The following is a 57538-nucleotide window of genomic DNA, read 5'->3' on the forward strand; positions in this document are numbered from 1 at the left end:
TCAAGCTGCGCAGGCTGCCCGCTCAAGGAACGATGCACGAAAGCAGCGGGAGACCGGGAAATCGCTGTGAGTCTGGAACGGTTACGGTACCAGAAGCAAGCCAGAGAACTCCTGCAAAGCGAGGAAGGTTATGCCTTGGCGGTGCGCCGGATGACGGAGCCGGAAAGTGTGTACGGACAAGTGAAGAATAACCGGGGCTACCGGCGGTTTCTACTTCGAGGGATGGAGAAAGTCACCCTAGAGGTCGGGTGGCTTTCCCTTGCTCACAACCTGGGAAAACAAGCCAAGGTGGACCAAAAACGCCGAGCAGCAATTCTCCAATGACGGGAGAATTGCCTGCTCGGCTAATTTTTACAACCCATTTTTGCTCGATGAGCTGCCTTGGGTAGTATGAAAACTACTTTTGGGACAGCCCCTTTATATGAACGCCAGTAGGTAAATTACGCATTCGGTAATGACAGTGCTTTGTCGGCATTTTGGATATCCATCCGCAGTTGCTGCTCCGGATCATAGGCATTGTAATAACCATTATCCTTCATGTAACTAAAAATTTGCCCATGAAGGCTGACCGCTTTGCTGAGCTGGTCACACAGGACGTTCCGAACTTCTGGAGTCGCTGCTTCACTCAATGCGATGCCATAGCTCTTAATTCCACTTTTAGCAGCGATCAATAAATCAGAAGCAATTACTTGATCCGTAATCGCATTCATTCCAGTAACGTTTTTAATAATTGAACTCAAAATTCTTCCTCCTTTACACCAGCAGATTTTTAAGTTGCGAGATATCTTCCCTTCCCGATGCGATATCTTGCTGAAGAATGTTTTTCAGTCTTTCATCAGTGACCATCGGCAGCATTGTTTGGCTTTTGGTAAAGCATGTTGTTTTAAATGTAAGAAGCTCGTGCAATTCCAATTTTTCATGAACTCCTAAATTTTGCACAATTCTCCCTCTTTTCATTGAATTGGTATTCCCTTTATCTAAATTAGGCTTGCCGCCGTCCAAGGACCGTCGGAAAGCCACACCCGTCTGGGATCATCAGCCCTTCGGAGTCCGGGGTTTATGGAATTTATCGTTTGACAAAGAAAAATCCCGCATAACTCACGGGATTTTATTTTCTTAGGCCTTAACCAGTTCTGGTCGTTTAATTTGGAGTGGCGGAGGAACGATCCATCCTTTTTCTTTAGATACCTCAAGAATTCTAACCCCTAATGCCGCCTTTGTTACATGATATTTACCGAATAAAGCTCCGATATCAACTCTAATGGATTGTCCCATTACTTGGCTACACGCAACCAAAGCCGCTGAAGTATCTACTGCAATCTGAGCGGCGATTTCGGGGTCGGTAAATCTTGCGCCAGCAGGGATATCTTCAAGTTTTGCTTCTGGTCTTTTAGGCAATACTGGTGCAGGTGCAATTCCATTAGCGGTAAGTAATGTATCGCATTCTTTCATTTCCAATTCCGCTTGATCGATAAGTGCACCCAGGATTTTTTTCAGGTCTTTATCACCAGCATGATTCAAAAATGCTTGGTATCTCGACACAGCTCCTCTAGCCATCATAGAGGCTTGCCACACACTAAAGATTTCACCATAATGCATTGGTTCATCTTTTGGATTGCCATTTAAAATCCCCAATAATATCGCTCCTTTATCCCCTTATTTATTGCAGTATTAATATGTCCAGAAACACGGAAATAATGTGGATTAGAAATCCGTGATAAAATAAGATCAATCCTATAAAAGGAGGCAAATAACATGTGCGGACGATATTGATTACCGTAATTTTTGAAGAATTGATGTTAAGGTACCTGATTGAGGAAGCAACGATTAACCACTATTCTCCGAATTATAATGCAGCACCGATGCAGTTTATCCCGGCTGTCGTGGGCAGCAATGACGGTAATCGGTTGGGGGAACTTACACTGGGGCTTGGTGCCATCATGGGGCTAAAGATGACAAGATAGGCAATAAGATGATCAACGCCCGAGCCGAAACACTAACCGAAAAACCTGCGTTTAAACGCCCTTCTCAGCTCACGGCGATGCATCATCCCAGCGGATGGATTCTATGAGTGGAAACAGGAAGGCAAAATGCAAGCAGCCTATGCGTATCCTCAAGAAAGACGGTGGCATTTTCTCGCTGGCTGGTCTGTACGATACCTGGGTAGATCCGGAGGGTAAAAAGATCAGTACATGCACGATTATTACGACAGATCCTAATAGCTTAATGGCAGACATACACAATCGCATGCCGGTTATGTGATTACAGAGGTATTTGCGGGTTTCATAATCAATGTGCCGACGATTCGGCCGACCCATTGTGGCAGGAAGAAATTCAATACGAAGACGATGCTGAAGGCGACGCGCCAGGCTCCCATCCAATAGCCTGCAAATCCAGGGATAAAACCGCGCATGGCTACGGCAGTCAAGACAAAGGACAAGATAAAAGTCATGATGAACGAAATCGTTAATACATAGACAACCAACTGCCCCTTTTTAAAGCGGTTTGCGAAGCGGCGAATTCTAACCGGAAGGAAAAAGTTAAGCCCGAATGCGATCACGAAAGCAATGCCCCAATCTTTCATCCATGCGCTCATGAAATGCGGGATTAAACCGCCCTCGAGTACATAAGTCATGATACCGGACATGATGAACGTTAACGTGATCGACATCGACGAAATGAAAAGAAGCTGACGGTACTTAGCATGAATTCTCATTTGTGAAAACTCCTTTATCGATAAGATTTGTGTTTCAGTGACAAAGATGTAATAATGATATTTGTAATTTATATTCGAAGCAAAGAGGTGACGAAGATGACTGCCGAAGCGCCACTAACAAGAGAAATGATCCTAAATGCCGCCGAACAAGTGCTGCGACGGTATGGACCAGAGAAAACATCGGTCGTCGATATCGCGAAATTTCTTCAAGTGAGTCATGGAACGTTATATCGTCATTTCCCAAGTAAAGCGGCTTTGCGCGAAGCCGTTACGGAACGGTGGTTATATAACAGTATCTTGCTTCCATTGCAGGCGGAGGCGGAAAAGCAGGAAGGAAGCGCGGAAGTGAGGTTGAGATTGTGGGTTGAAACCCTCATCTCGAAAAAAAGAACATACGCTGCGGAAGAACCGGAGATGTTCGCAATGTATGCGGCCGTAACTATCGAGGCGGAGGAATTGATTAAGGTCCATGTCAACGGTCTCGTCCGCCAAATCGAATCGATTCTGGAATATGGAGTCGAAACGAAGGAATTCCAGTCTGGGAATGCGGCAAATAAGGCCCGTGCCTTCTTCCTGGCGACGAGCACTTTCCACCATCCCGCTCATGCACCGGAGTGGAAGAACCCGGAAATCGACAAGGAGTTCGACGCCGTATGGCAGCTGCTCTTGTCCGGTTTACGATAAGTGGTTTAATGAGCTGCACCAATCCTTATTACAAAAACATAGAACGAAAGCATAAATAAAAGCAGCGGTGGTCTAGGCCTTAGAGGGTCCTAGTCGTCGCTGCCTTTTTAATATTGCATTTGGAAAGAAGCCTTTCCACAAAACATGGACAGCCATTGTTGTTACATTCCTCTTTAGATCGTATCAAAGAAAAATTCCGGACTAAAGTCGGGTTTCCTTCATAGGGATTTCAATAATTTCTCCTGCCTCAACCACCCATAGGGACAGCATAGCAATACCCAGTCCAGCTGATACTGCTTCTTTGCCCCCTTGGCTGCTGTTAAAAACATAAGAGCGTCTAACTTAAAGCCCGGCTCGCTGCATGAACTGGTTGCTAAACGCTTTCGTTCATCTCCCATATAGAGGATCATACCAAGATCCAGTTTATTTGCCGATGGCGAGTCCCATCTCAACTAGAGGAAACTGCTCAGGAAGTCGTTCGCCGCCGATATGATCGGCTCTCCTTCCTCGGGTTTAGGTTTCGCGCTAGTCAAGCTGTTTGGCTTGAATTAATCTTGGAGAGTAAGAGAGATGAATGTAATAACAATATCATATTTTTGTTAGTTGACATTTGATATGTGTCAGATGTATATTGGAATCAACAAGAGAGGAGATGTGAGAATAATGGTGAAGAAGGAAGGAAATGTCGTTCTTGTCACAGGAGCCAGCTCTGGAATCGGTTATTTATCCGCGAAGGCATTGGCAGCAAAGGGACATACGGTATAAGCCAGCATGCGTGACATCAGCGGTAGAAACGCAAAGAAAGCGGAGGAACTTTACAATTATGCTGAGGCTCATGGGTACACTTTAAGGCCAATTGAACTAGATGTATTGTCGCAAACCTCAGCGGATCAAGCGGTTCGAACCATCGTAGAAGAACAAGGTCAACTTGATGTAGTCATGCATAATGCCGGCCATCTCGTCGTCGGGGTCGTGGAAGCCTATACCCCTCAGGAAATCATGAATGTGTTCGGGACGAACGTCCTCGGCTCACAGCGAGTCAACCGCGCAGTACTGCCGTACATGCGGGCGCGACAATCCGGATTGCTACTTTGGATCAGCAGCACGACCGTAAGAGGCGGATTTCCTCCATTCCTTGGACCTTACGTCGCAGCGAAAGCAGCCATGGACTCTCTAGCGCAGACGATGGCCTACGAAGTCGCGAAGTTCGGTATTGAGACGTCCTTTGTCGTGCCGGGAGCCTTTACGAAAGGGACTTCTCACTTCCCGAACGCGGGCCGACCGCAAGACAACGAGACTTCTTCGGAGTACGAGCGGATCAACGGCCTGCTCGAGGAGGTCGGCGCACGTTTAAGTGCCCTTACACCTCCCGAAGCCGACCCTCAAGCCGTGGCCGACGAAGTCGCTCGGATCGTGAGCTTGCCGACTGGCAGCCGCCCCGCTCGCGCTGTCATCGATTTCGTCAATGACGGTGCCGAAGAGGTGACGGAGCTTTCCGAGAAAGTTCGTATTGAATTCATTCGCCGCATAGGTTTAGATGAATTGCTCACTGCATCGGCCGTGATGTAAGACGGAATCATATCAAATTATAAAAAGGATGGGGATCAAAAATGGTTCAAACGCTGGAAGGAAAAGTAGCATTGGTAACAGGAGCATCTCGAGGCATCGGTAAGAAGATAGCCGAAACGTTGGCTTTAGCTGGCGCAAAAGTCGTTGTGAATTACGCAAGCAGTCCAGCGAAAGCAGAAGAAGTCGTGAACGGTATTAGACAAAGTGGCGGCGAAGCAATTGCCGTGCAAGCCGATGTCGGGAAAGTTTCTGAAGTTGAGCGGCTGTTCGACGAAACGCTACGGGCCTATGGGCGATTAGATATTCTCGTGAACAACGCTGGCGTCATGGCGACGAAGCCGCTTACCGCCATTACGGAAGAGGACTTCGACAAGCATTTCGCAATTAACGTGAAGGGAACATTCTTCGCAATTCAGCAAGCGGCGCGAACCATGAGCGAGAACGGCCGCATTATTAACTTCTCTACTTCTATTGTAGGGATGATGCTTCCCACGTATAGCCTATATGGGGGGACGAAAGGTGCCGTCGAGCAATTTACGCGTCATCTGGCTAAGGAGCTTGGACCGAGGAAAATTACGATTAACGCGATCGCACCGGGGCCGGTGAACACGGAACTGTTTACCGCCGGAAAATCGGAGGAGCAGATTAGGACGTTTGCCAGTATGAATGCCTTAGGGAGATTAGGGGAAACGGAGGACATCACCAAAATCGTGCTTTTCTTGGTGAGCGATGAATCCCGATGGATTAACGGGCAGACTATCCGTGCCAATGGCGGTTCCATCTGATTTCGCGAATCGTTTCAACGAATAATAATAAATACGCTTCGAAGGCCCGGTACCCCTTTTTAACAGATTAACGGAGTTAGAAGCGGCTGCACGGAACGAGCAACACTAAGTGTAGCATAGTAAATTATAAATCGTTAAACGAAAAAATAATTTAGAATGGAGGATTTGTATGAAAAAGACCGCATTTGTAACCGGCGCTAATAAAGGAATTGGATTTGAGATTGCAAAACAGCTTGGTGAAATAGGCTGGAAAGTAATCCTTGGCGCTCGCAGCACCGAACGAGGCCAGGCAGCCGTGTCTGAACTAGTTACCCAGGGGCTAGACGTGGAGTTCGTACAAGTAGATGTGACCGTTTTGGAGAAGATCGAGCAGGTTGCAGATATGATCAAAAAGAATTACCCGGACTTGAAGCTTCTAATCAATAACGCCGGTATGCCAGGCGCTTTCTCTCGCTCTTTTACAGAAACCAAAGAAGAAGACCTGCGCAACGCCTTTGAAGTCAATTTTTTCGGTACTTTCCGATTAAACCAGCATTTGTTTCCGTTAATTAAGGATAGCGAAGGCACTATCGTAAATGTATCGACCGACATGGCCTCACTTGACCATATGCAAAATGCTAAATTCACATTAAACGCCTTTGACTACAATTCGTCTAAAACGGCCAACAATGCCATGACCCTTTCCATGGCCTATGAATTAAGAAACAGCAACGCTCAAGTTTTTGCAGTAACGCCGGGTTTTACTACAACAGATCTGAACGGCAATGCTGAAGGCGGTAAATCTAAAGAGGAGGCCGCTGCCATTATCGTAGGTTACGCAACAGATGGTAAGCGTCACAACGGTGAATTCCTGAATGAGAGAGGAGTTTTAGCGTGGTAATCCGTATTCATCATGCCGACTGGTGAAGTCGCTTAACAAAAACAAACCAACGGTTCCCTTCACTTCAGCAAGGATTGATCATCCGCGGCTGCCTCATGTTGCAAGTTATCGAGCTGGCGTGTTTTGAACACTGCGTGTCCGCCTAATCAGATTTGTTACGTGACCTTACATTCTCTCAGGAGAGCACCGAGAAATTCTAGCCCTTTATACAGCGGCCAGTCTGGGACTATACTTTTGCGTCTTAGTCTGCCGCTGTTGTATTTATCGGATCAGTCTAAATCATAGGCATTACAAAGACTCTTTACAACGCATACAATAACATGAGGCGTAATGAAGTTACCCCGCCAAAAACCAAGGGATCGGTCAGAACGTTTGATATCGATAAAAGCATCATAGAAATTCTTAAGGATCACAAAATCAAGCAAGAAAAGTTACAAAAGCAATACCGGAGTATATTTGACGACTTCGCAAACGAAAATTATGTATTTGGAAGAGAAAAACGGATATCCTATCCTGCAGAAGACACTCATAAATCGGATGAAGGAAGGCTCGTGTTGGTCATGACGATGCAAAAACGACTTTGAAGATATATACGCATGTCACGGATAAAATGAAAAAGAATGCCGCCGATAAATTGAAAATCAACTTCGGCAGCATCCTGAATTTTAAAAAACCGCAATAAATGTGATTTTTACGTGATTTATTCTTATATACAAACCCTCGAAAAGCCTGAAACACCAGGCAATTCAAGGGTTTTCTTTATTTTATTACATCATGCCGCCCATTCCGCCCATGCCGCCCATGTCAGGCGCGCCGCCTTTTTCAGGCTCCGGCTTGTCGGCGATAACAGCTTCGGTGGTCAGGAACAGACCGGCTACGGATGCAGCGTGCTGCAGCGCGGAGCGGGTTACCTTCGCAGGGTCGACGATACCGGCTTCGATCATGTTGACCCACTCGTCGGTAGCGGCGTTGTAACCTACGCCGATTGCTTCCTTCTTCAGGCGCTCAACGATAACAGAGCCTTCTTGGCCTGCGTTCGCAGCGATCGTGCGGATCGGCTCTTCCAGGGAGCGGAGCACGATGCTCACACCGGTCTTCTCGTCGCCTGTCGCTTCAACAGCGGCTACGGCGCTATATACGTTAACCAGCGCGGTTCCGCCGCCGGATACGATACCTTCTTCAACCGCAGCGCGAGTAGCGTTCAGGGCGTCTTCAATGCGCAGCTTGCGCTCTTTCAGTTCGGTTTCGGTAGCAGCGCCGACTTTGACAACGGCTACGCCGCCGGACAGCTTCGCCAGACGCTCTTGCAGCTTCTCCTTGTCGAACTCGGAAGTCGTTTCTTCCAGTTGGGCACGGATTTGGCTGACGCGGGCTTGAATGTCTTCTTTCGCGCCGCTTCCGTCAACGATCGTTGTGTTCTCTTTCGTTACGCGCACTTGACGGGCGTTACCAAGCTGATCGACAGTTGCGCTCTTCAGGTCAAGACCAAGCTTCTCGGTGATGACTTGACCGCCGGTCAGAGCGGCAATGTCCTGCAGCATCGCTTCGCGGCGGTCGCCAAAGCCAGGAGCTTTAACGGCAACAGCGTTGAACGTTCCGCGCAGTTTGTTCACGATCAGCATCGCTTGAGCTTCGCCTTCGATGTCTTCGGCGATAATAACAAGCGGTCTTGCTTGTTGAACGATTTTTTCAAGCAGCGGCAGGATTTCTTGCGTGCTGCTGATCTTCTTGTCGGTGATCAGGATGTAAGGGTTATCCAGCACAGCTTCCATTTTATCCGTGTCGGTAATCATGTACGGGGAGATGTAGCCGCGGTCGAACTGCATGCCTTCCACCACTTCAAGCTCGGTCAGGAAGCCGCGGGATTCTTCAACGGTGATTACGCCGTCTTTGCCCACTTTTTCCATAGCTTCGGCGATCAGTTGGCCTACTTCTTCGTCGGCTGCGGAGATAGCCGCAACTTGAGCGATGGATTGTTTGTTTTCGATCGGTTTGGAGATCTTTTGCAGTTCTTCTACTGCAGCGCGAACCGCTTTGTCGATACCTTTGCGCAGACCGATTGGGCTGGCGCCGGCAGTTACGTTCTTCAGACCTTCGCGGATCAACGCTTGAGCCAGAACAGTTGCAGTCGTCGTACCGTCACCGGCTACGTCGTTTGTCTTGGTTGCAACTTCTTTAACCAGTTGAGCGCCCATGTTCTCGAAGGCGTCTTCCAGTTCGATTTCTTTGGCGATGGTAACGCCGTCGTTCGTGATCAGCGGGCTGCCGAATTTCTTCTCCAGCACCACGTTGCGGCCTTTTGGTCCGAGCGTTACTTTAACCGCGTTTGCCAAAGCGTCTACCCCACGCAGCATTGCGCGGCGGGCGTCTTCACTGAACTTGATATCTTTTGCCATTGTCAAGTTACCTCCCTATGAATTGTAAGTATCGGTATTAAAATCTTATAGACGGTCCTCTTAGGATTAACCCAGAATCGCGTGAATGTCGCTTTCTTTCATAATCAAATACTCTTTGCCTTCATACTTGATCTCGGTTCCGGCATACTTCGAGAAAATGACGCGGTCGCCTTCCTTCACTTCCAGCGGTACGCGAACTCCGTCTTTCAGAGCGCCGCTGCCTACGGCAATGATTTTGCCTTCCTGCGGCTTCTCCTTCGCCGAGTCCGGAAGCACGATTCCGAATGAAGTCGTTTCCTCCTGCTGGATTGGTTCCACCAGTACGCGTTCACCTAAAGGTTTGATCATGAAAAATAGCCTCCTTTGAAAATTATGTTGTTATGCTTGAACACAGGGTTAAAAAGAATGATGCTCCGGAAAAAGCATGCTCCGGGTCATTCATGAGACATGAGAGCCGGCAGTCCGGCTGGCATATCTTTCGGGCCTGTTAGCACTCGACAGTCGGTAGTGCTAACAACAATTTTTATATTACTCAACTTGACTGCGGATTTCAAGTCCTTTTGCTCTTTTTTCTACTCGAATTTGGAAAAAAAGATACGGCAGGTTGTCCAAGCCGCACTCTCTTTCATTCTATCCATAGCCCGTCAAAATATGCCTGCCGCTTTCGGGAATCCGCATGGGCGCAGCCCGATTCAGGCATGGTCTCCCGCGGCGTATCTTGCCTCCAGCGCCGCGTCGGCGATTAGCTGCTTGCGGTAAACAGCCGCGGACAGAAATACGCTGAATTCATAGAGAACAATCAGAGGAACAGTGACCAGAAAATCCGAGATGAAATCCGGCGGCGTAATGACGACGGCGATAAAGACCAGCGCAAAATAGGCATAGCGGCGCATTTTACGCAGACGGAGCGGGTTCAGCAGCCGAATCTTGGTGAGAAACATGACGATCAGCGGCAGCTCGAACAGCATCGCCATCGGCAGCAGCAGGCTGAACATAAAATTGAAATACTGCGCGATGCCGTACGTCTCCTCCAGTCCCAAATCGCGCGTCACCGAGACGGTGAAGGAGAGCGCCATCGGAAACACGATGTAATAAGCGAAGAGAAGACCGGCCACAAACAAAATTAGCGCATACGGCACATACCGCAGGGCTGCGCTCCGTTCCTCCGGCCGCAGAGCGGGACTGACGAAGGCCCAAAGCTGAAAGACGATGAAAGGGATGGAAACGGTCAGCGACACGGCCATGGCAATCTTCATATACATGCCGATGCCGTCCCAGAAGGCGAAAGCGTGCAGCACGAAGCCCTGAGCCAGATCGGCATGGATCAGATATTCATAGACCGGCTTCGCGCAGAACAGCCCGCCGGCCAGGCCGATGGTAAAGACGACCAGCACGGCTATGATTCTTCTGCGCAGCTCCGTGAGATGCTCGACAATCGTCATTTTCCCGGGTTCCAAGCGATTAGCCCCTCTTCTTCCGGCCGGCAGCCTTATTTTATTTCAAAAAAATAGAGGCACCCCGTAAAGTCCGGGGACTTAGAGGGCGCCTCCGCATTGGTTCTACATATAAAAATTCCGGACCTGCTTATTCCGGCAAACGCTTCTCAAGGGAGGCAGGCGCATTCTGCGCCTGGCCCGGCGCGGGCGGCTCGCTCTTGACCGCCGGCTCGGAGTCGGCCATTATATCGCGGGTTCCTTCCTTGAACTCACGGAAGGTTCTTCCGACTGCGCGGCCCAGTTCGGGCAGCTTGTTCGGGCCAAAGAGCAGCAGCGCCAGAATGACAAGCAGTATGATGCCCGGAGCCCCAATACCGTTTAACATGTTCATTCCTCCTTGTTCCCTGTTCCGTTCGTGACACCGTTTTCGACAACTATATCATACCATAACTTAAATCACACTTGCATCTGTAATGTATGTCGAAATCCAAACGGAAGCAGTTGTTTGGAGAATTGGAGCCGCAAGCGCCCAATGATTCGCATTCCCTACTGCCGGTATTGGCCGGTTACCATCAGCAGCGCCTCCGGCAACTGATCCATAATGGCGGCCAAATGCTCATGCACGCCCTTGGGGGTGCCCGGCAGATTGACGATCAGCGTCCGGCCGCGGATACCGCAGATCCCCCGGAACAGCATGGCGGCGCGGTTCTTCTGCATTACCGTACTCCGCATCGCCTCAGACATGCCCGGCACTTCCCGTTCGATCACCCGGCGCGTCGCTTCCGGCGTCACATCCCGGATGGCAAGCTCTGTGCCGCCTGTGGTCAGAACCAGATCGGCCTGAAAGTAATCGGTCAATTCGATGAGCGCCGCAATAATTTCATCCGGCTCGTCGGGAACAATCCGGTACTCTACGATCTCCCCTCCAAGCTCCTCCTCCACCAGCTCGCGGATCACTTGAGCGCTCGTATCCTCCCTCTCGCCCCGAGCCCCCTTGTCGCTGGCCGTCAGGATTGCTGTCTTCCACGCCATAGGTTCTCCTTCCTCTCTGTCTTCATTATGTACTAATAGGACTACACTTCTTCCCGTGCATAATCGCCGTTCTTGCCGCCCGTCTTGGACGCAAGCAGCGTCGGCCCGATGACCATGTCTTTCTGCAGCGCCTTGCACATGTCGTATACCGTCAGCGCAGCGGCGGAGACGGCTGTCAGGGCTTCCATTTCAACGCCCGTTCTGCCGGTGGTCTTGACTGTCGCTTCTATATATAGTTCATCTTTGGTGTTGTCTGAAAAACGGATATCGATGCCCGTCAAAGGCAGCGGATGGCACATCGGTATCCAGTCGGCCGTCTTCTTGGCGGCCATAATGCCGGCGACCTGGGCGACGGCAAGCACATCCCCTTTACCTACGGCTCCGGCTTTGATGGCGTCAAGCGTTTCCGGCGCCATCGTTACCCTGCTCTTCGCAGTAGCTTCGCGCTTGGTCACTTCCTTATCGCTAACATCAACCATGCGCGCTCTGCCCTGACCGTTGAAATGCGTTAACTTCATCTTGCGTCAATCCCCTTTCCTTCGGCAGTGCAATGCAGTATTCCTTTCTCGGTAATCAGCATGTCCATAAAAGCGTCATGAGCTTCCATGGGCACCTCATTCAAGACCTGCGCGCCGTAAGCGAGACCGATCCACACCGGTTTCCTCTCCGCACCTGGCGCGGAGGCTCCGTACAGACGGGCCCGCAGCCGGTCGTAGTAACCCCGGCCGTAGCCAAGCCGGCCTCCCCTGGCATCAAAGGCCAGGCCCGGAACGAAAACGACCGGTGGCTCGCTTCCTTTCTCAACTGCAGAAAGGTTCTCCGCAGGCTCTGGAATGCCGTACGTTCCCGGCGCAAGCTCGCTCCATGATTCTACGGCGTGCAGGGTCATCTCCCCGGAACTGGCATGGACACGGGGCAGAACGACCCTGCGGCCCGTCTTCCAGCACCGCTCAATCAGCGGGCGCGTATCCAGCTCTGAACGGAAGGGAACGTACACCATAACCGAGTCCGCACCGTTCTCCTCCAGCCACTGCCATGCATGTTGGCATACAAGCGAGGATAACTCCTCCCTCCGCGCCGGAGGGATTCCGTCACGGACGGAGACGGCGCTTCGGCGCAGCTCGCGCTTGTAGGCGGCAAGCTGCAAGTCCGCGTGTGTCACCCTTTTGCCTCCTTACATTCGCCCAAGCCTTTATCCTTGGTTCACCATAATATTATAGATTCCCGCTTCAAGTGTAACTCATAGCTCACAGCCGGCAGCGGAATAATGTCTTACATTTCAGGGTAAATCCTTATCTCCAGTTTACCACTGTTATTCCGAATTCGCCAAGACGCCCCCGGAACCCTTTGACCTCGCGCAAAAAAGTCTTTTCATGTACACTATGATTAGGAATAAAGGTCCATGAACGGTACAGCGGCATGATCGCTGGCCGCAAGCGAAGTCTTATAAGGTGGAGGTTTCATTTGTCATGCTTCTTCAAGCGTCAGGAATCACGAAATTATACGGCATCCAGCCCGTGCTGGAAGGCATCAACCTGCAGGTAAATGAGAAAGAGCGGGTCGGGCTCGTCGGCGTCAACGGAGCCGGAAAGTCGACCCTGCTTAAGATATTGGCCGGTGAGCTGTCCTATGATTCCGGTCAAATTTATAAATCCAAGGAAACAACCGTCGGATATTTGGCGCAGAACAGCGGTCTGCAGTCCGACCGCACCATTCAGGAGGAAATACTCGCCGTGTTCTCTCCCTTGATCGAGGCGGAGGCCGAGCTGCGGCAGCTGGAGGAGCAAATTGCCGATCCGGCTGCGGCCGAGAACGAGAAGCGTTATGAAGAGCTGCTGGAACGGTATTCCACCCGGTCGGACTGGTTCAAGGACCACGGCGGCTACGAAATGAATACGCGCATCCGCAGCGTACTCCACGGAATGGGCTTCGGGGATTTCCCACCTGACACGCCGATTTCGACCTTGAGCGGCGGGCAGAAGACCCGCCTCGCGCTCGCCCGCATTCTGCTTCAGGCTCCTGACCTGCTGATGCTGGACGAACCGACCAACCATCTGGACATCGAAACGCTGACCTGGCTGGAGGACTATCTGCGCGGATATTCCGGCGGCATCCTGGTCGTATCCCATGACCGCTATTTTCTTGACCGGCTGGTGACGGCCATTGTGGAAATCGAACGCCATGAGTCCCGCCGGTATACTGGCAATTACAGCCGCTATGTGGATCTCAAGGCCGCAGAGTATGAGAGCAGGCTCAAACAGTACGAGAAGCAGCAGGACGAGATTGCCAAGATGGAGGAATTCGTGCAGCGCAACATCGTGCGGGCCTCCACAACCAAACGGGCGCAGAGCCGGCGCAAGGCGCTGGAGAAGATGGATCGGATCGAACGGCCGCTCGGCGATCTGAAAAAAGCGAACTTCTCCTTCGAGCCCTCGTTCCATTCCGGCAAGGAAGTGCTGCAGGTCAGGGAAGTCGCCGTAGCCTTCGCAGAGGGCGATCCTCTGTTCAAAAACGCATCCTTCGAGCTTCGCCGAGGCGAGACGGCCGCTCTGGTCGGTCCGAACGGCATCGGCAAGTCGACGCTGCTGCAATGCCTGATCGGCTCCCGTGAGCCTTCCGCCGGAAGCGTGACCTGGGGAACCAAGGTCAAAATCGGCTATTACGACCAGGAGCAGACCCGGCTGAACCCGAAAAATACGGTGCTGGAGGAACTCTGGAGCGAATATCCGATGCTGGAGGAGGCGCGAATCCGGACGATACTAGGTAACTTCCTGTTCAGCGGCGAGGATGTTCAGAAGAGAATAGCCGCCCTCAGCGGCGGTGAAAAAGCCCGGGTTGCGCTCTCGAAGCTGATGCTACGTGGCGCCAACATGCTCATTCTCGACGAACCGACCAACCATCTCGACCTTGTCAGCCGCGAGGTGCTCGAATCGGCGCTGATCGACTTTGAAGGAACCCTGCTCTTTATCTCCCATGACCGTTACTTCCTGAACAAAATGGCCGAGCGCGTGCTCGAGCTTCATCCGGGCGGAATCGACCCGTATCTCGGAAATTACGACGACTATGTTGCCAAAAAAGGAGAGCTGGAGGATCTCGCCAGCGAGGATGCCGGGAGTGTTCCGGCCACTCCTGCAGGCAGCGCCGATAAAGGTCCGGCCCCCGCTTCCGACAAAGGAGGCGCCGCTTCATACGAAACGGATAAACAGGCCAAACGCGAGGAGCGGAACCGTCAGCGCCGGCTGGCCGAACTGGAGGAATCCATCGCCAAGCTGGAGGAAGAGATCGCGGTTGTCGAAACAGAGATGACCAAGCCGGAGATCTATCAGGATTACGTGGCACTGCAGGAGCATGAACGGGATTTGAATGAAAAAAAACAGCGGCTTTCCGAATTTTTTAGCGAATGGGAAGTTCTCGCGGAATTTACAAATTAGGATCAGATCCCAATAGATTATCCACAGGATTGTCCCCAAATATCGTGTATAACTATTACCAAAAAAAGGGCCTTTGGGCCCTTTTTTTTGCGTCAAATCGCTGATCGCGCTGTCAAGGACTTTTTTATCCACCGCATTATCCACATTATCCACATTTTTTATATCTTTCTGTTGAAAACTTATGCCCTGTTCCGGGGATTAAAAAAAGATGCTTGGTTGCTGATCTTACACAGTTTTTACACAGATTCGGCGGAATATGTGGATAACCTTGTCCACAGCTTGACAAATTACATCCCTCTTGAACTATAACTCGATTTATGCCAGAAAAAGAACCCGCCGGCCTGTGAAGGGCAGCGGGCCGAGAGGCTTGCGGCGGCCCCGTCACTAACACTCCCCCCAGCGAACGCAGCACCAGCCACGCAAAACACCGGCTTTGGGTTCATTCCCTGGGAAATAGCCACGGTCATTTCTTCAGCTGGCCGCCACCTCCCTTGTACAGCCCGTATGCGCTTCGCTCCAAGTCGGGCCCCTGAAAGATAACCTTACCACATCGGTACCTGCGCCGATTCCCCATGCTGGCGGCTTAAACCTCGCCCCGTTTATACTCCTTGAGCTTGACGTCCAGTGGTCTGTTTGACCAGCTCCAGCAGCTCTTCATCGCTGACCGTCTTTTGGCGGTCTGCCGCCGCCTTGAACGATTCGTACACCTTCTCCAGTTCAGCCGGCTCCAGGGTGATGCCGTACTGAGCGGCCCGGTCCTTGATGGCATGCCGGCCGGAGTGCTTACCAAGGACGATCATGCTGCGGGGGATGCCGAGGCGTTCCGGGTCCATGATCTCATAGGTGCTGCGGTCTTTGAGCAGCCCGTCCTGATGAATGCCCGATTCATGCTGGAAGGCGTTCCGGCCGATAACCGGCTTGTTGTAGGCAATTGGAAAATGCATCGTCTCGCTGACCAGGCGCGAAGTTTCGTACAGCTTGTTTAAGGCCAGCCCCGAAGCTGCGTTCAGCGCCTCTCCCCGGGTTTCCAGCGCCATCGCCAGCTCTTCCAGTGCGCAGTTTCCCGTCCGCTCGCCGATCCCATTTACAGTCACTTCAATCTGCGTCGCGCCTCCGGCAATCGCGGCAAGGCTGTTGGCGACGGCCAGGCCCAGATCGTTATGGCAGTGGGCGCTGTAGCTGACCTTATCGCCGCCTCTGGCTCCCTGCCGCACCCGGCGGAACATCTCGCCGTATTCCTGCGGCAGCGCGTAGCCGACGGTATCCGGCAAATTGATAATGGTCGCGCCTTCCTCAATGACGGCCTCGACCATTTCAATCAAGTCGTCGATACCTGTCCGCGCGGCGTCCATGGCCGTAAACTCCACGGTATCGCAGAACTGCCGGGCGTAGGCCGTCATTTCCCTCGCCGTCGCCACGACCTCTGCCCGGCTCTTGCGCAGCTGGTGGCGCAGATGGATATCGGACGACGAGATAAACAGATGGATGCGCCGTCTCTCCGCGTCCTGCGTCGCCTTGACGGCGGCATCGATATCGCCTCTGACGGCCCTGGCAAAGCCGCAAATCTCGACGTTTCGGATTTGGCGGGAAATCGCCTGCACCGCCGCAAAATCACCCAGGCTGGATACCGGAAATCCCGGCTCCATTACATCCACCCCAAGCTCGGCGAGCTTGCCTGCGAGCATGATTTTCTGCTCCGGGGTCAGACTTGCGCCCGGCGCCTGTTCACCGTCTCTGAGCGTTGTATCAAAGATATGAATCTTCTTTCGCGTCTGTATGGTCATTATAAATTCCTCCCGATGGTAAAATTAAAAAACAGAAAAAACCCGCCGTCTCCTCCAAAGAGACGGCGGGTTTCCCCTCCGCGGTACCACTCTTCTTGACGCGCCTGTACGGGAATCTGTACAGTCCCCGGCTGCGTCCAGCTCATCTTCTCTTATAGCGCCGCTCCAGTCAGAAGGCGTCTTATTTGAGAAAGTCCGGTAACGGGGACGATCCGTAAGCCGCGTACTCGCCGCCGCCTGGCCTGCCTCCCGGATACCCGGATGGCCAATCCGGGATTCCAATGGGCAGGGCTGCAAGCTGCGGTTTCCGCCGCTCCGCTCCCGGGCGAGATTCAAAGGAGATGGCTGCTGCGTCGCACCGACCCGCAGCTCTCTGCCTGCCATCTATCCTTCTACTGCTCCCGTTCATCGCGTTATACACTTTCAGCTATTATTTAAAAACAAAAAAGCCCGCCGTCTCTTCAAGAGACGACAGGCTGTGCCTTCGCGGTACCACTCTTGTTGATATTTCGGCTCGGCGCGCTTAAGGCGGCTTCATCGAAATATCCCCTTTGCCGTCATCCAAAGTCCGGTTAAGCCTAAGGGCTTACCCTTTTCGAATGACCGTTCTATCACGGGAACGTCCCGTAACGGCGTACTGCCCACCGGCCGTGCACTGCCGGTTAACGTATGCCAGCTGATCAGCTTAAGCCGGACATACTCTGGTTCCGCCGCTCCGCTCCCGGACGAGTTCAGGTCTCCTTCGGCTGCGTCGCACCTACCCGCAGCTCTCTTCATCCCCGGAATTAACCTTACTGTTTCCGATCATCGCGTTTATCGTTATGATTGCCACGATTATACGCGCGGGACTTCCCTGCTGTCAAGAGATTTATACCGACCAATGTTCGAGAGAGAAGCCGGGATCGGCTACCATATCCAGCGGCGTTCCTCCGTCATGCAGCCACTTCGTATAGGCCGCGGCGCCGATCATGGCGGCATTATCGGTGCAGTAGACGGCCGGAGGAATAATCAGCTCGATGCCCTCTGTCCCGCATCGGGCCGTCAGCGCTTCGCGGAGGCCCCGGTTCGCGGCGACGCCGCCGCAGAGCAGCAGCTGCCGGGCACCCGTGGCACGGACGGCCCGGACGGCTTTCTCGACCAGCACTTCGACGACGGACTCCTGAAACCCCCGGGCAATAGCCGCCGCATCGGGCTCCTGCCCTTTCATCCGGCTCTGGTTCACCAGATTCAGCACAGCAGACTTCAGGCCGCTGAGGCTGAAATCATAGGAGTCCGGCTCGAGCCACACCCGGGGAAGCGCAGCCGCTTCCGCCGCTTCATGGGCCAGCTTGTCCACATGCGGGCCACCGGGATAAGGGAACCCGAGCGCGCGGGCCACCTTGTCGTAAGCCTCGCCGACGGCGTCGTCCCGTGTGCGGCCGATGATCTTGAATCGCCCTTCCGATTCCAGGCTGACCAGCTCCGTATGCCCTCCGGAAGCTACCAGCGCCAGCGCCGGGTATTCCAGTTCCTTCACTAGACGCGCCGCGTAAATATGTCCGGCGATATGATGCGTTCCGATCAGCGGCTTGTTCCAGGCCAGCGCCAGCGCCTTGGCCGCCACTACCCCGACCAGCAGCGCACCGACCAGTCCCGGCCCCTGTGTAACCGCCACCGCGTCAAGCTTATCCGGCGTTATTTCCGCCCGGGCAAGCGCCTCTTCAACGATGAGGGTAATAACTTCCACATGCTTACGGGAGGCCACTTCGGGCACTACCCCGCCAAAAGCGCGGTGGGTTTCGATCTGGCTGGAGATGATGTTCGACAGCACCTCCCAGCCGTCTTTTACAACAGCCGCCGACGTCTCGTCGCAGCTGGTCTCGATCGCCAATATATAGACAGGCTTCTGAGCGCCCGTTTCGTCCTTCATTTTAATTCCACTCTTCCTTCCATGAACCTGTTCACTCTTAAATCTCCAGGTAAGACGGCAGATCCGCCCACATGATCATCGCATCCTCCCGGTTGTCGGAATAATATCCTTTGCGGAGTCCGGCAGGGCGAAAGCCCTTTTTGCGGTACAAATTCTGGGCGATGTCATTTGATACCCGCACTTCCAGCGTGATTGACTTCATCCCGAGATAGGAGGCGGTTCTCATCAGCTCATCCAGCAGCCTTTCGCCCCATTTGCGCCCCCGGTATTCCTCCAGCAGAGCAATATTCGTCACATGCGCTTCGTCCACAATCGCCCACATTCCTGCGTAGCCGATAATGCGCCCTTCATATTCCATCACCATATATTTAGCAAAATGATTATGCGTCAGCTCATTGCGGAAGGCTTCCTCCGTCCAGGGCATTGTAAAGGCTTCCCGTTCGATCACCAGAATATCGGGGATATCCTCCACTTTCATGAGCCGAAAAACAAGGCCTTCTTCCCGCCCTTTTGCCGGTTCAGCTTCCATCATCTCGATTTCACGCCCCCTTTGCCGGCTTTAAGCAAATTCGCTTCCGCTTCCGCAAGCTGCGTATAATTCGGGATCAGGCTGTGCACGTCGTCGGTGTCCCCCGACGCATGCCGCGCTTCCCCGAGAAATCCGATCCAGCGCCCTTCCAGCTCATAAGGCTGAGCGCGCAGCTCGGCGGCTCCCTCCAGCGGCTTCAGCGATTCCGCGCCGCCATGTACCGCCGTCTCGCCGACAAACCACAGGCGGCGGGGACACTCCCCCTGCGCCTTGGCAGCCTCAATGCGCTCCGCAAGCGCCCCGACCCAATCCGCCATCAGGCGGACCCTGTCGGATGCCAGACGCCGGGGCGCTTCTCCGCCTTGCGCGGCGAACAGCGCCGTATAAGCCTGTCCGCGCCGGGCGTCGAGCAGCGGAACGATCCAATCCGGCCCGAAGCCCTCTCCGGGCCGGGCGCCTAAACCGGCGGCGTCCTCCGGGCTTCCCGCCCCGGCATTCCAGCCGCCCCAGGCCAGCGCCTGAAGGGTGGACACGCCGACGACGGGAAGCTTCCAGCTCCACGCCAGCGACTTGGCCGCCGTCACGGCAATCCGGGTTCCCGTATAGGAGCCCGGACCAATGCCGACGGTAATGCCTTTCAGCATTTCAGCGCCGCCCGAGCGCTGCAGCGCCTCCCCGATGATCGGCAGAAGATGCACGGAATGGTTGCGTTCTCCCGACGCATTGATTTCATGCACCACTCTGCCGCTTTCCGTCACCGCTACGCCGAGCGTTACCGTCGCCGTATCCAACGCCAAAAACCGCTTGCGCGGCTGTTCTTTTGCACTCGTCATTCTTTCTTAACCCCACTTCTGTATCAGTCCGCGGCAGACGCCCGCATAAGGCTCTCCGGTTCCGGCCACTGTAATCACGCGTTCCTCCGGCCCGGTCGTCTCCAGGCGGATATGCATATGCCGCTCAGGCATAAGCTCCGCGATAATGCTGCTCCATTCCACCAGACAAATTCCCTGTCCGAAAAAATATTCGTCCAATCCAAGCTCATCCGCTTCCTCAAGCGAGAGCCGGTACACATCCATATGATACAGCGGGATTCGGCCCGCATATTCCTTGATAATGGTAAATGTAGGACTGCTGACAATGCCCTGAACGCCCAAATGCCGGGCAAAGCTCTGCGAGAACGCCGTCTTGCCCGCACCCAAATCGCCGTCAAGGCCGATGACCCAGCCCGGCTCGGCTGCGGAGGCCAGCTCCTGCGCCAGCGCTTCCGTCTCCCGCAGGCTGCGGGAGCGAAAGGTAAATACCGCTTCCGGATTATTTTCCAACTGCAACAACCATCCTTTGACAGAGCGGCGTATCCGCAGCTATCGTCCGAAATTTAGAATACTTTTTATTATATCGGTCCCACAGCCTTCCCGCAACAAGCCCGCCAAGGGCCTCCGGATGTCACTGCGCCGCGGAAATGCTCTCCACTTCGCTCCGCTTTCCCTTGCGTTCCTTCTCCGACTTGGAGTGAGAGAATAAGCTGTGCAAGACCATGCCAATAATAATAACGGCAATTCCGGCCCAGGAAATAGCAGCCGGAGCGGGAGCGGACAGGATAACCATCTCCCCAAGCAGGGCAAACAGCACCTCAAGCGACTGTGTGGCCTCCACCGCCGCCAGCCCGGTCATGCTGTGTCTGACCATATCGGTGGCCCGGAAGAACAGCACCGTCGCCACAACGCCCGATGAAAGCGCGATAATCGCGGACTGAACGAGCTGTCCTTCCGAAGGAAGGCCAGCCTCCTTCCAGCCGAGCAGTGCAACCAGCGCCCAGAAGGGCATGCTGGCCAGCGTCATTCCAAGAATGCGCTGGAAGACGTCCAGCCGGCCGCCGCACAGCTCCATCGTCTTGCGGTTGCCCAGCGGATAGGCGAAGGAAGCGATGAGAACGGGCACGATGCCAAGCAGCACCTGCGAGGCGGACAGCCTCTGCGCATGTTCAAGTTGAAGCAGCGCAACGCCAGCGAGAATAATCAGGGAGAGGCCGAGTCCACGAAGCGGGATTTTGCCCCTTGTGACCATCAATCCTTGAGGTCCTTGTATCCGGGTAACGAACAGCGGCGCCAGCAGGGAGCCGGAAATAATCGTAATTTGCCATGTTCCAGCCGTAAGCCAGCCGGGGGCGTATGCCGCCGCGAAGGTAATCGGGGCGTAGAACAGCCCGAAGCCGACCGTTCCCCATAGCAGCCAGTGCCAGGGCTTGTCCGCCATTTCCCTAAGGAGCGGCTTCAATCTCCGGCGTCCGGCCACAAGGGCCAGCAGAAAGGGCAGCGTGAAAAAATACCGCAGCGAGGAGCTCCACGCCCAGCTTCCCCCGGACAGCTCCATACGGCGGTTCAGAACAAAAGTGATGGCAAAGAACAGCGCCGAGCAGACGCCATAAAGCAGAGGTTTCAAGTTCAAGTGAATCAGCTCATTTCTATGTGTAATCCGGTTTTTCAGTTCCGTCAAAACGGTTTATCAAGATTATAACAGCATTTGAGTAAAGAAAATGAAATTTTTCAATATTCGTTTCAAAGATGATGCTGGATACTGCTGAAAAGGAGATGAGCATTTGAGCCAACTGGCGATTACTGTAAAGAAACTCGATGCTCCCCCTGTCTATCGCTGGTACGTATTATTTGTCCATGTCATTGTTTTCGCACATTTTTTTATGAGCCTGCAATTGATTTCCGTATTCGGAATTACCATTCAAAGGGGATGGAAAATTTCGGCGACGGAGGTTACTCTTCTGATCACCTCTTCGATGATCGCGTACACCCTCTTTCCGCTCATCGGAGGGGCTTGGGGGGCCAAATGGGGTCCGCGTAAAACCGTAACGGCCGGAATTCTGATCGATACTGTCGCTACTCTGCTATTTCCGGTTGCGGGGGACAGCTACTTTAGCATTTTGGCGCTGCGCTTCATTCAGGGGATTTCGGGCGGGCTGATCATTGGCGCGATCGTCGGCGGGACTTCCGTATGGTTCCCTACCCGGCAAAGAGGGATCGCTTCAGGCATTTTGTTCGGCTTTCAGGGCGTGGGCTTTGCCGTTCCCTCCCTTATCGGTCCGATGCTGACGGGCTCAGGAATGTCCTGGCAGACGGCCAGCGCGATTATGGTCTGCGTGCCTGGAGTGATCCTTGCGGCTGTGGTGTTCTTCACGGTTAAAGGCTTGAACGAAATTTATCCCGGCGTATCTTCGATTGACCAACTGCTGGGGGGCAGCGGCGCTTCCGGGCAGAATCCCGGAACGGCCACAGGAAATTCAAAGTATATCAAGCCCAAAACGATGAAAGATGCGCTGCGCCGGTCAAGAGTCTGGGCCGCCGCTGTCTATGTATTTGTCAACGGCTGGCTGATTTATGGCCTGAGTTCCTTCCTGCCGCACCTGCTGTCCGTCGATTTGAACATCCCGGAAAAGACGGCAGCTGCAATCCTGGGAGCCACTTTTTTCGTCTCTTTCGTGACCGCGCCTCTAGGCGGGATTGTTTCCGACTTTGTATTTAAAGGGCGGCGGTATCCGGTCCTGCTAATCGGCGCTTTGCTCTCGGTAATCACGATTGCCGCCGTGCCGTATACTTCCATCAAATGGCTCGGTTTCATGCTGATTCTGGCATACGCTTCAACATCTATTGTCAGCGGTCCGTTCTGGTCGCTGCCTTCCGAACTGGTCGATTCCAAAGCGGCGATCCGGTCCAGCTCCATGTATACGATTTTCGGCAACGGCGGCGGCGCTGTCGCGGCCCCCATCCTTGCCTATTTCAGCGAAGCCGCTGGCAGCGGCATCGCAGCGCTCTATATCTGTGTGGCCATGGCAGCGGCAGGGGTTGTCAGCGCCTTGTTCATTCGGCAATAATACGGCTGAAAATTTCGGTAAGCAAAAAGCCCGCGCATTCCGCGCGGGCTTTTGCTTAAAACCGCCAAGGTTACAGATATGGTTAGCGCTTCTCCTCTTCCAGCCGGTCGACGCCGACCGTCTGCACATCGGTTGGCCGCGAGCCGACCTGAACGGTCGCCATGCCGTTCGCCGCATCCACATGCTCAATCCATACCGGTTCCCCGTCCAGATGTACGGCAATGTTATCCTTGGAAGCAAAAATATCCTGCGCACGCTGTATGTCCATCATCATTTTCCTCCTATTTGTAGGTTTGCTGATTGTCCAGCCTTATTGACTGCTATTATTACGGACTGTTTCTATGTGGAGATTCTTTCAGCACGTCCCGGTCTTCCGGCGCCAGTCCGCCGATGGTCCGTTCCGCATCCAGATTATCCGTCCCTGGAACAATCTCGTCCTCGGGGCGCGACGCGGTAAGCTCTTCCCAGTTCACGGCCTTCCCGCTTATCTCGGTGCACCCTTCTTGTTCCTGCCATCCGCTTTCCGGAAACATCGATTTTTCCGCCTCCATTCCCCTTTGCACTCATGCCATCCATTGCCGAAACCATGGCAGGGTTATTTTTCCCTCAGCGTTTAGATCTATTCCTGCCAAGACGGGCGGCACAACCGAAATTCTTCAAGGTGTAAAAAGACTGCTGGCGTTCATACTAAGCCAAAGCGGAATTTTTCAGATCGTCCATACCGAGGCAACTTCAGCTTTTAAAATGCAGCAGAGGCTTCTCGAAAGCAGCCCGAAGACTATACAAAATGAGGTGTTATACGATGCATACCGTTTGGAAAGGCGCTATCAGCTTCGGACTTGTGCATGTGCCGGTCAAAATGTTCTCGGCCACCGAGGATAAGGATGTCTCCCTGCGTTATATTCATAAAGCTTGCGGCAGTCCCTTGTCTTATGTGCGCAAATGTCCGGTATGCGACAAGGAGGTCGCCTGGGACGAAATCGGCAAAGGCTACGAGTACGAGAAGGGCAAATTTGTTATTTTCGACAAAGACGAGCTGGACGCTCTCACGGAAGAAAGCACCAAGAATATAACGATCCTCGACTTCGTGGATTTGAAGGAAATTGACCCGATTTATTTTCAAAAAACGTACTACCTCTCTCCCGACCAGGCGGGAGCCGGCGCTTATCGTCTGCTGATGGAAGCAATGCGCCAGACCGGAAAAATCGGCGTCGCCAAAATATCGATCCGCTCCAAAAGCAGCCTGGCCGCGATCCGCGTTCTGGAGAACTGCCTGTCGATCGAGACGATGTTCTACCCGGATGAGATTCGGCCGGTATCCCAGGTGCCGAGTCTGCCGGAAGCCGGCGTGGTGAACGATAAGGAGCTGGATATGGCCAAGCTGCTCATCTCTCAGCTGTCGACGCCGTTTGAGCCGGAAAAATACACGGACGATTACCGCAATCGGATGCTTGACCTGATCTCAAGCAAAGTGGCCGGGGAGGAAATCCGCATTGCTCCGGCTAGGCAGGAGACAAATGTTATTGATCTGATGGCCGCGCTTCAGGCGAGCATCGAGGCCGTTCAGCATATTCCATCCGATCCGGGCAGCCCGGCGCCCGCCCCTGCCGCCAAACCCCGCAAAGCGGCGGGCGGGCGGAAGAAATCCGCTGGGAAAGCTGCCGGGGCCGCAGCCGCAGCCAAGGGCGGAGCCGGCGCGGGAGAACCGGCTGCGGGAACCGCCGGGCCAGCAGCGAAGGCCGCCGGAGCTGAGGATGCTCCGGCAGCCGGAAGCGCTGTGCCGGCAGGCGTAGCGCTTCCGCCTGAGACTTCTTCCCCGGCGCCTGTCATTTCGCCCAAGCCGAAACGCCGCAGCGCGAAGAACAAGCAAACGGTATCCTAGGGCGAGCGGCGATGAAACTGACGCCCATCGTTCCGTTTGAACCGGTCATCGCAGACCTTCCGCCTGCCGGAGAACAGTGGATCGCCCAGATTAAATGGGACGGCGTCCGCGTGCTTTCCTATTACGACGGCAGTTCCACCGAGCTGATTAACCGGCGCCAAAATTATCGGACCAAGCAGTATCCGGAAATCGCCGCAGCGGAGAGCTACTGTAAAGCGGGTTCCGCTATCCTGGACGGCGAGGTTATCGCGCTTAGCGAAGGAAAGCCCTCTTTTCATGAAGTGATGCGCCGCGACAGCCTAAGGAAAGAATCGGCCATCGCTTCGACGGTCCGGCAAATTCCCATTTTGTATATGGTATTTGATATTTTATACTGCAACGGGGTGTGGACACTGGACCTGCCGTTCTTGGAGCGCCGGAGCCTGCTCGAGGAAATGCTGCGTCCCCATCCGCATGTGCAGGCCGTGCCGAGTTATAACGATCCCGCCGCGCTGCTCGCGGCCGCTCGCGCACAAGGGCTTGAAGGCATTGTCTGCAAGGATGTGAACAGCGTCTACTCGCCGGGCGGGAAAGACAAGCGTTGGCTCAAATGCAAAATCATTTCCGATCTCAATGCCGTCGCGGGAGGCGTCACCTTCCGGGACGGTACGGTCAATGCCGTGCTGCTTGGGTTATATGGCGATGACGGGCGTCTGCATTATATCGGACATGCAGGCACAGGGAAAATGACTGTAAAGGACTGGCGGGAGCTAACCGCCCTGTCACACCGTCTCGCTGCACAAGACATGCCGTTCGCTTCTCTACCGCAGCGGGTTAAAGGAGCCTTCTGGATTCGCCCGGAGTTGGTATTTAAAATCCATTTTCTGGAATGGACCGATTCCGGCACGCTGCGCCACCCCAGCATTCAAGCCAGACTTGATCTCTCTCCATCGGAGTGCCGGCTCCCGAAACGCTAATTATTCATTTTTGGAGGTATGCCGAATGCCAGCCGCCGTCAAAGGCTCCATTACGATCGAAGGACAATCGGTCACCATCACCAATCCCGACAAGCCGCTGTGGCCGGAACAGGGTATCACCAAGCGCATCTATTTGGAGAAGCTCGCCGCCCTTTCGCCGTATCTGCTCCGCTATTTGAGGAACCGGCTCCTGACAGTGATCCGCTACCCTCATGGAGTGGAAGGCAAGTCCTTTTATCAAAAGAACGCGCCTGAACCGCTGCCGCCCTTTATCCGCACCGTTATGCACGAAGACATTAACTATATTTCGCTGGACGGGCTTCCCGGGCTGCTCTGGCTCGGCAATCTGGCCGCGCTTGAGTTCCATCCTTCACTTCATTACGCCGGAAGAAGCCTTCCTTGCGAATGGATGATCGACCTTGATCCATCCCGGGAGGTGGAGCCCCGGATTATGGAAGCGACGGCGATTGTCGGCGAGGTGCTGAAATCCCTCGGGCTCGCCTCGGTTCCGAAGACGTCGGGAGCGACCGGAGTGCAAATTATTGTGCCGATCAAGCAGGGAGTTACGTTTGACGAGCTTCGGAAGGTCGGGCATCTGGTCGGCCGTTATGTTACCGAGAAGCATCCCGGGCTGTTCACACTGGAGCGGCTGAAGAAACAGCGCGGCGACAAAATCTACTTCGATTACCTCCAGCATTACCGCGGCAAAACGCTGGCCGCCCCCTATACTCCTCGTGCCCGTCCGCTGGCGACCGTATCGACGCCGCTTACTTGGGACGAGGTTGCCAGGAACGTTTCCCCTGAGGAATTCCATTTGCTGAATATTGAAGAACGTCTGCGCGTCATGGGCGATCTGATTGAGCAATTGCCCCCACAGCCGGTAGATCTTGTCATCGCCGCCCTTCGGTAGCGAATCGTTGTTCAGGGCCGTTAAAGGCAAAACCTCCGTCTTTCGCGGCTGCGAAGCGGAGGTTTTCGAATGCGGATTTTATTATAGTAAAAGTGCTAGTGGATGGATTTCTTTTTAAAGCGTCCGCCTTTGACATCATGGATATTGCCGACCGCGACAAACGCATCGGAATCCCAATCTTCAACGATTGCCTTCATTTTAGCCTCTTCAAGCCGGGTAATCACGACGAAAATCACTTTTTTGTCCTCGCCCGAAAATCCGCCCTCTCCCTGCAGGTAAGTGACGCCCCGGCCGAGCCGCTCCGTCAGCGCTTCGCCGATATCGCGGTACTTGTCGCTGATAATCCAGACCGACTTCGACTGGTCAAGACCTTCGAGGGTAACATCGATCATTTTGAAAGCAATGTAGTAGGCAATCAGCGAGAACATGGCGTTATTCCAACCGAATACAAAGCCAGCTCCCGTCAAAATAAACAGATTGAAGAACATCACGACTTCGCCTACGGAAAAAGGCAGCTTCTTGGCAACCAGAATCGCCACAATTTCCGTACCGTCCAGCGATCCGCCGTAACGTACCACAAGACCGACGCCGACCCCGAGAATCACGCCGCCAAATACCGCCGCAAGCAGCGGCTCGACCGTAATCGGCTGCACGGGATGCAACAGCTGCGTGCCAATCGACATGACAACGACTGCAAACAGCGTGGACAGCGCGAACGTCTTGCCGATTTGCTTATAGCCGACGATAAGAAAAGGAAGGTTGAGAAGGGTTAGCAAAATGCCGAGGGGAATATTAAAAATATGCGACAGCATAATCGAAATGCCCGTTATGCCGCCATCGACCATCTGATTCGGAACGAGGAAAATTTCAAGCGCCACGGCCATCATGCCTGCTCCGAGCACCATCATCACGGTACGATGCGCCAGTCTGGCTGTCCTGGCTGTCCCGGATTTCCGGGGCTTATTCGGTTCCTCTTTAACTAGAATTTGTGGACTCGTGCCCATAGAACTCCCCCTGTCTTTGCCGTATTTTTAGGATAGTCCTTATATTATATCACATTGGTATACCCGTTAATGAATGGACAGGCCAAATAACCCCCGTCATCAGGAATCTCCTGTCAGTTTTTCTTTCACAGAAGCGGAGAAAGCAGGCGGCAAAATTCTTCCTTGGCCCGAGCGGCTTTTCCCCTTTTGCCGAAGCCAGCCATATCCATCGCCTCGCTTTCCTCCAGATCGCGCTGAAACTGGCCGGCCAGCTCTTCGATTCGTTTCGGATGAAGCAGCACGGCGGACAGCTCGAAATTGGAATAGAAGCTCCGCATATCCAGGTTGACGCTCCCGACCGAGGCCAGCAGGCCATCGGCGATCCATACCTTCGCATGCATGAAGCCCTTACGGTAGCGGTAAAACTTCACGCCCGCATCCAGCAAATCGTCCATATACGAAAGAGAGGCGTTGTACACAAACGGGTGGTCTGGTTTATCCGGAATGATAATCCGCACATCCGCCCCCCTTAGAACAGCTGTTTTTAACGCCCGCAAAATGGCCGGGTCCGGGATAAAATAAGGGGTCTCGATCCAAATCCGCTTCTCTGCGGCGCTTAGTGCGCCAAAAATCATAGCCTCTGAGGCGTCAATGGCGGCGCCCGGACCGCTGCCGATGATTTGAACCGCCTCCTTGCCTTCACAGGCATGAATAGGGAACAGGCGCGGATGGCTCAAACGCTCACCGGAGGCGAGCTGCCAGTCTTTTAGGAAAATATGCTGGATAAAATAGACGGCGTCGCCCTCCAGCTTCAGATGGGTGTCGCGCCAAAACCCCATTTTCGGGTCTTTGCCCAGATATTCATCACCGATATTGATTCCTCCGGTGAAGCCGGCCAAACCGTCGACGACAAGGATTTTACGATGGTTGCGGTAATTGAAGCGCCCTGCGGGCAGCGACGCGAGCGGCGGCAGAAACCGGTGCACCTCGACCCCGACTGTAGATAACAACCGCATAAAGCGGCGGCTCAGCTTTCGGCAGCCCAGTCCATCGAGCAGCAAGCGCACTTTTACGCCCTGCCGGGCTTTGCGGATCATGACATCCTGGAATTCCTCCCCGATTTCGTCATCTTGATAAATATAAACCTCTAAATGGATGTGCTCGGACGCCGCCTCCATCGCTTCAAGCATCGAATCGTACGTTTCATCCGCGTTAACCAGAATCCGGGTCGCGTTTCTGCCGGTAACCGGGCTTTCCGTCAGTCCGGACAGCAGGCGCAGCAGCTCCGAGCGCCCGGTCAGCTCCGGGTTTCCGGTATCCTCCGCGCGGGTTACGGCCAGGCTCCGTTCCTCGGCGTGCCTGTGGAGTCGACGGCGTGTTTCGGCTTCCCAGGTTTTAAGCTTCTGGCTCAGTCTATACTCCCGGCCCATAAACCAATAAATCAGCAGCCCGAGCGGCGGACAGCAAAAGAGCAGAACAAGCCAAGCGACCGCTCTCTGGGGACGGCGATATTCAAGTAACAGAATCCCAATGATTTGGACAATAAACAAGCACAGCAGTGCAGCGAATATTTTCATACCGTCCAAGTCTCCTTTGCTGTCGTTCGCGACAGAGCGTTTAAGCTGCATCAGTACAGGTTTTGCCAAAAATCCCCGCATTATTCAGTCATTCGCATGTCATGAACCCGTCCTGACCGGAATACATAGAGTTATATGGACAACTTGAACAGCCAAGCTTCCGGATGCAAGCGTTATTCATCCGGGCGCAGGAAGGAGATGTTATGAAAAGCCGATCGGATAAGATTACCCTTCTCGTCGTCCGGGATGCCGGGCGTCCGGTCAGACAGCTTCAGCTATCCAGGCCGATGGCGATGGCCTTGCCGGCCGCCGCCGTTCTGTCTCTGTCCAGTCTGATCAGTTCCATGCATTACCATGCCTCCCGCTCCATACAGGAGCTTGAAGCCGAAGCCGCTGCCCTGTCCTCGCAAAATGTTCGTCTGGAAGCCAAGATCGCGGATAAGGATCAAACGCTGCGGCAGGTTCAAAGCGAAGCCGCCGCCCTCTCGAAAGAAGCCCAAGCAATCAAGGAGCAGCTCAAAAGCGTAGATGCGCTGGAACAGGAGCTGCAGGACCTCATAGACCAAAAGGAAGGGACTTCAGACAGGGAACCGGGCGCGGAGAAAACGGGGGCTAAAGCGGTGCCTGATCCGGACAAAAGCGAAGCGGCCCTGGATACGGCTGCCTTATCGGCTGACGGCGCCGCATCCGGAATGAAAACTGGTCTTGACGCCATTTCGGACAGCTCTGTTCAACGAACAGCGTTCGCTTCTGGCGGAGGTCCCGTAACAAAGCCTCCATTCGCGGCGTCTGTCAGCTCTGTTTCTCCTTCGGCGATCACCATCCGAATCGGAGCTTTTACAGCCGCTATCCTGGATACTCCCTCCTTACGGGTTGGCGGAGAATATGTAGCTTCCTATGAGGAGATCGATACCATCCGGGAGACAAAAGACGAGCTTACGGAGATCGGCGGCATGCTCGAAGAGATGATCCACAGCCTTTCCCGCACGATTCTGGACGCCCAGCAAGCGGAGGCCGATCTCCAGCGTCAGACGCTTCGTGACAGCGCGAACCTGACGCAGGCTTTCCTGTGGCCCACCTCCTCCCGGGTCGTCTCCTCCAGCTTCGGCTACCGCTCCGATCCCTTCAAAGGAAGTTCTTCTTTTCATGCCGGAATCGACATTGCGGCCGAGACCGGCGATTTCGTGTTTGCCGCTCAGGGCGGAACCGTGATGGCCGCCGAACGGTCTCCTGCCCGCGGCAATTTCATCGTGATTGACCATGAGAACGGGCTGAAGACCTCCTACATGCATCTCAGCAGCTTGGCGGTATCCGCCGGAGACAAGGTCGTCAAAGGCCAACGAATCGGACAGGCCGGCAGCACCGGAAGAAGCACTGGCCCGCATCTGCATTTCCAAGTCAGCAAGCAGAACAAGACCGTGAACCCTTTGTCCTATGTCCATCCAAAATGAACATCAACCGCAAAGAGGAAATGGAGGAATGAAGCATGTGGAATAAAAAAGGAAAAGGACGGCCAGCATCTCAGACAGATTCGCTGCTTAGCCATGGAGGAAATCTGGAAGGAAAGATCCAATGCGACACCAATCTTCGCATCGACGGCGGTTTTACGGGAGAAATCCGCTGCGGCGGCACATTGACGATCGGCGAGCAGGGACGTGTCCACGCCAGCATTACGGCCGCCGAGGTGATTATCGCCGGCAAAGTATTCGGGGATGTCACAGCGAAGCACGGTCTGATTCTGACCTCGACAGGCAGTCTGCACGGCAGCGCTGCCGCCGGCAAGCTGTCCATAATGGAAGGCGGCGTCCTGAATGGGCTGGTCGAAATGGAAGAACCGCCCGCTCCCGATGGAGCGAACGGTTCGGTATGGACCCAGGAGTGCGCCGCAAACGCGGAACATGATTTCGAGCAGGACGGGCACGCTTCCTAACCGAAGTCCCCAGGAGGACGGGGTATCCCGCGGTTTCCTGTTTATTTTTCCGGTCACCCTGCGACGTCTCTGCGGCTGAACACCACCCAGGACAACAGCAGAAATACGGCATAATAAATAGCTAGCACCGCAATGGAGAAGCCAAGGGTCACGCCTCCGGGTCCTTGGTCGGAAACCAGATATGAGCTCAGGTTCATATGGGTAAACAGCAAGTACTTCGCCCATTCATAACGCTCGGGATTGAAAATGGCGGTAAATACATCCTTGGCGAACATAATAAACAGCGACAGGCCGATCGCCAGCCCGCTTGCGCGGAACACGCTGGAAACCATAAAGGCAATCGCGGCGGTCAGGAACAACTCGATATACCGGCAGCCGATATCCAGCAAACTGTAAGTTCCCTGACTCCAGCTGCCGACCAGCGTGGACGCTCCTTCAGCCGGGAACAGGATGCGGGATGCGCCGAACGCACAAACCGCCAGCAGCGCCGTCGTAAGGATGCTGAACAGCACCATCGCCACATATTTGGACAGCAGGATCTTCGATCTGCTCCAAGGCCGGATCAGCAGCATCTTGATCGTCCCCCATGAAAATTCGCCCGCGACGGCATCCGAAGCGATAACAACGGTAAAAATCGTATTCAAGAAAAACATGGCGCTGAGCGTCATTTGAAAGCTGTTCCACATGCCCGGCCGATACTGCGGTTCGCTGGTAACGTATGTGAGCACCGGCATCAGGATACTCAAGACAACGAGCAGAAACAGCATGATCCAGGTACGGATGCGTCTGTATATTTTAATATTCTCGTTATGTACGAGCGACGAAAAACTACTCAATGCCTTCACCTCCCGTCATCTTCAGGAATTGGTCTTCAAGCGAAACGACCACTTCTTTTATGCCGAATACTTGAATTCCACCGCCGACCAGCCGCTCATTCAATCCGGGGATATCGCTCCGGAGAGCTCTTACGACAAGGCCTTGTGGATCCACGGTTCCGCCGATTAGCGCCTGTGCCGCTCCCGGATCGTTCACTTCGAACATAATCTCCCTGCTCAGCGGCCCTGCTTCAGCTTCTCCCACAGGTTTGAGCTGACGCACATCCACCAGTTTGCCATTCTGGATGACCGCCACGCTGTCGCACATCAGTTCCATTTCAGACAGCAAGTGGCTGGAGACAAAGACGCTGGTCCCTTCTTCCCGGCACAGTCTTCGCAGATAGTCGCGCAGCTCGCGGATGCCCTGCGGATCAAGCCCGTTGGTCGGCTCGTCCAGAATCAGCAGCTTGGGGCGATGAAGCAAAGCCTGGGCCACTCCAAGACGCTGGCGCATGCCAAGCGAATAGCTCCTCACTTTGTCATGAATACGATTGTTCAATCCGACAAGCCGGACGACCTCATCAATGCGCTGCTTGGTAACTCCGCTGACCATACGTGCATACTGGCGTAAATTCTGGTACCCGGTCAAAAACTTGTACATTTCCGGATTTTCCACAATCGCGCCAACCTGCGCCACCGCCTCTTCAAAATTCGTCCTTATGCTTCTTCCGCCAATCGTAATGTCTCCCTTGCTGATCGAGATCAGCCCGACCATCATTCGGATCGTCGTTGTCTTGCCTGCGCCGTTCGGACCGAGAAAGCCGAAGATCTGTCCCGCCGGGATATCGAGCGTCAAATCGCTGACCAGTGTTTTCCTGCCGATCTGTTTGGTCACGCCTAGGAGCCGGGCAACCGGTTCCTGAACCGCTATATTTGCCGACATTCTATCGCACCATCCTTTCGTTATGAAGTTTGCAAAAATTCCCTATATTAGATTAGACGACGCAGGACGCAAAAATACTGCAATTTTTTTTGAACCTCTTATTGGTAAACAAAAAAGCGGCAGCTCGGAGACTCGCTCCGAACTGCCGCCTGCAATGCGTTCTTTCAGAAATATTAGCTTTATTATTAACCGCCAACCCGTGCCAATTCTCGCATGTTCGCTTCAAAAGCGGCCATCATTGCGGCTTCGCCGGTAAGGCCGGTTTCCTCAACCTTGCGGATTTGGTCCATCATCCGTTTGTAATCCTTCGGAATAACGCGGGCGAATTTCGGCAGGTTATCCTGCCAGTTGTCCAGCACACGCTGGCCGAGCGCACTGCCCGTCAGCTCCGTATGGCGGACGATCATGCCGTGCAGATCTTCGATCTCTTCGCTCTCCTCCACGCGCTCCAGCAGAACCATTTCCAGGTTGCAGCGGTTGATGAACGAATTATCGAGATCGAATACATAGGCGATACCGCCCGACATACCCGCCGCGAAGTTGCGTCCGGTTTCGCCAAGGACAACGACGCGTCCGCCGGTCATGTATTCACAGCCGTGGTCGCCCACGCCTTCAACGACAACCTTGGCACCGGAGTTGCGGACCGCGAAGCGTTCGCCGGCAATACCGCTGATGTAAGCTTCGCCGCTTGTCGCTCCGTAGAATCCCGTGTTGCCGACAATGATGTTCTCCTCAGCGACAAACGTCGCTTTCGGAGACGGCTTGACGATCAGCTTGCCTCCGGAGAGGCCTTTACCGATGTAGTCGTTCGTGTCGCCCTCAACCGTAATGGTGATACCCTTCGGCATGAAAGCCCCAAGACTTTGTCCGGCAGATCCTGTGAAGTGCAGGCGAATCGTATCATCCGGCAAGCCGGCTGCGCCGTATTTGCGCGTCAATTCGCTGCCGAGAATCGTACCGACGGCGCGGTTAACGTTCGTAATCGGCAGGGATGCCTCCACAACCGTTCCGTTCTCGAGCGCCGGAGCCGCAAGAGAAAGCAGCTTGGATACGTCAAGCGTCTCTTCCAGGCCATGATTCTGCTTCTTGGTGTTATAACGCGTGCTGCCTTCAGGCAGCTCTGGCGTATGCAGCAATCCGCTGAGGTCGACACCCTTCTTCTTCCAATGATACGAAGCCTGAACCGCATCCAGGCAGTCCGTGCGTCCGACCATTTCTTCAATGGTGCGGAAGCCGAGGCTCGCCATAATTTCGCGCAGATCCTGGGCGACGAATGTCATAAAGTTAACGACATGCTGCGGATCGCCGGCAAAGTTCTTGCGCAGATCCGGATTCTGCGTTGCGACGCCGACTGGACAAGTGTCCATTTGGCAGACACGCATCATGATGCAGCCCACAGCCACCAGCGGAGCGGTGGCAAATCCGTATTCTTCGGCGCCGAGCAGCGCGGCTACAGCCAGGTCGCGGCCGCTTAGCATTTTGCCGTCGGCTTCCAGCACGATCCGGTCGCGCAGATTGTTCAGCATCAGCGTCTGATGCGTCTCGGCAAGACCCAGTTCCCACGGAAGACCCGCATGGCGGATGGAGTTCATCGGCGACGCGCCGGTGCCTCCGTCGTAACCGCTGATCAGGATGACGTCGGCGCGGCCTTTCGCCACACCAGCAGCGATCGTTCCGACACCAACCTCGGATACAAGCTTCACGTTGATGCTTGCGCGCGGATTGGCGTTCTTCAGGTCGTAAATCAGCTCCGCCAAATCCTCGATCGAGTAAATATCATGGTGAGGAGGCGGCGAGATCAGACCCACGCCCGCCGTGGAACCGCGAACCTCGGCAACCCAAGGATACACCTTGCGTCCCGGAAGCTGTCCGCCTTCGCCCGGCTTCGCGCCCTGTGCCATCTTGATTTGAATCTCGTCGGCGTTAACCAGGTAGTTCGACGTTACGCCGAATCGGCCGGATGCGACCTGCTTGATCGCGCTGCGGCGGGAATCGCCGTTGGCATCCGGAGTAAAGCGCGCCGGATCTTCCCCGCCTTCGCCGGTATTGCTCTTGCCGCCGATGCGGTTCATCGCAATCGCCAGCGTCTCGTGCGCTTCCTTACTGATCGAGCCGAAGGACATCGCGCCGGTCTTGAAGCGTTTCATGATCGATTCGATCGGTTCCACTTCTTCCAGCGGAATAGCCTCTCCTGCCGGCTTGAATTCAAGCAGGGAACGAAGCGTCTGATGCTTCTTGCTCTCGCCCTGAACCAGAGCGGAGTATTTCTTGTACATATCGTAATCGCCGCTGCGGACGGAATGCTGAAGCAGATGAATCGTCTGCGGGTTGAACAGATGATCCTCCCCGTCGCTGCGCCATTGGTATTCGCCGCCGGAATCCAGCACTTTATCCGTGCCATCCTTGTCGGAGAAGGCGCGGTTATGATGCACCAGCGCTTCCGCGGCCACTTCCTCCAGGCCGATGCCGCCGATGCGGGACGGCGTCCAGGTGAAGTAGCGGTCAACGAACTCGGAATTCAGGCCAACCGCCTCGAAGATTTGGGCGCCACGGTAGGACTGGATCGTGGAAATCCCCATCTTGGACAGGATTTTGACCACGCTCTTGGTCGCAGCTTTAATATAGTTCTTCACGGCTTTCTCGTGCGAAACGCCTCTCAGCAGGCCTTGGGCGATCATGTCGTCCAGGCTCTCGAACGCCAGGTACGGATTGACCGCGCTCACGCCGTAGCCAAGCAGAAGCGCATAGTGATGCACTTCGCGCGGCTCGCCGGATTCAAGCAGAATCGTTACCTTGGTCCGCGTTCCTTGACGGATCAGATGGTGATGCAGGCTCGATACGGCCAGCAGAGCCGGAATAGCCGCATTCTCGCGGTCTACGCCGCGGTCGGACAGAATAAGAATATTGTGCCCCTTGTCGATTACCCGGTCGGCGGCTTCGCTCAGGCGGTCAAGCGCGGTGCGCAGTCCTTCGGCTCCCAGCTCGGCCGGGAACAGAATCGGAATGGTCATCGACTTGAAGCCGGCGCGGCGTACGTGACGGATCTTGGCAAAGTCTTCATTGGACAGAATCGGCGTCTCCAGCGCGATCTGTCTACAGCTTTCCGGTTCTGGATTAAGCAGGTTGCGCTCCGGTCCGATTGTCGTTGTCGTCGAAGTAACCAGCTCTTCGCGAATCGCGTCGATCGGCGGGTTGGTTACCTGGGCGAACATTTGTTTAAAGTAGTTATACAGCCGCTGCGGACGGTCGGACAGCACCGCCAGCGGAGCGTCGTAGCCCATGGAGCCGACCGCTTCGGCGCCGCTTGACGCCATCGGCTCAAGCACCTTGCGCAGATCCTCGAACGTGTAGCCGAAAGACTGCTGCAGCTGCTGGACGTTGTCATGCTTCGGATTCGGAAGCTCCGGAGCTTCCGGAAGCTCGCTCAGGCCGATCAGATGCTCATCCAGCCATTCGCGGTACGGACGCTCGGAAGCGATCACCGCCTTCACTTCTTCGTCGGAAATAATGCGGCCTTCCTTCGTGTCGACCAGCAGCATACGGCCCGGTCTCAGGCGGTCCTTGTACAGAACGTTCTCCGGAGCGATATCCAGTACGCCCGCTTCGGAGGACAGAATAATCAAATCGTCCTTCGTTACATAGTAGCGGGAAGGCCGCAGCCCGTTGCGGTCAAGAATGGCGCCGATTTGCACACCGTCAGTGAAGCCCATGGCGGCCGGACCGTCCCACGGCTCCATCAGGGTGCTGTGGTATTCGTAGAATGCCTTCTTCTTCTCGTCCATGCTGTCGTGGTTGCTCCACGGCTCCGGAACCATCATCATGGCCACATGAGGCAGGGAACGTCCGCTCAGGTACAGGAACTCGAACGTGTTGTCGAACATCGCAGTGTCGGAACCGTCCGGGTTGATAACCGGCTTGATCTTCTCCAGATCGCTGCCGAACACCTCGCTCTTGAACAGGGATTGCCGTGCATGCATCCAGTTCACGTTGCCGCGCAGCGTGTTGATTTCGCCGTTGTGGATCATGAAGCGGTACGGATGCGCGCGTTCCCAGCTTGGGAACGTATTCGTGCTGAACCGCGAGTGGACGAGCGCGATCGCCGATTCCAGCTTTTCGTTCTGAAGATCAAGATAGAACTGACCCACCTGCTCGGTGGTCAGCATTCCTTTATAAACGATTTTGCGGCAGGACAAGCTCGGAATATAGAAGGAGTCTCCTTCTTCCAATCCGCCGTAGCGGATTGTGAGCTCCGCCCGTTTGCGGATTACGTACAGTTTGCGTTCAAAGGCAAGATCGTCCTGAATATCAGCGGACCGGCCGATAAATACTTGACGGACATAAGGCTTGGCGGCCTTGGCCGTCTTGCCCAGCATGTCGTCGCGTGTCGGAACTTCGCGGAAGCCGAGCACGGTCTGCCCTTCTTCGGCGATAATGTCGCTCAGGATGCGCTCATGCTCGGTGCGGATGTTTTCGTTATGAGACACAAAAAGCATGCCTACACCGTAACGGCCCGCCTCCGGCAGTTCAAACCCGAGCGCTTTCGCTTCTTCGGAGAAGAACCGGTGCGGAATTTGCAGCATAATGCCCGCGCCGTCGCCGGAATTCGGCTCGCTTCCCTGGCCTCCGCGATGCTCCATATTCGCGAGCATGGTTAAGGCGTTGCTGACAATCTCATGAGAGGGCTTTCCTTTAATATGGGCAACAAAGCCCATACCGCAGGCATCTTTCTCGAACTGGGGATCGTAAAGGCCCTGTTTAGGGGGCAGTTCTGTGTGTCTCATCTTACGCAACCTTTCTATAATAAAGTGGGGCATTATTAATAATTATTCAACGCAGATTGGTTATATTATTTTATCATCGACCTTACATGAGCGCAATTTAAACTTTTTTATTATACCGATTAAGATTAGCTTTTGCGTCACAGCTTTAGAGAAATAAAGCTTAAATAATCTGCTGCATGAATAATTATACATTAAGAATGAATAAGTGCTTATAAAATGAAAACGTTTTACTCATGTAATCCTTTTGTAATATAAGACGGAAAGCGTTTTCTCTTCCTGTATACACCAAAAAGCGCTCCAAAAGGGCGCTCCGGTGAAAACCGCCGGCGGCGATTTCATTAAACGTTATACAGACAAAACTTGTTCACTATTTAATTCGGTTTGCGAGTCGCGTCCTCGGGTTATAAAGTAGAAAAATGTCAGAATGAGGAAGATGACGCCATAAACGGCCAACGTACCCGCATCGCTCCACATTTTGCCGAAATCGCCCGTAGAGATGACCGATCTGAAGCCTTGCACGCTGTAGCTCATCGGGAGCAGCGGATGAATCGACTGCATCCATTTCGGAATCACCTCAAGCGGGAATGTGCCGGCGCTTGTCGTGAGTTGGAAGATTAGCAGCACGATGACAACGAATCGGCCCGGCTGATCCAGCCAGGTAACGAGAGCCTGGATCATCCACATGAACGAAAGGCTCGCGATGAACGTAAATGCGTAAAATCTCGGCACGCTCTGCACTTCGAGTCCTAGACCGTAGAGCAGGATCGAAGCGGCCACCAGAGACTGCAGCAGGCTCATGGCGGAGAAAATCAGCGTGCGGCTGACAAACCGGTTAAACCCGGTCGCCTCCTCCACGGTAACATTGCGGAGAGAGATGATGATCGTACAGATCAGTGCACCCACGAACAGGCCCAGGGACAGGAAATAGGGAGCGAGCCCGGTACCGTAGTTCGGCACTTTGCTCAAGGTTTCCTGATTCAGCTCGACCGGCTCCGCGAACATGGTTGCGGTCCCGTCTGTCCGATTGACGTCCGTCTTAACCGCTGCATCGCCGAGCTTGCCCGCAAGCTCCGCCGATCCGGACTTCAGGCCATCTGTGCCATCCTTCAAGTCTCCGGCGCCATCGGCCAGTTTCTGCGAGCCTTCCGCTACGGAGCCGATGCCGCCGCCAAGCTTGGCGACTCCGGCCGCAAACGCCGACGCGCCCGATTCCAGCTTGGCGCTGCCTTCCGCTAGCTTGCTGCCGCCTTGCGCCGCCTCGCCGAGCTTCGCCCCGAACTGCTGCATGCCTGCGGACAGCTTGCTGCCGCCATCGGCAAGCGCCGACGCGCCCCCCGCGAGCTTCTGCTGCCCCGCAGCCAGCTGCTGCGCACCGGCGTTCAGCTGCTGAGCCCCGCCGCTCAGCTCGCCCGCGCCGACCGCGACCCGCTGCGCTCCATCATGCACCTGCGCAGCACCCGCCGCAAGCTGCTCCTGGCCGCTGTGCAAGTCGCTTGCGCCCTGGGCGAGCTGCGCCTGGCTCTGCTGAAGCTGCGCGCTGCCGTCGGCCACCGCCTTGCTGGCGGCGATCAGCTTCTGCACATCGGCGCTCGCCGCAAGCGTAGGATTGGCGGCCGCCAGCTGCTGTAGCCCATCCGAGATGCTCTTGGCCCCGGCGCTAACCTTCGCGCTGCCGTCCGCCGAGGCCTTCAGTCCGTCCGCCAGCTTCGCGCTGCCGTCGACGGAAGCAGCCAGCCCGGCCTGCAGCTTGCCGCTGCCGTCTGCGACGGACATCGCTCCGCTCTTAAGCTTCGCTCCGCCGTCCGCAACAGCTTCCGCTCCGGTCTGAAGCTTCACCGCGCCTTGGGCCGCCTGCTGCAGCCCGCCGCTCAATTGCTTGGCGCCCGCCGCCGACTTTGCCGCGCCGTCTGCAAGCTGCTTATGAGCGGCGGACAGGCGGCTTAGCCCGCCGGCCAGAGAGCTCCCGCCCTCCTGAAGCTGGGTGGCGCCGGTCTTGAGCGCTGCCGCCCCCTGCTTCAGCGGCTGTACGCCGCTTAGCAGCTTGCCCGCGCCATCGCTGAGGACAACCAGATTATCCTTCAGCTTGGACGCGCCGTCGTCCAGCTTGACGGCCCCGTCGGCGATTTTGGAGGCGCCGTCGCTGGCTTCGCCAAGCCCGCTGGAGATGTCGGCGATTTTGTCAAAGACGGAATTCGCATACGCCTCCGTAATCTTCGCGGATACTTTGGCTTTAAGCTCCTTGGCTGCCGAGTTCGCAATGGTGCTTGCCGTGAAATTCTCGCCCTGCTTCGGCTCGTAAATGAGCTGTGCAGGCGTCGGGTGGTCATCCAGCAGCGTTGTCGCATTGGCGGAGAAGTTCTCCGGCACAATGATCGCCACATAATACTCGTCTTTCTCCAGTCCCGCCGCCGCCTGCTCGCGGCTCACAAAGCTCCAGTCGAAGTCTTTGCTCTTCTTGAGCTCCTCCACCAGATCATGCCCGGCATTCAACCGGGTTCCCTCGTAATCGGCGCCCTTATCTTCATTGACGATGGCTATGGGCATCTTATCCAGATTACCGTACGGGTCCCAGAACGCCTTCAGATACACTCCGCTGTACAGTATCGGAATGAACAGCACAACCAGAACGGTAATCAGCGTCATCGGCTTCTTGAATACCGCGCCCACGTCTTTGGTAAAGACAGATAATGATTTCAATCCGGTCCTCTCCTTATGCATTTTCTTTATACTCTGTTGTGTTGCTGAAATAACAACTGACTATTTTCCCCGATTGGTCAATCAAAGGGATAAAAAAAGCCCTCCGGCTTTTCCTATCTTCTTCCCTCATGAATGAATTCCGCAGCAAAAAAGCGTCTTAATCGGGAACGGCCTTCCGCCTCCTCCTTACACCTGCTTCTGTTCCAGCCCTTCGGCCAGAAACAGCCGGAAATACGCTTTGATCTGCTCCTTGTCCAGAGGCTCGCGCAGTTTGCCCATCTCCGAAGTCAGCACGACATACAGCTTCAGCATAACCGCCGATACCACCTTGGGATCGCACGGCTTCACTTGACCCTGCCCGATGGCGTACTCCACCTCCCGTTCGATATACCCGAGGATGACACTCTCGATCTTGTCGAGGCCTTCCTGCGCCTGCGGCGTGCCGAATTCGCGCTTTTCCTGAGAAAGCTTGATGAACAGCTCATGCTCGCTTCGGAATTCCAGCAGGGCGTCCAGCACCCGCTGCAGATTATCGAAGAACGGCTTGTCGCGTCTGATCTCCCGTTCGGCGATATGTTTCAAATCAAGAATGACCCCGCGCAGAATTTCGTCAAAGAGCTGTTCCTTGTTCGAAAAAAAAGTATAAATGGTGCCCTTGCCGACATTCGCGATCTTCGCCACCTGATCCATCGTTGTCGCCTTGTAGCCGAATAATGAAAAAGATTTCGCCGCCGCTTTGATCACCTGCTGCCTTCGGTCCACCGCTGCCACTGGTTAAGCACGTCCTTTCCTCCGCTTTGCGCAATGCTGTTTAATCGATATTGACCGTTTTACGAAATTGGTCATTTAGTCATTAGTAAATTTACCACCATGACCGCCGGATTGCAATACCTTCCAGAATGTTTTATTTTTAGTTTTTGCAGTGTTTTAACTTTCTATTTACGTCTTATTTGTATAATGTGATTGTAAGGCAGAATTTCTAAGCAAAAATAGCGTATAGTGAATGTAACAAACTTTGCAATTCTATCGATACGGAAAGTAGCGGGTGACATTATGCGAAAGAAAAGAGTACTGCTGTTTTCGGAAGGGTTTGGCACGGGCCATACAGGGGCAGCCTATGCTCTGGCTGAAGGTATCAAGCGCCTTAATCCTGCAGTCCAGTGCCGGGTCATCGAGCTGGGCAAATTTCTGAACCCGACGGTGGCTCCATGGATTCTTTCCGCCTACCGCAAGACGGTCAGCAGCCAGCCGAAGCTGGTCGGCATGCTGTACAAGACCCAATACCACAGATCACTGAACCGGTTCACCAAGCTTGCGCTGCACCGGGTTTTCTATACACATGCCCGGCAAGTCATCGAGCAGCTTAAGCCCGATCTTATTATATGCACGCATCCCCTTCCCGCCGCCGTCGTATCCCGGCTGAAGCATCTGGGGCTGAATGTGCCGCTTTACACTTTGATTACCGATTATGACGCGCACGGAAGCTGGGTTAACGCAGAGGCGAACCGCTATCTCGTCTCCACTTCCAGGGTCAAGTCGATTTTGACGGGAAGAGGCATTCCCGCCGACCAGGTGACGGTAACGGGCATCCCCGTCCACCCCAAGTTCTGGGAACGTTCCAGCAAAGAGACGCTAAGACAGGAGCTTGGACTGGCAAATATGCCTACCGTGCTTATTATGGGCGGGGGCTGGGGCCTGATGTTCGGCGAAGAGATCATGAACGCGCTGACGGCGAAGATCGATCAGATTCAGCTCGTCTTCTGCATGGGCAGCAATAATAAACTGGTTGAAAAATTGCGCAGCGACCCCCGGCTCCGCCATCCGAACGTTACTATTATCGGATATAGCAGCGATGTCAACAAGCTGATGGACGCCGCCGATCTGCTGATTACAAAGCCGGGCGGCATGACCTGCACGGAAGCGCTGGCCAAAGGCATTCCGATGCTGTTCTATCAGGCCATTCCCGGGCAGGAAGAGAAGAACAGCCAATACTTCGTTGAACTCGGACTTGCCGAGATGCTTGACTCCGAGAAGGTCGTCGATAAATGGTTCCGGCTGCTGCGCCGCGAATACGCGGAGCTGGAGGAACAGCGCCGCCGCCGTCTCTCGCCCGACCGTTACCAGCCGGGAAACTGTGCGGCAACGGTTCTGGAGATGCTAGGGAACCCGAAGGATCTGTCCGGGAGCCTCAGCGCCCAATCCCAACCGTGCCCCGATGAAGCGATATATTTGACGCCTTAACCTTGGCTTAACACGAAACTGCAAGAAACACCTGACAGCGTCTTTTTATGACGCAAGTACGTTTCTCGTAGAAATATAAGTCAAAATGTTAAGCCCCCGGCTTATTAAATTCTTATATTTTAAAAAAGGATGACCGGATTTTACACCGGTCATCCTTTTTTGATGTCAGATGGGACTAAAATTGCCGGTTCAGATAGATGCGGCGAGCTCATCTTTTCAACTAAATCTCCAGACTTTCCCCGGCTTTCAGCGGATAGCCGTCAATACCCTCCTGCTTCAGCCTGTCGCAGAACTGAACTCCGTCCTGCTCGATACCGGGAAACGTGTTGTAATGAAGCGGAATGACTTGGGCTGCCCGCAGCCACCGCGCCGCCAGCAGCGCATCGTCCGGTCCCATCGTCAGCATATCCCCGATCGGCAGCGCAGCAAGATCGATGGCATTGCGCTCCCCGATCAGCCTCATATCGCCGAACAGCGCGGTGTCCCCGGCATGGAACAGCGTTTTGCCGTCAAGGGTCAGCAGGATTCCCGCAGGCTGGCCAAGATAAATCCAGTAGTCTCCCTCCTGTATGGACGAGGAGTGGAAGGCGGGGGTATATTTTACGGTGAATCCGGAGTAGGTAAGCCCGCCGCCAATATTCAAGTGCTTGACTTTTGCGCCTTTAATCCGGCAGTATTCCGCAAGCTCGTAGACCGCGAAGATCGGGCAATCGTTGTTCTTGGCAATCTCCACCGCATCCCCGAGGTGATCGGAGTGCCCGTGGGTCAGTAGAACGGCGTCCACCCGGATATCCCCCGGCGCGATTCCCGAATGAGGGTTCCCCGACAAGAACGGATCAATGATAATGCTGGCGCCAGTCCCTTCAACCAGCAGCGCGGAATGGCCGTAGTAAGTAATTTTCATAATTATTCCCCTCCTTTGTACATATAGTAAGATTACCCTGTACGAAGAAGATCAACTATCTATAAAAGCTGTGATTTCCGATTTTTTTGGAAAAAGTTTGGGAATGGTGCACGCTAAGATCCTGAGCCAGCTTAAGCGAAAGAAAATAATAGGTATCGTCGGTGACCGCCTTCACTCCGGAAAGCGCATCAGCCACCGCCCTGACCGATTCGCGGTTCGGCTTGACCCGGTTCAGACGCCCGTTGGCTACGGGACTGAACTGATATTTCTGGTAGATCACTTCTTTGATCGTATCGGGAAAATTGGCTGACCGCAGCCGGTTTAGGACAACGTTGGCGACTGCCACCTTGCCCTCGTACGGTTCGCCTTCTGCCTCTGCCATGACGATTCGCTCCAGCAGAAGCACATCTTCTACGGATACCGCGTAGCTCCGGGTCGCCTGATGGCGCTCTTCCCGGCTTAACAGCCTGTTCCGTGAGAAGTAGAGTATTGCAGGGGGATGTAACTTGGATGCGGCAGCCTTCTTGACCGCGGACTGGCCCGCCCTCACCCCGATAGCAGCCTTACGCCTTGCTTCCCGCACGCTTTGCGGGATGCTTACGGCGGTGGCCGCGAAGGTCCCGCCCCTTGCCGCTGCGGGCGAGGCGGCTTGAACCGTCCGGTGCCACGCTTTGGCGCTCAGCCATTCGGCGGCGAGCATGGGCTTCCAGGCGTACCGGGGTGACCGGTATACGGCGGACAGCTTGGGCTGGACCTGCCGGACGTTCGCGGTTCGTGAGGTCAGGCCCGACTCCGCCGCCGGCTTGGTCCTATTAGCCGTGTTCATGGCGATATCGCCGGATTCTGCCGCAGACGAAAGACGCGGGGACTGCAAACGGCCCAGATGAACCTCGTCCCGCTCTCCGCTAAGGCCCAGTCCGGGCACAAGCAAAATTATCGCAGAGAAACACACCAGAATAACGCCGAACAACGGCACCATCCAGCGGTTTAGTTTAAATACAGACATTTTATTCCTCCTAGTTTTACGGCACATTCCAACTATATGTAACCGAAAATGAGAGGTTTGAACAGGTTTAGCCTTCTTTTTTTATTAAATTTTTATTGTTTCGACAATTTCATACATCGGTTTGTTATGCATCCGCGTTGCAAAAAGAACCCATTCATCCACTTTCCAGGATGCCTGCAGAACGCTCTCTTCCCGTGTAAGCGCATCAAGATATTGGGAGTCAAACCCCTGCTCCCCCCTGTATTTGCGGGCCAGCGTTACATGGGGCTTGTACGCGCGCTCCTCGGCGCGAAATCCCAGCGGCTCTGTGGCTGCCACAATCCGGCTGTGCAATTCCCTTAGCCGGTCCGTCTCTCCGTCCAATCCCGCCCACAGAACGCGCGGTGCCGACGGAGCGCCGAAGACACCCGTGCCGCGCAGCGACATGGTGAATGGCCCGAAGTCCGCCGCGGACTTCTTCAGCGCCGACACTAGCTCGGGAATGTTCCTCGGGTCGGTATCGCCCAGAAACTGGAGTGTAATGTGGTAGTCCCCCTCATGCGTCCATTTGGCAAAAGGCAGCTCCTGGGAGAGCCTCCGGCACATGCCTGAGACGGCTCCGCGCAGTTCGGGGGACAATCTTACAGCCGTAAACAATCTCTCGGGAGTCATGTCACTATTGCCGTTCTTCATTCCGTCATCCATGTTCATTTCACCTTTCTTTGCGGATTTGCTATGCTTATGGAATATTAAGCTTCTAATTAATAAAGTTTACTGTCGGGAGGGACGATTGTGGCAAAATCGATTGTATGTCTGCAGCCTTTGACAAAAGAACAAGTGGAAGCGATCCGCAAGGCCGCTCCCGGCTATACCTTTGTGCAGTGCGACGCCAAACAGCCGGATCTTGAAGCGCTTGCCGGGGCGGAAATCGTGATCAGCTGGGCGAAAGGAATTTCAGGCCTCCTGCTTCGCGAAGGCACTCCGCTCCGCTGGGTACAGGCCTGGTCTGCCGGAGTCGACAAGCTGCCGCTTGACCGGCTGGAGCAGCGGGGAATTGTTCTGACCAACGCCAGCGGCGTGCACGCCGAACCGATCTCCCAGGTTATCTTCGGATATATGCTGATGTTCGTTCGCAACCTGCATACAGCCATCCGCAATCAGGACCGCCGTATCTGGAATTCGGATGAAACCGAGACCGAGCTGACGGGCAAGACAGTTGTCATCGCCGGCACCGGCGAAATCGGAGCCGCAACGGCCAGAATCGCCAAAGCTTTCAGGATGAGAACCATAGGCGTGCGCCGGATTGATGATCCGCTGCCCGGCTTTGACGCCATGTACACGACCAGCCGGCTTAAGGATGCCGTGGCCGAGGGCGATTTTGTCATTAACACGCTCCCGCTCACAGGCGAGACCCGCGGTCTGTTCGATGCCTCCGTGTTCTCCGCTTTTAAGGAGGGCTCCTATTACATCAATATCGGCCGTGGAGGCACCACCGATACGGAGGCGTTAATCGAAGTGCTGGAGAACGGGCGGCTTCGCGGCGCGGGACTGGATGTGTTCGAAGTGGAACCGCTGCCGGAAGATCATCCCTTATGGGACATTAAGCAGGTGATCATCACTCCCCACGTCGCCGGCTTGACCGATCATTACAGCGACCGTCTCGTCGGTATTTTTACCGAAAATATGAAATCTTATTTGGCTCACGGCGCTCCCACGATTAATGTAATCGACTACCGACGCCAATATTAAAGGCAGAGCCAGAGCGACCGCTTAAAGGTTCCCTTGGACACCGTGCAGCCGCCTTTGATTTCAAAGCCGGCTGCGGCGATACTCGCCTGAACCGGCTGCGTGGAAATAATGACCGCGCGGCCGGTTAACCGGCGGAGCGCTTCCAGCAATTCTCTTGTGTCCGCCGGCGAGAGAACGGAGCACAGGTTATAAGGCATGTCCAGCACAGCCGCGTCATAACTGCCGGACAGATTTCTCATGTCCCCAAGCGTCACGATATGCTCCGGGTAGCCGAAATGGCGAAGATTCCCCTTCGCCCCCCGCACGGCGAGCGGATTGAGATCACAGCCGGTCATGTCCATCCCCATGGACAGCCCTTCAATCAGAACGCTCCCCATCCCGCAGCACGGATCGAGAACCCGCAGGCCTTCCGGACGCGGGGCCGCGATGTTGACGGCCGACCTGGCCAGCGCCACACTGAGCCCCGTGGAATAGTTATGCGGCTTAAGCTTCCGCGCCTGCCAGCTCCTGTCGCTCTCATGGTACTCACCAAGCATAATAACGCCATTATGCTTGACCAGTCCGAATACGCGGTCCGGCGACCGCAAATCGGCTGTGCCGGTCATCCGCCTGCCGACGGCCCTCTCCAGTTCTTTGCGTTCTTCAAAGGTTCCGCCCCCTTCCTTCGGACAGATCAGCTTAAAGGTCTCTCCCGCTTCAAACCCGATTGAGGCAGCAAACTCCCCTATGGCTCCCAACGATTCCGATGCGCATTGAATGTCAATTCTGCCCAATATAAACGGACTTCGGCCAGGATCAATCTTCTCCCGGGCAATAACGAGTCCCGGAGACAAGACATTCCCTTGCAATAATACATCCAGCTCCAAAGAGCACAGTCCGCTCTCGTTCTCGTGACTTCGATATATATATAAGTAAGGCGTCTCTATGTAATCCATCCTCATCCCTCCTTTCGTTTCTATGTACAGCCGTCCGAAAAAAACGCCCTCTCTGCATTTCGCAAAGCCGGGCGTCAAGAGCAAAGCAGTATTGAGTATCTCTTTAATCCAGATCGTAGATCGAGCCAACTTTAAGCCCGAACAATTCATTGTAGATTTTCTCGGCAAAAGCATCCGTCATTCCCGCAATATAGTCGATCACCATATGCTCCCAGGTCCAGATCGGTCTTGACCGGCGCTGGTCCTTTTCAAAACGCTGCAGCCAATCGGTCGGGATAATCGCCTTCGACGTATCCGGATCGACGAAAGCGCCCCACAGCTTCCGCACAATCCATTCGCTGCGCTTCTGCAGCCGCTGTACACGGAGGTCGCGGATCATCGTCACCCAGGCAAAGCTTTTCAGGACGCTTACCGTGCGCAGCAGGTCTTCGTCTTCTTTTCCTTCCTTAATAAAGGTAACCTTCTTCCAGTCGCCGTCCGGGATGACTCCGAGGCTGCCGACAAAAGTGCTGACCCAATAGGCTTTGACTTCGCGGCGGGTCCGGGAATAATCATTTTCACAGGTCGGCATTTTCTCCTTCCAGACACGCAGGAACGAATCCAGCACCTCTTCCACCTTCGGCCGTATCGCTTCCTCCGTCCATCCATGCCAGAAAGAATCCTCCAGAGTCATAATCTTCTCGACAATCAGCCTGATAATATACGGGTCGCGCATAAAAAACTCATGGACCTCGATTTTTCCGGCCTTGATGCCGTCTTCCAGGTCATGGGCGGAATAAGCGATATCGTCGCACAAATCCATCAACTGGGCTTCAAGCGTCTTCTTGCCTTCCGGAATGCCCCATTCGGAGCGGACATGCGAGATATATTCCCATTCATGCTGGTACATCCCTTTTTTGAGCACCGTTCCGGGAAAAGGGTACTTGTTGATTCCAAGCAGTACGGCATCCGACAGATTCAGTCCGTCGATATTTTCGCGCTTTTCCAGAAACATGATCAGCCGGAAGTTGTGCGCGTTCCCTTCAAAATGCTCATATTTGGTTCGCATCTCGTTAAAGATTCCAAGCTTGCGGACCGGGTCCGCCGCCGCTCCTGTCACCAGCGCCTTCTGCGTTGTCTTCTCTTCAATCATACGGTCCAGTATGCTGTCGAGCACTTCTTCCCCTTTATGTCCGAACGGCGGATGGCCGAAATCATGGGCAATCGACGCACATTCAACTACCTCGGGATCAATGACCAGGCCCGGATTCTCGGCTTGTCCCGTCTCCACTTCCGGATACGAGCGCAGCAGGCTCTTGGCCGCTTCGCGGGCAATTTGCGCCACTTCGAGCGAATGCGTCAGACGCGTCCGGTAGTAATCGCCGGTGCCTGCGCCGAATACTTGGGATTTCCCTTGAAGCCTGCGGAAGGTAGGCGAATGGATGAGCCGGGAATAATCGCGTTCGTATACGGCCCGCGACGTCTCCTGCCGGGTGATCTCCGGATATTGGCGGTGTTCTCTTTGTTCAATCAGTGTCATATCCCCCACCTCTTTATATAGCATTCTGTCTTTAATACTTCATTATAGTTCATTTTCGTCAAAAGTTTCATTAATCGTTTATATTTTTCATATCAGTACTTGAATCCCGTTTTACGGTCTCTTGTGCTCTTATTCAGGAAAATCCCCGCTTTTCCTCGATAAAGTGATGCATTTTCACGAAATATATCATAATTACTCAAAATATCTTGCATTTACCAACATTATGAAGTATAATTTTGATATATCAAATATGTTTTAGTTATATTTTGATATAAATGATTATAATTAGACATCATGAATCACTTACCTATACATCTCTTTATTACCCAAAAGCGAGAGGAGAATGCTAAATGAAACTTAGCGCCAGAAACCAATTGGAAGGCCGCGTAACGCTGGTAAAAGCAGGCCCGATCAATGCAGAGGTTGTTATTGATGCCGGCGGACAGACGATTACTTCCATTATCTCTTTGGATGCTCTTGAAGAACTTGGTATTAAAGAAGGCTCTACCGTAACCGCTCTTTTCAAAGCTTCCTCGGTTTTGCTCATGGCTTAAGGGCGGCTGCCCGCTTCATGGTAATCCGACGCAATAAGAACCGGATACACATCCAAGGAGATGTGCGTCCGGTTCTTTTGTATTCTCCGCCCGCAATAATTGCGTCCGGGCCAAAAATAAGGTAGTCTTGTGTTAATGCCCTAGTAGTGCGACGGCTGCCGGGCGCAGCCCAATTTTTAGGAGGCTTTATTTTATGTCCGACAATACATCCTATACAACCGAAGAGGTTGCCCAGCTGCTTAAGATATCAAAGCTTAAGGTCTATGATCTTATTAAAAAAGGCGAGCTTTCTTCATATCGGGTCGGCAAACAAATGCGCGTGGACGCTTCGGATCTTGAACAGTACAAGCAGCAGTCCAGAGGAATCGGACGCCAGGCTCCCATGCTTGCTCCGGTACAGCCTCCGGTTCAGAGCACAGGCCTCGCTCACAATGCCGCTATTCCAGGGGGATTCCGATCATCGGCGCGAGATATCGTTATTACCGGACAGGATATTAGTCTGGATATTCTGGCGCAGCATTTGGAAAAGTTCTCGCCCTCGCTGCGCCCGCTGCGTTCCTATGCGGGCAGCTTGGACAGTCTGATTTCCATGTACCGCGGGGAATCGGATATCGTCAGCACGCATCTGCTTGACGGCGATTCGGGCGAATATAATATTCCTTACATCCGCAAGCTCCTCGTAGGCTCCAGCTTCATTGTCGTCCGCCTGCTGGGTAGAGCGGCTGGCCTCTATGTACAGAAGGAGAATCCCAAGGGGCTCAATAGCTGGAAAGATCTAGGACAACCGGGTCTGCGGCTCGTTAACCGGGAAAGAGGATCGGGCGCCCGGGTGCTGCTTGATGAGCAGCTGCGCCTGAACGGTGTGGACGGAATGAAGATCGACGGTTATTTAACGGAAGAAATCAGTCACTTGACAGTTGCTGGCAAGATTGCCCGGGGCGAAGCCGATGTCGGCGTCGGAAACGAAAAAGCCGCCCGCATGGTTGAAGGCGTGGATTTCATTCCGCTAATCCAGGAAAAGTACGACCTTGTGATGCTGAAACGTCCCGAGAACCGGGAGTGGATCTCGGCTGTACTCGAGTTATGCCGCTCCAAGGCGCTGCATAATGAACTGGGCTCGCTCTACGGATATGACTTGTCCGAAACCGGGAACATCATTTACGAAACGTAAGCCCTTACGCTTAAACGAAACAGCTATCCCAATCTTCAAAGGCTGAACACTTAAAAACAAACCCTCCCCTATCCATTAAGCCTCTACGCTGCCGGATGAAGGAGGGTTTATCTGCGTTATACGTCCCTTTTCAGGAATACCGGTTGACAAACATCAGCATGATCGCCGAGATGGCGATAATGGAAATGACCCACAGCCATGCAAGCGTCATGTCCCCGCCGTCTACGGCCACATAAATGGCTGTCGGAATCGTCTGAGTACGATTGGGAATATTCCCGGCCACCATGATCGTTGCTCCGAACTCGCCGAGTCCGCGGGCAAAGCCAAGGACATAGCCTGCAGCAAGCGTCCGGATGGCGAGCGGAAGCGTAACATACCGGAGCACTTGAAACTCTCCCGCCCCCTGCGCGCGCGCCGCATCTTCCAAATCGCGGTCGACACCCTCGAAACCGGCTTTCAGCGTGCGGTAAACGAGCGGAAAAGCAACCACGACGGACGCAATTACCGCCGATCCCCAGGTAAACAGTATCGTTCCACCGGTTAAATTTTCGTACCACTCGCCAAGCCAGCTTCTTCTTCCCAACACGACCAGAAGTACAAAACCCACAACCGTAGGCGGAAGAACCAAGGGCAGTAAGAGCACGGTTTCGATCAGGCTGTGGCCCGGAAACTTCCGGTTCGCCATCGCTTTGGCAATCGCCGCCGCAAGGATAAATACAATCAAGCTGGTTATTACTGCTATTTTAATCGATAGCCACACCGGGGCCATAAAGTCGGTCCAATTGATGTCCATGTCCTCAACCCGCAGTCTTTAATAATTAGTAGAGCAAAAATCCATATGATTTAAATACGCTGGTTGCCGCGCTTGTTTGGAGATAAGCGTAGAACGCTTCGGCTTCAGCCTGGTGTTCTGTACTCTTAACGATGCCGAGCGGATAGTTAATCGGTTTATGGGCGAAAGAGGCCACTGTCAAAGCAATTTTTACTTTGCTGGAGGTCAGAGCATCGGTTTTGTAGACAAAGCCGGCGTCTGCATTGCCTGTTTCAACATAAGAGAGTACGGCGCGCACATCTTTTCCGAAGACCAGTTTGCTTTGCAGCGGGGCCCAAATCTTTTTGAAAGTCAGCGATTGCTGCGCATATTGTCCGGCCGGTACGGATTCCGGCTGGCCTACGGCCACCTTCTTGAACGAAGATCCTGTAAGCTGCGAAATCGTAGTGAGCTTTGTCTTCGAACTTGCTGGAACTACAACCACCAGTTGATTTTTCAGCAGTTCTTTATGGGTGGAGATGAGCCCGCCATCAACGAGAGCTTTCATTTGCTTGTCGCCTGCCGAGAAGAAGAGGTCTGCCGGAGCGCCCTGCTCGATTTGCTTCTGCAATGTGCCGGATGCCGCATAGTTAAAGACGAGATCGATATTCGGATGGGCCTTTTCGTATTGAACGGCAATTTTATCCAGACTGTCCTGCAGACTCGCTGCTGCCGATACGATAATTTGGGTCTTGCCCGCAGCCTCTGCCTTACCGCCTGTGGCCAGGGGCGTTGCAGCGAATAATGCCACCGCCATGACTACCATTGCTAGCTTTTTTAACATTCTCCCAATCCTCCAATGTATGTATTCATATGATTTAGGAGCTATTCTAGCACACATTTCGATAACCGACTATATATTTTGTTATAATATATGTGTTTTTGTTAAGTTTAAAAATAATTTATGAATTCTTGTCGAAATAACATGAGATAACTCAAGGCAATTAACCTCACACACCTTTCTCACGTCTCTCCCTCACTTCTCGCAAGATTCAGAGCCGGGATTATCTTTCAGCAAAAAAATACCCTTCAGCCCTTGGCGCTTGGCTTAAAGCCGCACTCAAGAATCTAAAGGGTATGGGAAACTATGAAACTGTTAATTTTTCGTCCGGGGATCAAGCACATCGCGCAGACCGTCGCCCATCAGATTGAAGCCGAGCACGGTCAGCATAATGGACAGGCCCGGGAAGACGACCGTCCAAGGCGCCTTCTGGATAAACTGGCGGGAATCCGACAGCATCTTGCCCCACTCGGGCTCCGGCGGCTGGGCGCCGAGACCAAGAAAGCCGAGCGCAGCCGCTTCAATAATCGCGGTGGCGATGCCGAGCGTTCCCTGCACGATAATCGGCGTCAGGCTGTTCGGCAGAATATGCGTGAGCAGAATGCGGGTGTTCTTCATGCCGATGGCCCGCGCCGCCGTAATATACTCCTCCGACTTCAGGCTGAGCACCTTCGCGCGCACAAGCCGGCCGTAGGTCGGAATGTTGACGATGGCGATGGCGTAGAGCGCGTTCTGCAGCGACGGCCCGAGAATGGCCACGATGGCGATCGCCAGCAGAATGCTCGGAAACGCGAGCAGGATATCGAAGAGACGCGAAATGAGCATGTCAATCCATTTGCCGTAGAACCCGGCGAGCACGCCGAGCACGGTGCCAATGATAATGGAGCCGATAACAGAGAAGAAACCCACCCAAAGCGAAATGCGCGCGCCATAGATAATACGGGTGAACATATCCCGGCCAAGGTCGTCCGTTCCGAACCAATGATCCGCGGACGGCGCCTTCAGCCGGTCCATCAGCACCTGCTCCTTGTAATCGTATGGGGCAATGAACGGCGCCAGCACCGCGATCAGGATGAAGAACACGATGATGCCGAGTCCGAGCATCGCCGTTTTATTTTTGCGGAATGCCTTCCATGCGTCGCGCCAAGGGCCGGAGACCTTTTCGGCAGCAGCCGTTTCCGGATTCATATTCAATGATGCCTGTGACAAAAGGTTCCCTCCTTACTTGTATTGAATGCGCGGATCGATGACGGCATACAGCAGATCCACAAGCAGATTAATAATAACGAAAATAAAAGCGATGATCAGAATTCCGGATTGGATAACCGGATAATCGCGCGAGCTGATCGCTTCAAATATATACCGTCCCACGCCCGGCCAGGCGAAGATCGTCTCTGTCAGCACCGCCCCGCCGAGCAGGGCTCCCGTCTGCAGACCAACGACGGTCAGCACGGGAATCAGCGAATTTTTCAAAGCGTGCTTGTACACAACGACAAACTGTGACAATCCTTTGGCTTTGGCCGTGCGGATATAGTCCGAATTCATGACCTCCAGCATGCTGGAGCGGGTCATCCGGGCGATAATCGCCATCGGAATCGTTCCGAGCGCGATGCTCGGGAGAATCAAATGCTTGATGACGGTCCAAAGCTGATCCCAGCGTCCCGCCAAAATACTGTCGATGACATACAGGTTCGTAATACTCTCCACCGGGTCCCGCTGATTCATCCTTCCGATTGAGGGCAGCCAGTGCAGCTTTAACGCAAACACGAGTTGTTCCATGAGGCCAAGCCAGAATATCGGCATGGACACTCCAATGAGCGCGATAATCATCGCGGTATAGTCAAACCATGAATTCTGCTTCCAAGCGCTCAAAATGCCGGCATTTACGCCGACAAAGGTGGCGAACAGCATTGCGGCCACCGTCAGTTCCAGCGTAGCCGCCAGGTAAGGCACGATCTCTTTGGCAATCGGCGTCTTGGTGCGGATGGAGGTCCCCAAATCGCCTTTCAGCAGATCGCCCATATAATCAAAGTACTGCGATATCCAGGGCTTGTCGAGGCCGAGTTGCTGACGCAGCTCCTGCTTGGACTGCTCCGTCGCCTTTTGGCCCAAAATGGTCTCCGCCGGATCGCCCGGAATGGCATGAATGATGGAGAATACGATTATCGTCATCCCGATCAGCACGGGAATCAGCACCATGACGCGTTTTAATAAATAGGAACTCAAGAACGGATCACCTTCCTTACACGGGCTTGCCGCCGCTCTTTAGCGACGGCAAGATCGTGTGCTATGAAGCTATTCGAAGTAAACTTCGCTGTAATATTCCGTACCTGTCGGTCCAGGAACAAAGCCTTTCAGGTTTGCTTTGGCCGCAAGCAGCGGAGTAGTATGCACGAGCGGAATCCAAGGAGCGTCTTCTTTGATGATGACTTGAGCCTGTTTGTACAGGTCGGCACGCTTCGCTTGGTCCGTCTCCTTCTGCGCATCGATCAGCAGCTTGTGAAGATCTTCATTCACATAGAAGGTGCGGTTGTTGCCCGGAATGGCATCCTTGTCCAGCAGCGTGTACAGGAAGTTGTCAGGGTCGCCGTTGTCGCCCGTCCAGCCGAGCATGTAGATGTCGTCTTTCTCACCAGCTTTCGTGTCGTCCAGGTAAGTTGCCCATTCCGGAGACTCGATGACGGTCTTCACGCCGATTTTCTCCCAGTCCGCCTGAATCGCTTCGGCGACCTTCTTGCCGTCCGGCATGTATTGACGGGATACCGGCATGGCGTACAGCGTTACCGTATCCGGCAGGCCGTTCGGGTAACCGGCTTCGGCCAGCAATTGCTTCGCTTTGTCCAGGTTGTACTCATAGTCCTTCACCTGGTCGTTATAGCCCCACAGGGACGGCGGCATCGGGTTGACGGCCGGCTGCGCCTGTCCGGCGAAGAATGCGTCGATAATGGCTTGTTTGTTCACTGCATAGTTCAGCGCCTGTCTTACTTTTACGTTGTCGAAAGGCTTCTTCTTGAAGTTGAAGCCCAGATAGGCCACGTTAAACGGAGGACGTTCGATCTTTTGCAGATCGCTGTTGCCTTCCAGTGTGGACAGATCGTCAGGGCTCAAATCTTCCATCAGGTCGATTTCGCCGTTTTGCAGCGCGTTGAAGCGTGCGGAGTTGTCCGGAATGGAACGGACGATCACCTTGTTCAGCTTCGGAAGGCCTGCTCTCCAGTAGCTTGCGTTCTTGTCGAGCGTAATGGAGTCGTTATGCTTCCATTCCTTGAAGACGAATGGGCCTGTGCCGACCGGCTCGTTCTTGAAGTTCGCTTTCTTTTCTTTGATTGCGGCCGGGCTTCCGATGCCGAAGGAAGTCATCGCCAGGTTTTGCAGGAACGGAGCCTGCGGCTGATTCAGCGTAAATTGTACGGTCAGGTCGTCGACCGCCTTCACTTCCTTGATTACACGCGCGCCGTCCGGCCCGAACATGGAATCATAGTAATCGAAGGAATCGCCTTCGAATTTGAACTCGCTCTTCGGATCGCTCCAGCGCTGGAAGTTGAAGACAACCGCCTCAGCGTTGAAATCCGTGCCGTCATGGAACTTAACGCCCGGATGCAGCTTGAACGTATAAGTCAGGCCGTCCGGCGATACTTCCCAGCTATCCGCCAGGGAAGGCTGAACTTCGGAGGTTCCCGGCTTGTACTCGAGCAGGGAATCAAATACCTGGTGCGCGATCTTCAAAGATTCGCCGTCGGTAACAATCGCCGGATCGAGCGAAGCGGAGTCGCCGCCGCGTCCCACCACCAGCGTATCCTGCGTCGATGCGCCGGCAGTCGCCGTGCTTGCCGGCGAACTGGTTGCCGCCGCGCCGTTATTCGAGCTTGCGTCGTTGCCGCCACCGCAGCCGCTCAGCACGAGACCCGCGCCAAGCATCAGTGTTAAAGCCAGACTGCCCCATTTCTTCATTTTCGTAAAACCCCTTTCTCCCCACAATTGTATATGATGCGTTTATATAGAGCCGCTCTGAGAGAACGGCCATAAACCTTGTCTTGCGCATATGGCAGAATTTCCGGTCAGAGCCTGCCGGTCCTCCCTGTCTTTAGGCCAGCTGCGTCTTGGCTTCCCTGTCGTACAAATAACAGGCCGTCAGGTGCCCCTCTTCCGTCTCCGTCAGCTGCGGACGCGTATTCCGGCAGATGTCCATCACATGAGGACATCTCGTACTGAAGGCGCAGCCGACCGGGGCGTTCGCCGGGCTCGGCACCTCGCCCTGGAGAATGATGCGCTCCTTCCGCAAATCCGGATCGGGCTCGGGAACCGCCGACAGCAGCGCCTGCGTATAAGGATGCTGGGGATGGGAATACAGCTTCTCCTTGTCGGTAATCTCGACGATTCGCCCCAAATACATCACCGCGACCCGGTCGCAAATATGCTTCACAACGCTGAGATCATGCGCGATAAATATGTAGGTTAATCCGAATTCGCGCTGCAAATCCTGCATCAGGTTAATCACCTGCGACTGGATCGATACGTCCAGCGCGGAGACAGGCTCGTCCGCCACGATCAGCTTCGGCTGAAGGGCAAGCGCCCGGGCGATGCCGATCCGCTGCCGCTGGCCTCCGGAGAATTGATGCGGGAAACGTTGAAGGTGCGCCTTCGACAGGCCGACGACATCGGCCAGCCGCTGAACGGCGGCCTTGCGCTCTCTGGCGTCGCCAACGCCGTGCACGATCATCGGCTCCTCCAGAATCCGCTCCACGGTATTGCGCGGGTCGAGCGAGGAGAACGGGTCCTGGAAGACAATCTGCATATCCCGGCGCCGCTTGCGCAGTTCTTCCGCGGACAGCTTGCGGATGTCCTGCCCCTCGAACAGAATCTCCCCGGCCGTCGGCTCGATCAGCCGAAGCAGCGAGCGTCCGGTCGTCGATTTGCCGCAGCCGCTCTCTCCCACCAGGCCGAATGTCTCGCCTCTGCGGACCGCGAACGAAATATCGTCTACGGCTTTGACGAAGCCCTGTGTTTTATTAAGAAACCCTTTATTAATCGGATAGTATTTCTTGAGTCCTTTCACTTCCAGCAAATGTTCGCTCATACTGCATCCTCCTGACTACCGTCATGCAGCCAGCATCTACAGCTGTGCCGGTTCTCCTGAAGGGTTAGCTCCGGCAGAGACTGGCGGCAGATGTCCATCACATGGGAACAGCGCGGCGCAAACCGGCAGCCCTGCATATTCTTGCTCAAAATAGGCACGTTGCCCGGAATCGAATACAGGCGCTCGCGGGTCTCGTCCATTCTCGGCACGGAAGCGATGAGCCCCTGGGTGTAAGGATGCAGCGGATTTTTGAAAATATCGTGCACCGAGCCTTCCTCCACCACCTTGCCGGCGTACATGACCGCT

The 57538-nt window shown here is 54.3% G+C and carries 56 protein-coding genes, 1 pseudogene and 1 other annotated feature (1 of these 58 cut by a window edge); of the genes and pseudogenes, 19 read left to right on the plus strand and 38 right to left on the minus strand.

From position 1 onward, the window contains the following. Window positions 1–324: transposase (locus tag G5B47_RS20675; protein ID WP_206107471.1), on the plus strand; the 324-nt coding region annotated here is incomplete at its 5' end. A 116-nt stretch (window positions 325–440) separates the two neighbouring features. Here the strand turns inward: G5B47_RS20675 and G5B47_RS20680 are convergent. From G5B47_RS20680 to G5B47_RS20690, 3 genes are all read right to left on the minus strand, one after another. Next, the gene (locus G5B47_RS20680) at window positions 441–740 is read right to left on the minus strand and encodes a spore coat protein (protein WP_165102211.1); all 300 of its coding nucleotides are present in this window, start codon (window positions 738–740) and stop codon (window positions 441–443) included. A 13-nt stretch (window positions 741–753) separates the two neighbouring features. Next, on the minus strand, window positions 754–939 hold the full coding sequence (locus tag G5B47_RS20685) for a hypothetical protein (RefSeq protein ID WP_328804602.1): 186 nt from the start codon (window positions 937–939) through the stop codon (window positions 754–756). 177 nt (window positions 940–1116) lie between these two features. Continuing rightward, on the minus strand, window positions 1117–1635 hold the full coding sequence (locus G5B47_RS20690) for a DUF3231 family protein (RefSeq protein WP_165102215.1): 519 nt from the start codon (window positions 1633–1635) through the stop codon (window positions 1117–1119). 122 nt (window positions 1636–1757) lie between these two features. Here G5B47_RS20690 and G5B47_RS26075 point away from each other — a divergent pair, with 122 nt between their 5' ends. The 3 genes from G5B47_RS26075 to G5B47_RS26085 are packed head-to-tail and all read left to right on the plus strand — an operon-like array spanning window position 1758 to window position 2262. Next, window positions 1758–1964 carry an SOS response-associated peptidase family protein gene (locus tag G5B47_RS26075; RefSeq protein WP_328804603.1) on the plus strand — a complete coding sequence of 69 codons (207 nt, stop codon included), beginning with the start codon at window positions 1758–1760 and terminating at the stop codon, window positions 1962–1964. Window positions 1965–2009: 45 nt separating this feature from the next. After that, window positions 2010–2180 (plus strand): SOS response-associated peptidase family protein, encoded by a 171-nt coding sequence (locus G5B47_RS26080; protein ID WP_328804614.1) that lies wholly within the window; start codon window positions 2010–2012, stop codon window positions 2178–2180. Continuing rightward, window positions 2104–2262 (plus strand): SOS response-associated peptidase family protein, encoded by a 159-nt coding sequence (locus tag G5B47_RS26085; protein ID WP_328804615.1) that lies wholly within the window; start codon window positions 2104–2106, stop codon window positions 2260–2262. The genes G5B47_RS26080 and G5B47_RS26085 overlap by 77 nt, the downstream gene beginning before the upstream one ends. On the opposite strand, the gene G5B47_RS20700 is transcribed toward G5B47_RS26085, so the two are convergent. Beyond that, complete coding sequence (locus tag G5B47_RS20700; RefSeq protein WP_165102217.1) at window positions 2255–2716, minus strand: DUF2798 domain-containing protein; 462 nt, start codon at window positions 2714–2716, stop codon at window positions 2255–2257. The genes G5B47_RS26085 and G5B47_RS20700 overlap by 8 nt on opposite strands. 96 nt (window positions 2717–2812) lie before the next feature. On the opposite strand from G5B47_RS20700, the gene G5B47_RS20705 reads away from it, so the two are divergent. From G5B47_RS20705 to G5B47_RS20720, 4 genes are all read left to right on the plus strand, one after another. Further along, window positions 2813–3400, plus strand: a complete 588-nt coding sequence (locus G5B47_RS20705) for a TetR family transcriptional regulator (RefSeq protein WP_235957250.1) — start codon at window positions 2813–2815, stop codon at window positions 3398–3400. Between the two features lie 771 nt (window positions 3401–4171). Beyond that, complete coding sequence (locus G5B47_RS20710) at window positions 4172–4969, plus strand: SDR family NAD(P)-dependent oxidoreductase (protein ID WP_206107473.1); 798 nt, start codon at window positions 4172–4174, stop codon at window positions 4967–4969. A 41-nt stretch (window positions 4970–5010) separates the two neighbouring features. Next, window positions 5011–5754, plus strand: a complete 744-nt coding sequence (locus tag G5B47_RS20715; RefSeq protein WP_165102219.1) for an SDR family oxidoreductase — start codon at window positions 5011–5013, stop codon at window positions 5752–5754. A 169-nt stretch (window positions 5755–5923) separates the two neighbouring features. Then, a complete protein-coding gene (locus G5B47_RS20720; protein WP_165102221.1) occupies window positions 5924–6634 on the plus strand; it encodes an SDR family NAD(P)-dependent oxidoreductase in 711 nt (236 codons plus the stop codon). 767 nt (window positions 6635–7401) lie between these two features. Here the strand turns inward: G5B47_RS20720 and groL are convergent. The 7 genes from groL to G5B47_RS20755 all read right to left on the minus strand — a co-directional run bounded on the left by groL (window position 7402) and on the right by G5B47_RS20755 (window position 12660). Continuing rightward, window positions 7402–9030, minus strand: a complete 1629-nt coding sequence (gene groL / locus G5B47_RS20725; RefSeq protein WP_165102223.1) for a chaperonin GroEL — start codon at window positions 9028–9030, stop codon at window positions 7402–7404. 66 nt (window positions 9031–9096) lie between these two features. Next, complete coding sequence (groES, locus tag G5B47_RS20730; protein ID WP_165102226.1) at window positions 9097–9378, minus strand: co-chaperone GroES; 282 nt, start codon at window positions 9376–9378, stop codon at window positions 9097–9099. Between the two features lie 344 nt (window positions 9379–9722). Further along, window positions 9723–10472, minus strand: a complete 750-nt coding sequence (gene tatC, locus G5B47_RS20735) for a twin-arginine translocase subunit TatC (protein WP_165102569.1) — start codon at window positions 10470–10472, stop codon at window positions 9723–9725. Between the two features lie 142 nt (window positions 10473–10614). Next, entirely contained in the window at window positions 10615–10851 is a 237-nt protein-coding gene (gene tatA, locus G5B47_RS20740) for a twin-arginine translocase TatA/TatE family subunit (RefSeq protein ID WP_165102229.1), read from the minus strand. Window positions 10852–11012: 161 nt separating this feature from the next. Further along, window positions 11013–11498, minus strand: coding sequence for a MogA/MoaB family molybdenum cofactor biosynthesis protein (locus tag G5B47_RS20745; RefSeq protein WP_025333510.1), 486 nt, complete (start codon window positions 11496–11498; stop codon window positions 11013–11015). 41 nt (window positions 11499–11539) lie between these two features. Continuing rightward, the gene (moaC, locus tag G5B47_RS20750; protein ID WP_165102232.1) at window positions 11540–12016 is read right to left on the minus strand and encodes a cyclic pyranopterin monophosphate synthase MoaC; all 477 of its coding nucleotides are present in this window, start codon (window positions 12014–12016) and stop codon (window positions 11540–11542) included. After that, the gene (locus G5B47_RS20755; RefSeq protein WP_165102234.1) at window positions 12013–12660 is read right to left on the minus strand and encodes a 5-formyltetrahydrofolate cyclo-ligase; all 648 of its coding nucleotides are present in this window, start codon (window positions 12658–12660) and stop codon (window positions 12013–12015) included. Before G5B47_RS20755 ends, moaC begins: the two co-directional genes overlap by 4 nt. 307 nt (window positions 12661–12967) lie before the next feature. On the opposite strand from G5B47_RS20755, the gene abc-f reads away from it, so the two are divergent. Further along, window positions 12968–14929: a ribosomal protection-like ABC-F family protein gene (gene abc-f / locus G5B47_RS20760; RefSeq protein ID WP_165102237.1), complete on the plus strand. Its 1962-nt coding sequence runs from the start codon at window positions 12968–12970 to the stop codon at window positions 14927–14929. A gap of 608 nt (window positions 14930–15537) precedes the next feature. On the opposite strand, the pseudogene G5B47_RS20765 reads toward abc-f, so the two are convergent. From G5B47_RS20765 to G5B47_RS20790, 6 genes and pseudogenes are all read right to left on the minus strand, one after another. After that, a pseudogene (locus G5B47_RS20765) lies at window positions 15538–16713 on the minus strand (2-isopropylmalate synthase); the annotation flags it as partial. A gap of 461 nt (window positions 16714–17174) precedes the next feature. Continuing rightward, window positions 17175–17530 (minus strand) — a binding site (T-box leader). 51 nt (window positions 17531–17581) lie between these two features. Next, window positions 17582–18622 carry a tRNA (adenosine(37)-N6)-threonylcarbamoyltransferase complex transferase subunit TsaD gene (tsaD, locus tag G5B47_RS20770; protein ID WP_165102240.1) on the minus strand — a complete coding sequence of 347 codons (1041 nt, stop codon included), beginning with the start codon at window positions 18620–18622 and terminating at the stop codon, window positions 17582–17584. A 37-nt stretch (window positions 18623–18659) separates the two neighbouring features. Then, window positions 18660–19154 carry a ribosomal protein S18-alanine N-acetyltransferase gene (rimI, locus tag G5B47_RS20775; protein ID WP_038595577.1) on the minus strand — a complete coding sequence of 165 codons (495 nt, stop codon included), beginning with the start codon at window positions 19152–19154 and terminating at the stop codon, window positions 18660–18662. Continuing rightward, window positions 19151–19984, minus strand: coding sequence for a tRNA (adenosine(37)-N6)-threonylcarbamoyltransferase complex dimerization subunit type 1 TsaB (gene tsaB / locus G5B47_RS20780; RefSeq protein ID WP_165102242.1), 834 nt, complete (start codon window positions 19982–19984; stop codon window positions 19151–19153). The genes rimI and tsaB overlap by 4 nt, the downstream gene beginning before the upstream one ends. Window positions 19985–19990: 6 nt before the next feature. Next, window positions 19991–20473 carry a tRNA (adenosine(37)-N6)-threonylcarbamoyltransferase complex ATPase subunit type 1 TsaE gene (gene tsaE, locus G5B47_RS20785; protein ID WP_165102245.1) on the minus strand — a complete coding sequence of 161 codons (483 nt, stop codon included), beginning with the start codon at window positions 20471–20473 and terminating at the stop codon, window positions 19991–19993. 121 nt (window positions 20474–20594) lie between these two features. Then, complete coding sequence (locus G5B47_RS20790) at window positions 20595–21590, minus strand: DMT family transporter (protein ID WP_165102571.1); 996 nt, start codon at window positions 21588–21590, stop codon at window positions 20595–20597. Between the two features lie 157 nt (window positions 21591–21747). On the opposite strand from G5B47_RS20790, the gene G5B47_RS20795 reads away from it, so the two are divergent. Further along, window positions 21748–23031, plus strand: a complete 1284-nt coding sequence (locus G5B47_RS20795; RefSeq protein WP_165102248.1) for an MFS transporter — start codon at window positions 21748–21750, stop codon at window positions 23029–23031. Window positions 23032–23113: 82 nt separating this feature from the next. Here the strand turns inward: G5B47_RS20795 and G5B47_RS20800 are convergent, their stop codons facing one another. Beyond that, window positions 23114–23299: an H-type small acid-soluble spore protein gene (locus G5B47_RS20800; protein ID WP_165102251.1), complete on the minus strand. Its 186-nt coding sequence runs from the start codon at window positions 23297–23299 to the stop codon at window positions 23114–23116. 58 nt (window positions 23300–23357) lie between these two features. Continuing rightward, on the minus strand, window positions 23358–23564 hold the full coding sequence (locus G5B47_RS20805) for a hypothetical protein (RefSeq protein WP_165102254.1): 207 nt from the start codon (window positions 23562–23564) through the stop codon (window positions 23358–23360). A gap of 269 nt (window positions 23565–23833) precedes the next feature. Between G5B47_RS20805 and ku the strand changes: the two genes are divergently transcribed. Genes ku through ligD form a run of 3 tightly spaced genes read left to right on the plus strand, consistent with a single transcriptional unit; the run spans window position 23834 to window position 26779 of the window. Beyond that, entirely contained in the window at window positions 23834–24913 is a 1080-nt protein-coding gene (gene ku / locus G5B47_RS20810; RefSeq protein WP_165102257.1) for a non-homologous end joining protein Ku, read from the plus strand. A gap of 11 nt (window positions 24914–24924) precedes the next feature. Further along, window positions 24925–25869, plus strand: coding sequence for an ATP-dependent DNA ligase (locus tag G5B47_RS20815; RefSeq protein ID WP_165102260.1), 945 nt, complete (start codon window positions 24925–24927; stop codon window positions 25867–25869). A gap of 25 nt (window positions 25870–25894) precedes the next feature. Further along, on the plus strand, window positions 25895–26779 hold the full coding sequence (ligD, locus tag G5B47_RS20820) for a non-homologous end-joining DNA ligase (RefSeq protein ID WP_165102263.1): 885 nt from the start codon (window positions 25895–25897) through the stop codon (window positions 26777–26779). A gap of 95 nt (window positions 26780–26874) precedes the next feature. On the opposite strand, the gene G5B47_RS20825 is transcribed toward ligD, so the two are convergent. Together G5B47_RS20825 and cls are read right to left on the minus strand one after the other, a co-directional pair. Beyond that, window positions 26875–27783, minus strand: a complete 909-nt coding sequence (locus G5B47_RS20825) for a YitT family protein (protein WP_165102266.1) — start codon at window positions 27781–27783, stop codon at window positions 26875–26877. A gap of 125 nt (window positions 27784–27908) precedes the next feature. Further along, the gene (gene cls / locus G5B47_RS20830) at window positions 27909–29339 is read right to left on the minus strand and encodes a cardiolipin synthase (protein ID WP_165102269.1); all 1431 of its coding nucleotides are present in this window, start codon (window positions 29337–29339) and stop codon (window positions 27909–27911) included. 203 nt (window positions 29340–29542) lie between these two features. Between cls and G5B47_RS25740 the strand changes: the two genes are divergently transcribed. Both G5B47_RS25740 and G5B47_RS20840 read left to right on the plus strand, forming a co-directional pair. Beyond that, window positions 29543–30790 (plus strand): M23 family metallopeptidase, encoded by a 1248-nt coding sequence (locus tag G5B47_RS25740; RefSeq protein WP_235950222.1) that lies wholly within the window; start codon window positions 29543–29545, stop codon window positions 30788–30790. Window positions 30791–30825: 35 nt separating this feature from the next. After that, the gene (locus G5B47_RS20840) at window positions 30826–31269 is read left to right on the plus strand and encodes a bactofilin family protein (protein WP_165102272.1); all 444 of its coding nucleotides are present in this window, start codon (window positions 30826–30828) and stop codon (window positions 31267–31269) included. Between the two features lie 53 nt (window positions 31270–31322). Here G5B47_RS20840 and G5B47_RS20845 read toward each other — a convergent pair whose 3' ends face one another. The 5 genes from G5B47_RS20845 to G5B47_RS20865 all read right to left on the minus strand — a co-directional run bounded on the left by G5B47_RS20845 (window position 31323) and on the right by G5B47_RS20865 (window position 41276). After that, the gene (locus G5B47_RS20845; protein ID WP_165102275.1) at window positions 31323–32105 is read right to left on the minus strand and encodes an ABC transporter permease; all 783 of its coding nucleotides are present in this window, start codon (window positions 32103–32105) and stop codon (window positions 31323–31325) included. Further along, window positions 32098–33027 (minus strand): ABC transporter ATP-binding protein, encoded by a 930-nt coding sequence (locus tag G5B47_RS20850; RefSeq protein WP_165102278.1) that lies wholly within the window; start codon window positions 33025–33027, stop codon window positions 32098–32100. The genes G5B47_RS20845 and G5B47_RS20850 overlap by 8 nt, the downstream gene beginning before the upstream one ends. Before the next feature lie 185 nt (window positions 33028–33212). Beyond that, window positions 33213–37808 carry a glutamate synthase large subunit gene (gene gltB / locus G5B47_RS20855; protein WP_165102281.1) on the minus strand — a complete coding sequence of 1532 codons (4596 nt, stop codon included), beginning with the start codon at window positions 37806–37808 and terminating at the stop codon, window positions 33213–33215. 345 nt (window positions 37809–38153) lie between these two features. Beyond that, complete coding sequence (locus tag G5B47_RS20860) at window positions 38154–40505, minus strand: YhgE/Pip family protein (RefSeq protein ID WP_165102284.1); 2352 nt, start codon at window positions 40503–40505, stop codon at window positions 38154–38156. Between the two features lie 186 nt (window positions 40506–40691). Continuing rightward, on the minus strand, window positions 40692–41276 hold the full coding sequence (locus tag G5B47_RS20865; RefSeq protein WP_165102287.1) for a TetR/AcrR family transcriptional regulator: 585 nt from the start codon (window positions 41274–41276) through the stop codon (window positions 40692–40694). A gap of 282 nt (window positions 41277–41558) precedes the next feature. Between G5B47_RS20865 and G5B47_RS20870 the strand changes: the two genes are divergently transcribed. Beyond that, window positions 41559–42746 (plus strand): MGDG synthase family glycosyltransferase, encoded by a 1188-nt coding sequence (locus tag G5B47_RS20870; protein ID WP_025333486.1) that lies wholly within the window; start codon window positions 41559–41561, stop codon window positions 42744–42746. Window positions 42747–42966: 220 nt separating this feature from the next. Here the strand turns inward: G5B47_RS20870 and G5B47_RS20875 are convergent, their stop codons facing one another. The 3 genes from G5B47_RS20875 to thpR all read right to left on the minus strand — a co-directional run bounded on the left by G5B47_RS20875 (window position 42967) and on the right by thpR (window position 45340). Further along, window positions 42967–43650 (minus strand): metal-dependent hydrolase, encoded by a 684-nt coding sequence (locus tag G5B47_RS20875; protein ID WP_165102290.1) that lies wholly within the window; start codon window positions 43648–43650, stop codon window positions 42967–42969. Between the two features lie 55 nt (window positions 43651–43705). Further along, window positions 43706–44656: a cell wall hydrolase gene (locus G5B47_RS20880; RefSeq protein WP_235957252.1), complete on the minus strand. Its 951-nt coding sequence runs from the start codon at window positions 44654–44656 to the stop codon at window positions 43706–43708. Window positions 44657–44740: 84 nt separating this feature from the next. Continuing rightward, window positions 44741–45340, minus strand: a complete 600-nt coding sequence (gene thpR / locus G5B47_RS20885; RefSeq protein ID WP_165102293.1) for an RNA 2',3'-cyclic phosphodiesterase — start codon at window positions 45338–45340, stop codon at window positions 44741–44743. Between the two features lie 87 nt (window positions 45341–45427). Between thpR and G5B47_RS20890 the strand changes: the two genes are divergently transcribed. Continuing rightward, window positions 45428–46384, plus strand: coding sequence for a D-2-hydroxyacid dehydrogenase (locus G5B47_RS20890; protein ID WP_165102296.1), 957 nt, complete (start codon window positions 45428–45430; stop codon window positions 46382–46384). On the opposite strand, the gene G5B47_RS20895 is transcribed toward G5B47_RS20890, so the two are convergent. Further along, on the minus strand, window positions 46381–47319 hold the full coding sequence (locus G5B47_RS20895) for a TRM11 family SAM-dependent methyltransferase (RefSeq protein ID WP_235957254.1): 939 nt from the start codon (window positions 47317–47319) through the stop codon (window positions 46381–46383). The genes G5B47_RS20890 and G5B47_RS20895 overlap by 4 nt on opposite strands. Before the next feature lie 103 nt (window positions 47320–47422). Next, the gene (locus G5B47_RS20900; RefSeq protein WP_165102302.1) at window positions 47423–48838 is read right to left on the minus strand and encodes a deoxyguanosinetriphosphate triphosphohydrolase family protein; all 1416 of its coding nucleotides are present in this window, start codon (window positions 48836–48838) and stop codon (window positions 47423–47425) included. A 350-nt stretch (window positions 48839–49188) separates the two neighbouring features. Here G5B47_RS20900 and G5B47_RS20905 point away from each other — a divergent pair, with 350 nt between their 5' ends. Together G5B47_RS20905 and G5B47_RS20910 are read left to right on the plus strand one after the other, a co-directional pair. After that, a complete protein-coding gene (locus tag G5B47_RS20905; RefSeq protein ID WP_165102305.1) occupies window positions 49189–49392 on the plus strand; it encodes a TOBE domain-containing protein in 204 nt (67 codons plus the stop codon). A 193-nt stretch (window positions 49393–49585) separates the two neighbouring features. Beyond that, window positions 49586–50563, plus strand: coding sequence for a helix-turn-helix transcriptional regulator (locus tag G5B47_RS20910; RefSeq protein ID WP_165102308.1), 978 nt, complete (start codon window positions 49586–49588; stop codon window positions 50561–50563). A 130-nt stretch (window positions 50564–50693) separates the two neighbouring features. Here G5B47_RS20910 and modB read toward each other — a convergent pair whose 3' ends face one another. The 7 genes from modB to G5B47_RS20945 all read right to left on the minus strand — a co-directional run. After that, entirely contained in the window at window positions 50694–51356 is a 663-nt protein-coding gene (modB, locus tag G5B47_RS20915) for a molybdate ABC transporter permease subunit (protein WP_165102311.1), read from the minus strand. A 25-nt stretch (window positions 51357–51381) separates the two neighbouring features. Next, the gene (gene modA / locus G5B47_RS20920) at window positions 51382–52158 is read right to left on the minus strand and encodes a molybdate ABC transporter substrate-binding protein (RefSeq protein ID WP_165102314.1); all 777 of its coding nucleotides are present in this window, start codon (window positions 52156–52158) and stop codon (window positions 51382–51384) included. A 312-nt stretch (window positions 52159–52470) separates the two neighbouring features. Next, window positions 52471–53343 carry a nickel transporter permease gene (nikC, locus tag G5B47_RS20925; RefSeq protein ID WP_165102579.1) on the minus strand — a complete coding sequence of 291 codons (873 nt, stop codon included), beginning with the start codon at window positions 53341–53343 and terminating at the stop codon, window positions 52471–52473. A 33-nt stretch (window positions 53344–53376) separates the two neighbouring features. After that, a complete protein-coding gene (locus G5B47_RS20930; protein WP_165102317.1) occupies window positions 53377–54381 on the minus strand; it encodes an ABC transporter permease in 1005 nt (334 codons plus the stop codon). Between the two features lie 69 nt (window positions 54382–54450). Further along, window positions 54451–56106 (minus strand): ABC transporter substrate-binding protein, encoded by a 1656-nt coding sequence (locus G5B47_RS20935; protein WP_165102320.1) that lies wholly within the window; start codon window positions 56104–56106, stop codon window positions 54451–54453. A 133-nt stretch (window positions 56107–56239) separates the two neighbouring features. Further along, window positions 56240–57232 carry an ABC transporter ATP-binding protein gene (locus tag G5B47_RS20940; RefSeq protein ID WP_165102323.1) on the minus strand — a complete coding sequence of 331 codons (993 nt, stop codon included), beginning with the start codon at window positions 57230–57232 and terminating at the stop codon, window positions 56240–56242. Continuing rightward, window positions 57229–57538, minus strand: the final stretch of a protein-coding gene (locus tag G5B47_RS20945) for an ABC transporter ATP-binding protein (RefSeq protein WP_165102325.1). The gene runs 680 nt beyond the window's last position; 310 of the gene's 990 nt are visible here — the last part of the coding sequence; the start codon falls outside the window, past its right edge; the stop codon is at window positions 57229–57231. The genes G5B47_RS20940 and G5B47_RS20945 overlap by 4 nt, the downstream gene beginning before the upstream one ends.

Origin of the sequence: Paenibacillus apii, assembly GCF_011043685.1 — a bacterium.
GTDB lineage: Bacteria > Bacillota > Bacilli > Paenibacillales > Paenibacillaceae > Paenibacillus_AQ > Paenibacillus_AQ sabinae.

Bases quoted from the DNA above. Each gene is read 5' to 3' on its own strand.
- G5B47_RS26085 (WP_328804615.1), top strand. From the start codon at position 2,104: ATGCGTATCCTCAAGAAAGACGGTGGCATTTTCTCGCTGGCTGGTCTG.
- G5B47_RS20700 (WP_165102217.1), bottom strand. From the start codon at position 2,716: ATGAGAATTCATGCTAAGTACCGTCAGCTTCTTTTCATTTCGTCGATG.
- G5B47_RS20705 (WP_235957250.1), top strand. From the start codon at position 2,813: ATGACTGCCGAAGCGCCACTAACAAGAGAAATGATCCTAAATGCCGCC.
- G5B47_RS20710 (WP_206107473.1), top strand. From the start codon at position 4,172: ATGCGTGACATCAGCGGTAGAAACGCAAAGAAAGCGGAGGAACTTTAC.
- G5B47_RS20715 (WP_165102219.1), top strand. From the start codon at position 5,011: ATGGTTCAAACGCTGGAAGGAAAAGTAGCATTGGTAACAGGAGCATCT.
- G5B47_RS20720 (WP_165102221.1), top strand. From the start codon at position 5,924: ATGAAAAAGACCGCATTTGTAACCGGCGCTAATAAAGGAATTGGATTT.
- groL (WP_165102223.1), bottom strand. From the start codon at position 9,030: ATGGCAAAAGATATCAAGTTCAGTGAAGACGCCCGCCGCGCAATGCTG.
- groES (WP_165102226.1), bottom strand. From the start codon at position 9,378: ATGATCAAACCTTTAGGTGAACGCGTACTGGTGGAACCAATCCAGCAG.
- tatC (WP_165102569.1), bottom strand. From the start codon at position 10,472: ATGACGATTGTCGAGCATCTCACGGAGCTGCGCAGAAGAATCATAGCC.
- tatA (WP_165102229.1), bottom strand. From the start codon at position 10,851: ATGTTAAACGGTATTGGGGCTCCGGGCATCATACTGCTTGTCATTCTG.
- G5B47_RS20745 (WP_025333510.1), bottom strand. From the start codon at position 11,498: ATGGCGTGGAAGACAGCAATCCTGACGGCCAGCGACAAGGGGGCTCGG.
- moaC (WP_165102232.1), bottom strand. From the start codon at position 12,016: ATGAAGTTAACGCATTTCAACGGTCAGGGCAGAGCGCGCATGGTTGAT.
- abc-f (WP_165102237.1), top strand. From the start codon at position 12,968: ATGCTTCTTCAAGCGTCAGGAATCACGAAATTATACGGCATCCAGCCC.
- tsaD (WP_165102240.1), bottom strand. From the start codon at position 18,622: ATGAAGGACGAAACGGGCGCTCAGAAGCCTGTCTATATATTGGCGATC.
- rimI (WP_038595577.1), bottom strand. From the start codon at position 19,154: ATGATGGAAGCTGAACCGGCAAAAGGGCGGGAAGAAGGCCTTGTTTTT.
- tsaB (WP_165102242.1), bottom strand. From the start codon at position 19,984: ATGACGAGTGCAAAAGAACAGCCGCGCAAGCGGTTTTTGGCGTTGGAT.
- G5B47_RS20800 (WP_165102251.1), bottom strand. From the start codon at position 23,299: ATGGACATACAGCGTGCGCAGGATATTTTTGCTTCCAAGGATAACATT.
- G5B47_RS20805 (WP_165102254.1), bottom strand. From the start codon at position 23,564: ATGTTTCCGGAAAGCGGATGGCAGGAACAAGAAGGGTGCACCGAGATA.
- ku (WP_165102257.1), top strand. From the start codon at position 23,834: ATGCATACCGTTTGGAAAGGCGCTATCAGCTTCGGACTTGTGCATGTG.
- G5B47_RS20815 (WP_165102260.1), top strand. From the start codon at position 24,925: ATGAAACTGACGCCCATCGTTCCGTTTGAACCGGTCATCGCAGACCTT.
- ligD (WP_165102263.1), top strand. From the start codon at position 25,895: ATGCCAGCCGCCGTCAAAGGCTCCATTACGATCGAAGGACAATCGGTC.
- G5B47_RS20825 (WP_165102266.1), bottom strand. From the start codon at position 27,783: ATGGGCACGAGTCCACAAATTCTAGTTAAAGAGGAACCGAATAAGCCC.
- cls (WP_165102269.1), bottom strand. From the start codon at position 29,339: ATGAAAATATTCGCTGCACTGCTGTGCTTGTTTATTGTCCAAATCATT.
- G5B47_RS25740 (WP_235950222.1), top strand. From the start codon at position 29,543: ATGAAAAGCCGATCGGATAAGATTACCCTTCTCGTCGTCCGGGATGCC.
- G5B47_RS20840 (WP_165102272.1), top strand. From the start codon at position 30,826: ATGTGGAATAAAAAAGGAAAAGGACGGCCAGCATCTCAGACAGATTCG.
- G5B47_RS20850 (WP_165102278.1), bottom strand. From the start codon at position 33,027: ATGTCGGCAAATATAGCGGTTCAGGAACCGGTTGCCCGGCTCCTAGGC.
- gltB (WP_165102281.1), bottom strand. From the start codon at position 37,808: ATGAGACACACAGAACTGCCCCCTAAACAGGGCCTTTACGATCCCCAG.
- G5B47_RS20870 (WP_025333486.1), top strand. From the start codon at position 41,559: ATGCGAAAGAAAAGAGTACTGCTGTTTTCGGAAGGGTTTGGCACGGGC.
- G5B47_RS20875 (WP_165102290.1), bottom strand. From the start codon at position 43,650: ATGAAAATTACTTACTACGGCCATTCCGCGCTGCTGGTTGAAGGGACT.
- G5B47_RS20880 (WP_235957252.1), bottom strand. From the start codon at position 44,656: ATGTCTGTATTTAAACTAAACCGCTGGATGGTGCCGTTGTTCGGCGTT.
- thpR (WP_165102293.1), bottom strand. From the start codon at position 45,340: ATGGATGACGGAATGAAGAACGGCAATAGTGACATGACTCCCGAGAGA.
- G5B47_RS20895 (WP_235957254.1), bottom strand. From the start codon at position 47,319: ATGGATTACATAGAGACGCCTTACTTATATATATATCGAAGTCACGAG.
- G5B47_RS20900 (WP_165102302.1), bottom strand. From the start codon at position 48,838: ATGACACTGATTGAACAAAGAGAACACCGCCAATATCCGGAGATCACC.
- G5B47_RS20905 (WP_165102305.1), top strand. From the start codon at position 49,189: ATGAAACTTAGCGCCAGAAACCAATTGGAAGGCCGCGTAACGCTGGTA.
- G5B47_RS20910 (WP_165102308.1), top strand. From the start codon at position 49,586: ATGTCCGACAATACATCCTATACAACCGAAGAGGTTGCCCAGCTGCTT.
- modB (WP_165102311.1), bottom strand. From the start codon at position 51,356: ATGGACATCAATTGGACCGACTTTATGGCCCCGGTGTGGCTATCGATT.
- modA (WP_165102314.1), bottom strand. From the start codon at position 52,158: ATGTTAAAAAAGCTAGCAATGGTAGTCATGGCGGTGGCATTATTCGCT.
- nikC (WP_165102579.1), bottom strand. From the start codon at position 53,343: ATGAATCCGGAAACGGCTGCTGCCGAAAAGGTCTCCGGCCCTTGGCGC.
- G5B47_RS20935 (WP_165102320.1), bottom strand. From the start codon at position 56,106: ATGAAGAAATGGGGCAGTCTGGCTTTAACACTGATGCTTGGCGCGGGT.
- G5B47_RS20940 (WP_165102323.1), bottom strand. From the start codon at position 57,232: ATGAGCGAACATTTGCTGGAAGTGAAAGGACTCAAGAAATACTATCCG.